We start from the raw sequence: 57,671 nt of genomic DNA on the forward strand, positions 1-57,671 counted from the left end.
CCTGTCCGAAAAGTCTGTTTGGTAACCGGAAAGTGCGATCCTAGGAATAATCGCTCGCACGGCAGGCGCGGCAGCGGCCGACAGTCATCGACGGCGTCGCGCACAAATTCGATTGCACACCAATGCTTTCGCCTCCAGTCGTCGATCAAGTTCCATACTACTGCTGAGGCGGCTGCGTAATCAAAGACCGCGCCAGCCAGCCAGATCCGCAGGTGAACCTGGCCTTCGGATGGAAACCATTCTTTGGCGGTCATAGCCGATTACCTTCTCCCGGCCTTTCTGAACGAGGCACTAACGGCGCAAGCGGATGGTGACTGCTCGCGGTTCGGTGAAGAACTCGCGGGAGTACTGGCCGCCCTCGCGGCCGAGTCCGCTGCTGCCTTCACCGCCGAACGGTAGGCGGAGATCGCGCTCGAAGAAGGTGTTGATCCACACGGTGCCGGCTTTCCAGCGAGCGGCCATGCGGTGGGCGCGGTTGAGGTTGTCGGTGAACAGCATGCCGGCGAGACCGTATGGGGAGTCGTTGGCGATGCGCAGCGCCTCGTCCTCGGTGTCGAAACCGAGGACGGTCTCGACTGGCCCGAAGATCTCCTCGCGCGCGGTACGCGAGTCGTTGGTCAGCCCAGTGATCACGGTCGGCGGGTAGTAGAACCCCTTCGCACGGGCGGCGTCGGTGAGGCGGGACCCGCCGGTGATGATCTTGCCGCCTTCCTCCTGCGCCAGCTCGACATAGCCGTGCACCTTTTCGAGGTGCTTCTCCTCGATGAGCGGGCCGACGAAATTGGCGGGATCCTTCGGGTCACCGACGGTGAGGGCTCGGGCCTGTTCGGCGAACCGTTCGAGGAACTCCTCCATGATCGAGTTCTGCACCAGCAGACGCGACCCGGACAGGCAGACCTGTCCGTTGCCGCCGAAGATGGCGCGCAAGGACATTGGCACAGCAACGTCGAGGTCGGCGTCGGCGAAGACGATGTTCGCGGACTTGCCGCCCATCTCCGCTGAAACCGGGGTGTGGTTTGCAGCGGCGGCCTGGAGGATCTTCACGCCGGTGGCGCTGGATCCGGTGAAGGTGATCCGGTCGACCCGCGGGTCCGCGGTGAGCGGGCCGGCGACGGCCTCGCCACCGAAACCGTGGACCACATTGAGAACGCCCTCGGGCAGGCCGGCCTCGAGAGCGAGCTCGGCGAAGCGGTGGGCCGTGAGCGGCGTCTGCGGAGCCGGTTTGAGGACGGTGGTGTTACCGAAGGCCAACGCGGGAGCGATCTTCCACGTCGCGAGCATCAGCGGCGCGTTCCAGGGGCTGATCGCCGACACCACCCCGGCGGGCGGGTACAGGACGTACGAGAGCAGGTCCCCGTCCGGGTAGGCCTCATTGGCGGCCATCGACACGTAGTCGGCGAAGAACCGCAGGTTGTGCGCCACCCGGGGGATCTCGGCGTGCAGGGACTGGTTGATGCTCTTGCCGCCGTCGCGAGTTTCGAGCTGGGCCAGTTCCGCACGGTGTTCGTCGACATTGTCGGCGACCGCGTGCAGGATCTTCGCGCGCTCCTTCGGCGACATCTGCGGCCACGGACCGTCGTCGAACGCTGCGCGCGCCGCGGAGACGGCGTCTGTTCCATCGGCGGCGGTTCCCCGCGCGACGGTACCGAGTAGGGAACCGTCGTGCGGGTCGCGGGTCTCGAACGTGGCGCCGTCCGATGCGGGACGCCAGTCGGCACCGATGAGGTGTTTGACGTCGGAAATTTCCGGTACTGCTGTCATGGGCTCTCCTGTTGAACCAGGACCGAGGCCGATCGGCTCGCCGGTCCTGATGTGAACGCGGCAAATGCGCGGCGTGTCATGCACGTGGTGTTCGTGACTCACGACACTACGAGCTGTTTTTCGTGCAGACCATGGCCTCACACGCACATCGCGTGGTCTCCATGCGCACAGCAACAGCACGACAATCGAACGACGTGGGTGCTGAGGAACAGCGGCCACAGCACCCGGGTCGTACGATCAGCGTCCCGCCAGTGCCGGAGTCTCGTAGGTGCGGCCGGCGAGTTCGGAGGCGACGTCGATGATCATGTCCTCCTGGCCACCGATAACGCCACGGCGGCCGAGTTCGAGGAGAATGTCGCGCGCCGGGACCCCGAATTTCTTGGCTGCCCGCTTGGTGGGGTGGAAGAACGTGGAGTAGACGCCGGCGTAGCCCAGCACGAGCGCGGTCTCGTCGACGATCTGCGGATCCTTCATCAGCGGGGCGACAACGTGTTCGGCGGTGTCGATCAGAGGGAACAAGTCGACGCCGGTTTCCCAGCCGGCCCGTTCGAACGCGGCGGCGAGCACCTCGGTCTGGGCGTTTCCTGCGCTGGCGCCGAGCCCGCGCAGCGAGCCGTCGATGAAGGTTGCCCCGTTCTCGGCGGCGGTGAGCGCGTTGGCGATTCCGACACCGAGGTTGTTGTGGGCGTGGAACCCGATGTCGGCGGTGATCGCCTGACGCAGCGCAGCGACGCGGTCGCCGGCGTGCTGGGGGACCATGGCGCCGGCCGAGTCGACGACGTAGACGACGTCAGCGCCGTAGGAGTCGAGTTTGGCGGCCTGCTCGGCGAGGGGCTCGGCCTCCAGCTTGTGGCTCATCATCAGAAACGTCATCACCGTCAGGCCCTGCTCCTTGGCCCATTCGACGGGCTGCTGGCCGCAGTCGGCCTCGGTGCAGTGCACGGCGACGCGCACGGTCTTGATGCCGGCGTCGATGGCCTCCTGGAGTTCGGCGAGGGTTGCGATGCCGGGTACGTAGAGGGCCGCGATGTCGGCATTCTCGACCGCGTCGACCGCGGCCCGAACGTAGTCGGGGTCCGTGGCGGCGGCGAACCCGTACTGGATCGAGGAGGCACCGAGGCCGATACCGTGCGCGACTTCGATCGTCGGGACGCCGGCCTGGTCCAGTCCGCGAGCGATGTCAGCGACGTTCCGCGGTGTGAATTGGTGCGACACCGACGACATGCCGTCGCGCAGAGTGGTGTCGACGATCGTGACCTTTTTACTCATTGTGCTGCTCCCTGGACGAGGTTCTGCTGGGCCATGACGTCGGCGATCTGGACGGCGGCGGCGGTGATGATGTCGAGGTTGCCGGCGTAGGTGGGCAGGAAATCGCCGGCGCCGACGACCTCGAGCATTACGGTGACCAGGTCGCCGTCGACGTCGACGAAACGCAGCGAGTAGCCGGGGACGTACTGCTGGACCTTGGCGACCATGTCGACCACGGCGCGCTCGATGGCGTCCGGGTCGGGGTTGCGGACCTTGGCGTAGACGGTGTCGCGCATGTTCATCGGCGGTTCGGCCGGGTTGATCACGGAGATGGCCTTGGCGCGGTCGGCGCCGGCGACCTGGGCGAGAGCCTTACCGGTCTTCTCGCTGAACTCGCTGAGGTTCTGGCGGGTGCCCGGGCCCGCGCTGTGGGAGGCGATGGCCGCGACGATCTCGCCGTAGGAGGCGTCGGCGACCTCGTTGATGGCGTAGAGGATGGGGATGGTGGCCTGGCCCGCGCAGCTGACCATGTTCACGTTGGGGGCGCTCAGGTGCGCGTCGAGGTTGACGGCGGGCACGACGTACGGGCCGACCGAGGCTGGGGTCAGGTCGATGGCGGTGATGCCTGCCTCGGCATAGCGCGGTGCGGCAGCTGCGTGGATCCTCGCGGAGGTGGCTTCGAACACGATGTCCGGCAACTCGGGCTGAGCAAGGAGCCAGTCGAGCCCCCCGGAGGAGGCTTCGATGCCTTCCCGACGGGCTCGGGCCAGCCCCTCGCTGTCGGGGTCGATGCCCACCATGAAGCGGGGTTCGACGTGCTCGGACCGCAGCAGCTTGTACATCAGGTCCGTCCCGATGTTGCCGGAGCCGATAATCGCGGCGCTCTTGCGACTCATAGTGTGCCTCTCGCTCATGTCTGCCGGTATCGGCAGAACCTGGTGCGTCGAAAGTGGCGGAGCACCCGCGTGCGGTCTGCGCCGAATCGCGCTCGCACCCCACCGAAGTCCTGTATGAGAAAACCACTGATGTCCGGTAGGAGGTTCGGTAGCCGGAATAGCCGAACGCCAGTCCATCGTCGGACCGCTTGGATTCCGATTACTCGGAGAACTCTCCGAGAAACGCTGATCACAGCGGCGTCGGGGAGTCTAGGCAACGGATATTCGCGTCTACGTCCGGTGCGCGTGGAGGCAAAACGATGTGCGCGTGGAGCCATGGCTGGTCGGCATCCTGACTCGTAGTGTCGTAGGCCACAGGCAGTTGGCACCGTGACAGCGGTCACCGCCGGTTTGAAGGGCCCGGGTGTACCCCGCCCGGATCCCGTATCCACCCCAATCGCTGCCTGCTGGTATGGCCGCCCGCGGTCTTGGTGGCGCAATGAAGGAGAAGTAACATGACTGACCCTCGGTTCGAGATTTCCCATCTCGCCCGTGCCGAACTGCTGAGCCCGAAGCCGCAGGAAACGGTGGATTTCTTCACGAAGTTCCTCGGTATGTACATAACCCACACCGAGGGGCAGTCGGTCTACCTGCGCGCCTACGAGGATCCGTACCAGTGGAGCCTGAAAGTCACCGAATCCGCCCAGGCCGGCCTTGGACACGCGGCGCTGCGCACCAGCTCCCCGGAGGCGCTCGAACGCCGGGCGGCCTCACTCGCGGACGCCAACGTCGAGGGCTCCTGGCGCGAGAGTGACTTCGGGTACGGCAAGGCCTTCACCTACGAATCCCCGGACGGGCACAACCTGGAACTGCTGTGGGAGGTCGAGAAGTACCAGGCCCCGCCGGAGCTGCGGTCCAAGATCCTCACTCGCCCATCGAAGAAGCCGCTGCAGGGCATCCCGGTCAAGCGCATCGATCACCTCAATATCCTCGCCAGTGACGTCACTGCGGTGAAGAACTCCTTCGAACGCCATCTCGGATTCCGCACCACCGAACGAGTCGTCGACGGCACCACCGAGATCGGTGCATGGATGAGTTCGAACATCCTCGGCCACGAGATCGCCTGCCTGCGCGACGCCCAGGGCGAACGCGGCAAGCTGCACCATCTCGCGTTCTACTACGGCACCGGCCAGCACAACATCGACGCGGCGGAGATGTTCCGGGACTACGACATTCGCATCGAAGCGGGCCCCGATGCGCACGGCATCACCCAGGCGCAGTTCCTCTACGTCTTCGAACCCGGCGGCAACCGCATCGAGCTGTTCGGCGAGGTCGGCTACCTGCACCTCGATCCCGACGGTGAGACCAAGACCTGGCAGATGTCCGATATCGATACCGGGCTGGCGATCGGCGGCGCGAAACTGCCGTGGGAAACCTACTTCACCTACGGCACACCGAGTCCGCTCTCACTCGACCAGCACATCGAAAAGTATGCGCACTTCGGCCCCGGCGGCCCCGACGCTGCAGCAGCCGACCAGGCCGTACCGGACGAGATCGACCACTCCCGCGCCGTCGCCGGCGCGCCCTCGGCGTAGAAAGACTGACGGCGCCCCGTCATCCAACGGACGACGCGACGGATCACGTGTCCGTCGCGTTTTCTTGTGTGCAGGTGGCGATTCCGCTGCCATGCGTTCCCACCGCCGCAGCCGTGCGCCTGGATGCCAAAGGATGTGCGCCTGACGCCATGGCCGCCCCACACGCCGACCCGTAGTGTTGTGGATCACAGGAACAACCGCGAGTGATCTTCGCGACAGGCTCCGGCTTCGACAGGCCCGAGCACGACGAATCCCTGTCGATTCCCCGACCTGACCTTTTGGAAGGTTTCTTCATGAATGACGTTCAAGTGCAGTCGGATCTGCGCGTCGCCGAGGTGGATGGCTTCGAGATCGCTGTCGATGTGTACCGCCCCGAGATCGACAACCCGCCGACCGTGATCTACCTCCACGGGGGTGGGTGGCAGCTCGGCGACAAGAAGGACGGCGCCGACGAACGTCTGGCACGGCTGGCCTCGTACGGAATCACCGTGGTGTCCGCGAACTATCGTCTCGCGCCGCAGGGTTCGTATCCCAGCCCGATTCACGACGTCAAGGCGGTCGTGCGCTGGCTGCGGGCGCACGGAGATGAGCTCGGGGTCTCGACCGACCGGATCGGCGTGTGGGGCGCGTCGGCCGGCGCGTACCTGGCCACCATGGTCGGGCTGACGCCCGGCGACGAAGAACTCGAAGGTGTTGTCGGCGACGATCTCGATCAGTCCAGCCGAGTCGACGCCGTCGTCCACTGGTTCGGTCCTTCCGATCTCGCTGCCAACGCCGGGCGAAGCTGGATCGAAAGCCACCTCCTCCCACCACCGTTCGAGAACGCGTTGCTGGGCGACGATGAGGTCTCGGCACCCACGAACGCGTCGTGGAACGCCAGTCCGCTCAGTCGGGTGACCTCTCTGGCCCCGCCATTTCTGATCGCACATGGTGACCGCGACCGGATCACGTTGTCTTCGCAGAGCCGCGCACTGCATGACGCCCTGGTCAGCGTCGGTGCTCGGTCCACGCTCCTCGTGTTGGGCGGTGCGGGCCACGAAGGCCCGGAGTTCGACGAGCCCGATCATCTCGGCATCACCGCCGCCTTTCTTGCGGCGCACCTTCGGGGCTGACCCCACCAGAACTTCCCCTCCGACAACATTCAAGGAGCAGAACAATGACGCAGGATGCAGCTATCGAGCAGCAGCAGCGGCCGGCCGGTATTCCGAGCTTCGATGACGATCTTCACGACGACGCGGTGCTCGTCGATCCGTTTCCCACTTACGCGAAACTGCGCGACGCCGGGCCGGTGGTCTGGCTCGACAAGTACGGCTATTACGCCTGCGCGCGCTACAAGGAGGTGTCCGCGGTGCTCTCGGACTGGGAGACCTTCACCTCCCGCGAGGGTGTGGGATTCAACCAGTTCTTCAACGGAATCACCGAGACGAGCTTGCAGACCGAGGGCGATCACCATGATGAGATTCGTCAGGTCGAGGGATGCCCCATCAAGAAGGGCCCGCTGGAAGAACTCAAGCCACGACTGCAGTCCTTCGCGGAGAACCTGGTCGAAACCCTGAAGGGCAAGGACAACCTCGACGGCGTCGCCGACGTGGCGATGGCGATGCCTATCGAGATCGTCACCGACCTGGTCGGCGTCGAGGGCGTCACCCAAGAACAGATGTTCAAGTGGGGCGTGGCCGGATTCGACAGCATCGGACCCCTGCACGCCCCGCGAACCCAGCCGGCGCTGGAAACGATGATGGGCTACATGGAGTTCGCCGACGAGAACTTCCCGAGCAACGTGCGTGAGGGTGGCTGGGCGGACCAGTTGTTCAAGAACGGTGCCGACGTCGGGTGGCCGGAGGACTTTGCCCGCGGGGTGATGAACGACTACATCTACCCGAGTGTGGACAGCACCATCAGTGCGATCGGTATCGGTCTGCTGCTGTTCGCGCAGAACCCGGACCAGTGGGACCGGTTGCGCGCGGATCGGTCGCTGCTGACTAGTGCGATTCCCGAGATTGTGCGGTTGGCGTCCCCGCTGCAGTTCTTCACTCGCGTTGCGACCAAGGACACCGAGATCGCGGGTGTGCCGATCCACGAGGGGGCGCGCGTGGTGGTGATGTACGGATCGGCAAACCGGGACGAGCGCAAGTTCGCGGATCCGGATTCGTTCGACATCACCCGGGATCCGGCTGGTCATCTCGGCTGGGGCCGCGGCAAGCACGCGTGCCTGGGTAAGCCGCTGGCGCGTCTGGAGATGATCACGTTGTTCAACGTGCTCGCCGACAACGTCGAACGTTTCCATGCCGGTAAGTACCGCTTCCAGCCGAACAACATCATCCGCAGCCTCGGTGCGCTGGAACTGGCCATCACCTGGGCAGACGAGAACTAGTTGACCGACGTCCCTGACGTCGTCCCTATCGCATAGGGAAGGAAAGAGAAATGAAGATCCATATCGAGTACGGAATGTGCGACGGGCACGGTGAGTGCGTGATCGCCGCCCCTGAGGTCTTCGACCTCAACGACGACGGCGACGAGGTGATCCTGCTGGACGACTCGCCCGCCGAGGAGCTTCGCGACAAGGTCAACGCCGCGATCAAGCTCTGTCCTGTCGCCGCCATCCGCGTCGAGGGTTGAGTCGTGACCAACACAGTGATCGTCGGCGCCGGGCTGGCCGGCCTTCGTGCAGCGCAGCGGCTGCGCGAGATCGGCACATCCGAGCTGATCACCATCGTCGGGGACGAAAAGCATCGCCCGTACAATCGTCCGCCGTTGTCGAAGCAGCTGATCGCCGGAACGATGACGGCGACGGAGTGCGAATTCGACACCGCGGCAGACGAATTCGAATGGATCCTCGGTAACGCCGCGACCGCGCTGGATGTGGAGAAGCGCCGCTTGCATCTTATCGACGGCGAGATCGGATACGACAAGCTGATCATCGCCACCGGCCGCGGGGCACGATCGCTGCCGGGGCTACCGGACATGGAGGGGTTCCATGTGCTCCGCGGTCTCGACGACGCGGTCGCCTTGTGTGCCGCGGCACAGCATGCCAGCCGTGTGGTGATCGTTGGAGGCGGTTTCATCGGGTGTGAGGTCGCCTCCAGCCTCCGAGCCAACGGAATGGCTTCGGTCACCATCGTCGAGCGGGCGGCAACGTTGATGCCTCTGCTCGGGCCGGATATCGGTCAGTTCGCCGAACGCCTGCACCGTGACCACGGAGTTGACATCCACTGCAATACCTCAGTGACCGAATTCCGTGGCGGGAGTCGAGTCGAACAGGTCGAACTCGATAACGGGCAGATACTCGACGCCGATCTGGTGCTGCTATCGCTCGGCTCGGTTCCCAACACCGGGTGGTTGTCCGGATCGGGTCTCGAACTCGAACAGGGCAGCGTGGTGTGCGACGAGTTCTGCCACGCCTCCGGGAACGCGGACATCGTGGCCGTCGGTGACGTCGCATCGTGGACGCACCGGGGCGTCGGCAAACGGGTTCGGATCGAACACTGGTCGAACGCGGCCGACATGGGTGCGGCCGCGGCGGAGAACCTGTTCGCCGCGGCCGGGAGTAAGAGCCCGTACAGTCCGATTCCTACTTTCTGGACCGATCAGTACGACATACACTTCAAGGCCGCCGGATTCGTCACGATGGCCGACACCTTCGTACCGGTGGAGACCGGGGCGGAGGGGAGGTGGAACTGGGACGGGTTGGGAGACAGCGGATTGGTGGCCGGAATCACCGCGAATGACAACAAGGCGTTCCTGAAGTACCGGCGCGCGCTGGCCGACTCGGGCACGAACCCCTGAAAACACTGCACCGGAGTCCGTTGGCATGGAACGGGCTCCGGTGCAGTCGTTTTCGGGTCAGCGCCGACGGTACTGCCCGGGGCTTACCCCGTAGAGATTGCGGAACGACCGGCTGAAGTGGGAGATGTCCTTGAAGCCCACCCGAGTTGCCAGTGCTCCGATGGTGATGTCGGTGCTGAGCAAGATCATGCGGGCGCGTTCGAGCCGGGCCTGAAGAAGCCATTCGCTCGGCGTACTTCCGGTGCTGTGGAATATCTTCTGCAGATAACGCACCGAGATACCGAGTTCGGCAGCGGCTTCGGCGATAGAGAAGTTCTCATCGTGGAGCCGCGTCTTGAGGAGATTCTGTGCCCGATGCAGATCCGCGGTGTGGGCCTGCTGCGTCGGGCTCATAGCCCAGCCCGTATCCGCCAATGCGGTCACGATCATGTCCAACGCGGAGGCCGACAGTGCGGCGGCCGGAGCATCGGGCACCGCTGCATCGAGGGCGGCGAGTTGTTGTAGGAACCGGCTGACGACAACGCCCGCGCCAGACGCCGCCGACACCGGTTGCGCCATCGCGCGATCGATGTCGCCTTCCGCCATACGGCCCAGCAGCAGGGGGCGGGGAACACGAACGACGATCTGCTCGAACCGTTGTGGAAAGTCGAACTGGAACGGCCGACCGGCGTCGATCACCGCGAACGAGCCGTTGTCGAGCCAGATCGAACGTCCATGTTGTTCGATCCGCCCGGGACCCCCGGTCACCGCGCACAGGAAGTAGTCCTCGGAATCGGTATCGGCGATCATCGCCGGTGTCCGCAAGACCGAATGCGCATGGGCGCGTACGGTGCTCAGCGACAGATCTCCGAACTGCCGAGTGCTCAGCCTCGCCTCGAAGCGGCCCCTGGGCGACTGCCATTGCGGGTCCATCTCGCAGTAGGTTTCCGCGAGGGTGTCGGTCCACCACTCGCGGCCGCCGGACATCTCCTGGCGGACCGGCGTGGTGTGCGAGGGTGGCGTGGCTTGCTCATCAGGGGCGTTGGTGGCTTGCTCGTCACGCGTTGACATCGTTGACATCGCGGTTCACCTCCTCAGATGAACGCAGTGTTACACGAACAAGGCTACCGCTTACCCGCGAAAGGATTATCCGACGTAATCGGCCTTCGAGAGGGCATGTTGTTCGGATACGCGGAACACGACCCAACGGAATACCGACGTGGCCGAGCGGCTACGCCGCGACCACGTCGGCGGCCGGTCAGCCTGTGATCTCGCGGCCGAAGATCTGCCGGGCGAGCACCCACTTCTGAACCTCGTTCGCGCCTTCGTAGATCTCACCGATCTTGCTGTCCCGGTAGAAGGCCTCCACCGGCCCGTCGGTGTCGTCTGCCCCCAGGGACTGGGTGAACCCGAGCCCGCCGAAGGCTTGCACCGCATCGCGGGCCATGTCCACGGAAATCTCGGTGCCACGCAGCTTGGCCATGGCCGCCTCCGGCTCGGGGAATGCGACGCCGGAGTCCAGGCGCAGTGCCGCCTTGAGATAGAGATCGCGGGCGGATTCGATGGTCGTGGCCCGGTCCGCCATGAGGAACTGCCAGTGTTGCTTGCCTGCGAGGGGGCCGCCGAAGGCTTGCCTGCGCGCGAGGTGGGCAGCGGTGTGGTCGAACGCGGCCTGTGCCATCCCGACCCCGGCCGCAGCGATGCCGATCCGCCCGTAGGTCAGGGTCTGCAGGGCGATCTTGAGTCCGCCGCCCTCCTCACCCAACAACGCGTCGGCGTTGAGATGGACCTGGTCGAGGATGACATCAGCAGTGATCTGCCCTTTGTTCCCCAGTTTGCGGTCGGGGGTGCCGATGGTGACACCGGGGGTGTCGGTGGGCACGATGAAAGTGCTCAGCCGGTTGCCGGTGCGTGCCAGCACGACGACGAAGGCGGCTACCACCGAGTTCGTGATCCAGCGCTTGCGACCGTGGAGAACCCAGCCGGTGGCCGTCGGGGTGGCCTCGGTAGTGACTGCGGTCGGGGACAGATCGCTCGAGGCGCCCGGCTCGCTGGTGGCGAACGATCCGACGATCTCCCCGGCGACGGCGGGGGCGAGCCACCGCTGCCGCTGCGCGTCGGTTCCCTGGTTGACCGCGTTGCCCGCGAGGATGCAGTGCACGTCGAAGATCGCGGCGACGCTGTTGGAGTAGTACGCGAGTTCTTCGACCGCGACGGCGGTCGCGGTAGCGCGGTGGGTCAGGTCGTCACCGCCGACGTCGCCGGCGAAGGGAATACGGAACACTCCGGCCGAGGCGAGGGAGTCGAAGGCGTCGCGGGGGAATCCGTCGAGGCGTTCGTCGCCGCGGGCGATGCGACCGGCGATCGGTGCGATCGCATCTGCCGCGATTCGGCGTACCTGGTGGCGCACCTGTCTGATCTCCGGCGGGGAGAGCAGATCGTGGTAGAGCCGGTCGGCGATGCGTGGAGGGTTGAAGGCGTCGCTCTCGGGGTCGGTGTCGACGGCATGAACCAAGGTCATAGGGGCTCCCAGAAGAAGAACGGCAGTGTGTCTCTCCTGGTCTACGGCCCCCAGTTGCCGACGACAACGTGGTGTCGGCAATGCTGATCGACTCCCCGGGTGCCAATCAGCATTGTCCAGCCACTCCGATCAGCGTGCCGCCCGACGCTCGGCGACAGTGATGTCCCCGGCGGCCCAGTGCGTTTCCGGCACTTCCCGGATGACGACGCGGATGTTCTCCTTCGGCGCGCCGAGTGACCGTTGCGCGGCTTCGGTCAGCTCGTGAATCAGCGCCCGGATCTGCTCCGGGGAGCGGCCCAGGCCGATCGTGACGTCGATGAATGGCATGCGCCTATCCTCCTGAAATGGTGATGGAGCCGAGCGAGGTGAAGTGAGCGGCCACCCGAGCGCCCGGTTCGACGGCGATGGCGTCGGTCATCCCGCCGGTCAGTACGGTCCACCCGGCTTCGATTGCGTGCCCGCGCTCGGCCAGGGTGTTTGCCGCGAATGCCAGCGCCTCGGCCGGATGGCCTTGCACGGCGGCGCCGGTGGCTGTGTCGACGATCTGGCCGTCGACCTCCAGCAGGCACGCCTCGAGGGTGAGATCCAGATCCTCCGGACGCCGTAGAACCGGACCGGTGACATACACGCCGGATGAATTGTTGTCTGCGACAGCATCTTCGAGGGTGAACTTGAACCCGGCGTAGCGGCTGTCGATGATCTCGATCGCACCGGCGACCCGGTCGACAGCCGCAAGCGCCTCCGCCGCGGTGACACCGGGCCCAGCCAGCCTGCGGCCCATCACAAAGGCGATCTCCGGCTCCGCGCGCGGGTGAATGAGCCGGTGGCGAGGAACCGGATCCCCGGCGGGCAAAGCCATCACATCGGTCAACCAGGCTACCGAGGGAGCATCGACACCCATCTGGCGCTGCTTCGCACGCGAGGTGAGTCCCAACTTGATGCCGGTGATGATCTCGCCACGGGCTTTGCGCGCGGCGAGTGCGATGTCTTGCGCTTCGTAGGCGACGGGCAAGGTCAGGCCGGCCCATTCGGCCGATAACGAGGTGCGCGAGGTGGTGGTGGCCTCGGCGTCGAGGAGGATGTCGGCGATGCGGCCTGCGCTCCAGCGCTGTTCGCTCGTCCGCTGTTCGCTCGTCATTGTTCTGCTCGCTCTCCAAGGATGGCGGATACGGTGCCGAGTCCGTTCATGGTCGCCACGATGGAATCGCCCGGCGAGATAGGGAAGGCTTTCGTCATCGATCCGGGCAGCACGACATGGCCGGGTTCGAGCGTCACGCCGAGAGGGCCGACGGTGTTGGCCAGCCACACCAACGAGTTCAGCGGAGACCCGAGCACCGCGCCGCCGGCGCCGGTCGCCACGAGTTCACCGTTGATGTGCAACGTGCAACCGGACAGGCGCAAGTCGACGTCGCGCAGCAGCACTGGCCGGCTGCCCAGAACGACCCCACCCGAGGAGGCGTTGTCGGCGATGGTGTCGAAGATGCCGATCTTCCAGTCCCGAATCCGGGAATCGACGATTTCCAGAGCCGGAAGCACGAACTCCACCGCGCGCACGGCATCAGCGATGGTGACGCCGGGACCGGTCAGGGACCGACCGAGGACGAACGCGGTCTCCGGCTCGATTCGCGGCTGGATATAGGTCGTGGACGGAATCGGATGATGCTCGAGGTGGAACATGCTCGCTGTCAGGTGACCGAAGTCGGGCTGGTCGACCCCCATCTGGCGTTGGATCGCGACGGACGCGAGTCCGACCTTGTGCCCCTTGACGGTGTCACCGTCCTTTTCCCATTGCTCGACCTGGGCTTGGGCGATGCGATAGGCGGTCGACAATTCCGCCTGAGCGAAGTGCGGAGTCAAGGGGTCGATCGGCGTGCCGCTGCGGTACGCCTCCAGCAGCCGCTGTGCGGCGCCTTGTACCTCGTCGGTGGACATAAGACCTCGGGCTTTCGGTGGGAACGTCCCGCAGCGCTGCCGCAGCTCCGCAGGGATGTGACGTGTTGCACTGAACTCTCACCATCGGGCAGTATGGGGCCGATATGCAAGACGATCGTGCCGATGAACGGCACAGTTCCCTGGATGCCGCCGCTGCCGGTGATGTCGGCTCCATCGCTCGTGCGGTCACTGTGCTCGACGCCCTCGGCGCCGCCGATACCGTCCTCGGGGTCTCCGAGATCGCCCGCCGTTGTCGCTTACCCAAGTCGAGTGTGCAGCGCATGCTCAAGGCGCTGTATGAGGCCAAGCTGCTCGAACGCGAGGGCACCAGCTACCGGCTCGGCCTCAAACTGTTCGAACTCGGTCAGCACGTGCCACGCCAACGGAACCTGCGCGAGGCCGCCCGCCCGTTCATGGCGGATCTTCAGGAGGCAACCGGTCACTCGGTTCACTTCGCCGTCCTCGACGGGGACTGTGTGGTGTACCTCGAGGTTCTGCACAGCCCGAACTCTCCGCCGTTGCCGACTCGGATGGGCAGGCGGTGGCCTGCGCACGGCACCGGCATCGGCAAGGCCATCCTCGCATTTTCCGAGCAGACCGTCGTCGAGCAGATCCTCGCGGGTGGCCTCGCTCGCCTGAGCGAGCGCACCATCGTCGCGCCGGGACTGTTCGCCGCGGAATTGGCGCGGATCCGCGAGCGCGGAGTGGCATACGACCTGGAAGAGTCGCGGCCCGGTGTTGCCTGCGTGGCCAGTCCCGTCTTCGGGCCCGACGGGCAGGTCGTTGCCGGAATTTCGGTGTCCGGGTGGCACACTCGCATCAATCTCGACCATTCGGCGGCCGCTGTGCGGACCGCGGCATTGAGCTTGTCGCGGCACCTGACCATGCGGTCCAGTTGAGCCTGTTAGATCGCCGCCGCGAGGGTGGGGTCGTCGCGATAGGTGCGAATCGCCGCATCCGCGGAGTTCGCGATCGCACGGGAGACCTCCGCGCCGGCCGCGATGACCGCATTCTTGAACTCCGTCTGAGCGGGAACGAACCGGCTCGCAGGAACGCTCATACTGATCGCCGCGACCACCAACCCCATGTCGTCTCGCACAGGAGCGGCCACGCAGTGCACCTCCGGTACCGCCTCGCCCGCATCGAATGCACACCCGGAGCGGAGAACCGACCGCAGTTCCTGCCCGAGGGCGGCCGGATTGGTGATCGTCGACGGTGTCAGTCGCCGCAGCGGCTTCGTGGTGATGTTGCGTTCAATCTCGCCCGGATCACACTGCGCCAGAAGAACTTTGCCGACCGCACTACAGTGCGGTTCGAGATGAGCGCCCACCCTAGCTCCGGCGACGTTGATGACATGGTTGCCGAGTACCTTGTCGACATACAGGACGCGATATCGCTCCATCACAGCCAGGTGCGTGGTCTCGCCGTACTTGTGTGCGAGGTCCTCGAGCACGGCTGTCGCGCAGGAACGAACATCGACAGTGCCCTTGAGTGTCTGGCTCAGCTCCACTACCCGCCAGCCGATCCGGTACCGGCCGCGGCTGCGGCACTGCAGCAGCCCGGTCTCGACGAGCGAGGACAGCAAGGCATGTGCACTCGAGCGAGGAACATCGATCGCCGCCGCTACCTCGGAGGCGCCCCACTCGGGGCGGGAGACGGTGAACAAGTCCAGCACCGGGCCGATTTTCTGCACTGTTTGGAGAGCCGCCATAGTTCTTCCCTTCCACTCGGCGACGACCGGCAGCGCCGCCTCACCCAAGTCTGTGTGTCAGCTCACATGCGGGTCCAGCCGTGCGTGCCGGTCACCGGCACGCGCCCTCCCCCTGGTCGACACCGGCGGCCGGCCCTGCACCCAACTGCCCATCGCGGGGTCGCCGGTCACGGCAGTCATGACCGAACCCGTTACTGCGACTTGGTCGCGCTGCACCTCGCCTTCGGCAGCACGCTCCTGCGTGGTCGGATCCTGGCTCAGGCGCACACCTTTCGGACACTCCGGTTGATCAGGCACTCACAGTGCGCTGATCGGACGTGTTGTCGGTGCCCGGGTGGACTGTGATTTGTCGGAATTGGGGATCGCGTGACCGGGGCCGGGTGGGTCTGAGAGGGTCGCCACATGAAGATCGGTGTCGCACTTCCGCAGATGGCTCCCGGCTATGGACCGGGTACGACGCTCGACTGGGCCCGGCGAATCGACGCGGGCCCGTTCTCGAGCGTTTCCGTTGGTGAGCGGGTGACGTTCTCGAACCCGGAGATGGTCGCGACACTGGGCGCCTGCGCCGCGGTCACCGAGCGAGTGCGGGTCCTGGCGAACCTCTGGGTGCTCCCACAGCACCCGATGACGATGGTCGTCCAGCAGATATCGCCACCATGGTTGCTTGGTCGTTCGCGGAGTCGCAGTTCGGCGGTGGATGCTGCTGCCGAGCTTCGGACAGTGGAAGTTGGCGGATGTGCCGGAAAGACGAGTGCAGGTGGGGACTTGAACCCCTCAGTGCGGCAGATTTGCCTGAACCATGTGTTCGATGACATCTAACATAGGTAATTGCCGCGATTGTTTCAACGCTGTCGGCGGGGTGTTTCTGCCGTAATAGGTTGTGGCCGAGTGTCTTTCATCTCGACAATGCTGACCGATGATCTTTGGTCATCTGTCGTTGCAGGGGATTCGCCGGACCCTTTGGCTGGTTCCTGAGTGAATGTCGCCCGCGTGGGTGGCGGCGGAGTCGGGCAGGTGGAGTGGGATCGGGTACGGTCGTCGGGTCAAGCTGAGCGATCGGCGGGGCGATACCCGGGCGAACCCGGTAGCCGGTGCGAACTTGCTGCCGGGCTCACTCTTTCGACACCACGGACGACTGGTGGCCCAGTTGTTCCACCTCGGAGTGGTACGACGGCGGAGTCGGTACCGAGTTTTCGCCATCGGGCCTGTGTCGGTTGTTGGTCGCAGGTTCGTGCCCTCGGCGGGGCACACCGAACATGGGAACGGGGATGACCTGCGGTTTTCGCGGGGGCAGCTGGTGATCGAAGCGAAATTCGACCTATGACGGTTGTTGACAGCGTTGACCTGTCCCTTTTGCGCCGCCTGGCACGGGGCCGATGGGGCCGGTCAGGCAGCGTTGAAGTGCCGACCGTAGCCGCCGATGTTCCATACCACCCACCGGAACTCGTCGGGGGAGAACGGGTGCCGGGCCGCTACCCCGGGTGCCGGAGATATCGGCCAGAAACACACGCCGCAGCGGTGGCAATAGCATCCACGGCCCCAAGCCGCGTGCGCGGCACCGCGGCCACGCTCCACTTGGCGGTTGCGGCGGGAGCGGTTTGCGGCCACGGCGAAGACAAGCACCGGCGGTGCGATGGAGATCGTGGCGAATACCAGCGCGACAATGGTGACTCCGATGATCGAGCCGATCGATGAATTCTTGGCGGTGAATTCCCCGATGACTGCCGCCACTGATGCTGCCAGCCACAGCAGCGTCAGAACCGACAGGAAGGACCCCAGCAATATCGTTCCTGCGGTCGAAACCGGTGACGGCGCAGGCATTGTCGCGTACGCCAAGCTTGTCGTGCTTGTCCGGTTGACCGCTGCGTGACCCACTACCGGTATCAGGTGGCCCGTGGGGGACACGCCAACACCGGAATATCGGTCGGTGCCGGATACGGTGGACACCCCGGTCGCGTGCAGCGCCGGGACGCTTTGAATCCAGTCTGCGCGGTCACAGCTCGGGCATGAGAGATCGACCATACCCGTGGGTCCCTTCGTCCAGAACGTTCCCCTGCCGCGCGATCCGAGTCGCGAGTGAGTCGCGGTCCTACAGGTTCAGGCCATAGACCTTCTGTATAGAACTCCGCATCCACGCACAAGTATCGCGGAGACTGGCGACCGCTGCCGTGCTTCGGGGCGACAAGCGCCACAATCACAACCACGACAGCCGTCAAACTCGCGGCCTGGGCGAAACGCTCAGTTCCGGTGTCCCACTGGCTTTGAGCCCTCGGAGTTCTGGGCGATCGTTTTGGCCGAGCAGACGTGTGGAGGAGTGGGTGTGCCTGGCGACTTCGGTACACAACAGCGGACCTCCGATCGGCCCGCCCGGAGCAGGACGTGCCTGCGCCGAGGCGGTTTCGGCGAAGTTGATTCGTTCGACGGGCGTGGGAGGATAAGCTCTCCTGCGGAGTGTCAGGCCGCGCACGCGCTCCTCTGTTTCGCCTGAGTCGCCTCGCCCACGCCGGTTCGGTGACGCTGACAGGCCAAGGTCCTCCCCGGGGCCCGCGTTCACCTTCTCCCTGTTCGGATGCTTGTTTCGTCGCAGGCAGGGTGGCGTGGGCACCTCTGCCGGAAATGGACGAACATGCCGAAGAACAGCAGTGCGCGCCGACGCCGCCGGGCCCGCAGGATCGCGGCCGAGGCTGGCGTTAAGTATGCCGAGGCTCTCCGGCGCGGGGAGGAGTTGGCTGCGCAGGCGCGTGAGCAGGCCGAGAGGAACTCGCGATTGCGGCCGTCGAAGATCGAGATCGACGGTGTCGAAAAGTACTGGCGGCGCGAGGATGCCGAAGAACTCGCTCAGGAAGGCATGGCGGACCCGACCCGTGAGGATATCGCCGCCGCAGCGGATGTGCTGTTGCCGAAGGTCCGCGCACTTCAGTCCGCCAAGCTGACACCGAAGACGGTGGTCGTGCCCTATTGGCAGGGGGTCACCCAGAACGAGGCGAACGAGCAATTCCGCAAAACGGTCCAGCAGGCGCTCGACAACCTGAAACGGGTGCGTGAGGACGCAGAGATCCACTGTGTCGAGTGGACAACCGTAGCCGCCGCCTACTACGGGGTGTATGTGAAGCTGAACGGGCTGGACCGAATCACCGGAGGGTCATTGAGCAACCTGCTCGAATCGGCCACGGCCGCGGCCAGCGTACTGTCGACGACCGCCGAAGCCGTCCACAGTCGCGGATGCCTTCTCGGCGCGGACCGGTCCCGTCGCTTCGGCTGGGGGTACTCGCCGTGCGGTGGCGGTGAGGTGCGGGTGCGCGTGCGGATCTTCGACGACGAGGTGATCGTCACCGTTCCCGGGTGCCTACGGCACGCCGCCGAGGAGATCTTTATGTTCCCTATTGAATGTGCGTGTTGATGCTGTTGGGCATCAATCACATTCGATGAAGGGCTGGCGTGACGGACTGGCGGGTGTTGTGGGTTCCCGAGACTGAGGGACTGGGCGAAGTAGGGCAGGGACTGCTGACCGGATGGACCGATTGGGCTGCCCGACAAGAGGCGGTCGGGGTGAAGGCGGGCGACCCGATCTTTCTGTCACCGGATCGAAGAGTAGACCCGTTGCTGGGCTTGTATGGCCAGTCGGTGGCTTTCCGCCGCTATACGACCGAGACACGACGGAACTATGCAACCGATATCGGCCTTCTGCTGACGTTTCTGTGGAGGCGCGGTCGAGGCTGGGCCGAGGGTACCGAGCGGGATCTGGAGGATTACGAGCACTGGCGACGTTACGCCGAGACGAACCCGGCGCGGATCGGCGGCGCGAAGTGGGACCGTGAGTTGGCGGCATTCGCCAGTTTGTACTCGTGGGCGCACAAGAACGATCACATCTCGTCCAACCCTGTGACGATGAAGCAGATCGTCGGCCGCAACGGGACGGTGGCGATGGTGCCGGCCGCGAAGACGAAGAACACTCGCCGCAGCAATGTGCACTGGCTGACACCTCGGACTTGGAGGCGGTGGATCGATGTGGGTCTTCGGGGCCACGGCGGTGACGGGATACCTGAGCCGGGATGGGTTGGGCGGCTGGAGGATCGCAACGTCGCTTTTGCCCGCATGATGGTGAGTTCCGGGCTGCGGCGCGCCGAAGGCGGATCGTTACTGACGTTCGAGGTCCCGGCGCGGCAACTCGACGGCGGCCGCTATTACCGTGGCAAGGTCGCGGCCGAGGTCACCCGGTCGAAGAAGCCACGGACGTTCTATGTTTCCGACCAAGCCGTCGGCGAGGTCGATGCCTACGTCGACTCCTCGCGGGCCGCGGTTGTGCGTCAGGCGCAGAAGACCCGCGTCTACGAGCAGCTGTCGCAGCGGTGGGTTGTTTCGGAGGTGACTCGGGGGTTGAACCCGAGCGTGCGATGGTGCGATCAGGATGGTGCCACCGGGTGTGGGGACCTGAACGGGTTGACGGTGCGCGAGCGGATGCTGTTGTTCATCGAGGGGCCGCGTGGGCTGGAGCCGCTGTGGCTGTGGCTCAACGAGCGCGGGTTGCCGTTTCAGGTGCATTCGTGGAATGCGGTTTTCACGACGGCGAACACCCGGTGTGAGCGGGTGTTGACTCCGGCGAACCGGCGGGGCCTGGACCCTCATAAGGTGTTTGCGCCTTTCGCGTCGCCGCATTCCACTCGTCACAGCTTCGCGCTCTACATGCTGGTGGTGCTGAATACGTTGATGGACCAGAGATTCGGGCTGACTCCGGAGGAACGCCGCGACTTTCGCCAGCTCTACGGCGATCCGTGGTTCATGGTGCAAAATCTGTTGGGTCACGCGGCGCGTGAGACGACCGTCGAGCGCTACCTGGCTCCGGTCGCCGACCTGCAACTGCGGGCCATGCTCACCGACGCGGCCGAGCCGATCACGGCGCCGATGCCCGAACTGGATGCCGTATTCGCCCGCATCGCAAGGGAATCCGAACGCATCCAAGACTTCGAAGAGCACCGGCAGCCCACAGCTGAAGGTGCGCGGTGAGCGCCCGTGGTCATAAAGCGGTCCTGCCGGTGGCCGATCATGTTCGGCCCGAGCCTTTGGACGCGGAGGGGTTGCGTGTGCGTCACTTCGACCGAAATGGCCGTCTGAAAGAGTATGACTTTTCCGCGCTGCCGGTCGCGGAGCCGATGCAGCGCTCGCTGGCCGGACTGTTCGCTGTCCGCAGCGTCCCCGACACCTGGGGCAGCCACGACAGCTCCCACGACCTCTGGCAGAAACTGAAACGGTTCGCGGAGTTCCTGTCACAGCAACACCAACCGCCTCGCGACCTGAACGAATTCACCCCGGCGCTCGTCAAGCGTTGGCGCGCAACCACACTCGCGCCCGGCGGCGATCAGGAAGGCTTCCGCAACGTGGCGGGCCTGCTGCGAGGTGACGCGCGGCTGCAGAGCGGTCCCGTCGCCGATGAGTTGGTTCGGCGTTTCAAGCGCCCGCCCAGCCGTACGCAGTCCTACAGCGAGGCCGACTTCGATCAGGTCAAAAGCGTTGCGCGAGTGATGTTCCGGGCTGCGCTGCGACGGATCGAGAACAATGCCGAGCACTTGGAGAGGTGGCGCAGCGGCGGATACCCCGAGAACAGCCGGGACTGGCTGATCGGTGAAGCCCTGGAGGTCCTGGCGTGCACCGGGGAGCCGCCGCGCGCCGCCTTCGTCGACGAGAACGGGCACAGCCCGATGCCTGTGAGATACATCAGGGCTTTGGGCGGGCGAACAGGTGCCCAGACATGGCAGCGGTTGTTCCTCACACAGCACGAGGCCGTCGCGCTCGGGGTGCTGTTCATGGCGGAGTACGGCTGGAATTTGTCGGTGATCGACACGCTGGAAGTGCCTCGCGCGTCTGCGGACCCGGGCGATGACGGCTCGCCGACCTACCGGGTCGCGCTGGTGAAGTTCCGGCGCGGCGCCGGGCGTCATCACGAAACCAGGAATCTCACCGATAATGGTGTCGGCTCTCAGGGGCGGTTGATTACCCAGGCTCTGCAGGCAACCCGCTTTGCCAGGGCGGTCGTGGAGGATCTCGCGCCGGGGACGGATCGTCTGATGGTGTGGCACTCCAGGTTCCGTGGCCGGCAAACCACTCGAACCGACCGTCATCCGCCCGTCGGTCCCTTCCAGTTCGGCGTCACCGGCGACGCGGCCTTCACCTGGGCGCGCGACCAGGGCCTGAGCGGATCACCGTTTCGCCGTGGACGTAAAACCGTGACCGCACTCGATCGCCGTGAGCCAGGGCAGCATTCGCAGAGCACCCACGACCGTCACTATGTCTTGAACGATGCGAGAGTTCAGCAGCAGGCGGTAGAGATTATCGCTGCCGGCGCCGAGGATGCCCTGTCTCGGGCACGTTCCGCGGTGCTGATCGCCGAACTCCGCGATGAGCACAGTACGGGGGATGTGGAGACCGTGACCGCGGATTGTGCCGACCCCGACAGCAGCCCGTTCGGGGTGACCGAGACCGGGTGCGGTGCTTCGTTTCTGATGTGTCTGGCCTGCCCGAACGCGCATGTCCATCCCGGCCATCACCCGCGCCTGGCTGTGCTCCATCTCGCCCTCGAAAACCTGCGGTCGGTGCTGCCGACCGCGTCCTGGGGCCGGGACTGGGGTGATACCCATGCCCGCCTCGACGATCTCAAAACCACGCTCGGCGACGGCCTCTGGGATCAGGCTCTGTCACGAGCCACCGAGCACGACCGGAGCCTCATCGACCACCTCCTGACAGGAGCTCTCGACGCATGACCACCGCCGTTCCCCACGACCCCTTTCTACTGCCATTACCAGCGCCGCACAGCCCCGTTGTCCTTCCCCATCTGGCCGGCACGTTGAACGCCCACCGCAGCAGCCGCTACAGCGACCCGATGTGGTCGCTGGCTGCCCTGACCGACAACCCCAGTAAGACGACACGCACGATCAACTGGCGCACATGCCCGCCGACGTTCGAGCAGCAGGGGCGGTTGCTGGTCTGGAATCTGATCAACGGTCAGCTCAGGCCGACCTTCCTCCGCGGCCGTCAAACCATGCGAGCTCGGCTCAGCTTCACCTCGATCCACGAGACCGTAGCGTGCTGGATGAAGCTGGCGCTCTGGCTGGAGGCACGAAACATCAGCAGCTTCACCGGCTGCGACACGAGCGTCCTGCACGAGTACGGGCGGCATCTGCGCGACACCACTACCGGGCGTCTCGGCGGCCGCGCGGCGCTGGTCGCGGTGACTCGGCTGTGGGCGTTCGATCAGCTCAGCGCTCGCCCCGCCGGGATAGGACGACCACCCTGGGAAGACCACGGGGTCGATGACTACCTCCCGCCCGCGACCCGGGGCAGCGGGGAGAACCTGACCGAGACCCTCTCGACTGCAACGATCGCGCCGCTGCTGGTGTGGGCGATGCGCATGATCGACGACTTCGCAGACGATATCCTCGCCGCCCACGCCGCACGCCAGCGGATGATCGACGCCGCCCGCACGAACCCGGTCACGCCGACCGGTCGCGCAGCGCTGCGCGCCTACATCGACACGATCATGACGAACCAGGCCCCCATGCCGATGACCATGACCGCCGGCAAACCCACCCTCGCCAGAAGCTACATCTGCGCCCGAACCGGTGCCACCCTGGCGCAACTGGAAGTGATGCTTCGTCGGCGCAAGGACGTGATAGCAGCAGCAGTCCAACATCCAGGGCCCTGCCCACTCGACGTCGACATCACCGGGAAGATCAGCGGAAAGCCTTGGCGCACAATGCTGGATTTCGGTGAGGTACCGTTCCTGTGGCGGCACCTCGGCACGGCCGCGTTCATTGTCTGCGCCTACTTGACCGGCATGAGACCCGCGGAAAAACGCGCGGAATTGCATTTGATTCAGCATTCGACCAGTACCGATATTGGCTGAACCCGCAGTTCAGACGGTACCAGACAGCGACTCAGGATCGATTAGCATCGAATCTGCCTGGGGCTCTTGCCTTCAGTCGGTCCATCTTCAACAATGTTGCATCAAACGCAACGGAGGCGAGAGTGGGTCCAGCAGCGGATTTGCCGGGTGCGGCACACCTGGTGCTGGCTCAGGGGGTTGTGCACCTGGACCCGGCGAAAGCTGTGTTCGAGGGCATGCTCGAAGGGTGGGCGCGCCAACAGCGCACCCGATTCCTGAAGTGGGACAGCACAATCAAGCCGCGACTGTCGTTGGTGCGGCGCCTGGCGGAATTTTCGAATCAGTTTCCGTGGCAGTGGGAGCCAGCGGAGGTCGAGGCGTTCTTCGACCACATCCGGACAAACAACCCGAATTTCACAGTCTCGACGGCCCGGCAGTATCAGAACTCACTACGGATGTTCTGCGACTTCATTTGCGATGGCCGCTACGGCTGGCAGGCGATCTGCCAGGACCAGTTCGGGCAGGTGCCGACACGGATCCTGCACGAGGACAACAGCATCGTGCATGCCAGCGAATTCGAGGGGCAGCCGGGACGACGTCCGTTGTCCTACGATGAGGTCCAGGCGCTGTTCGATGCCGCAGACGGCCGGGTCGAGGAAATCCGTAAGCGTCGCCGAAAAGGTGCGCTGGCGGCGATGCGAGATTCCGCACTTCTGAAGACTTACTACGCTTACGGGCTTCGGCGCCGTGAAGGGTGCGGTCTGGACCTGCCGGACCTGCGGCACAATCCGAAGATGCCCCAGTACAGACGTTATGGTGCGTTGTTCGTGCGGTGGGGCAAGTCCTCGAAGGGCAGCCCGCCGAAGCGGCGCACCGTGTTCACGGTCCCGGAGATGGATTGGATTGTCGACGTGCTCGATCACTATCTCACCGAGGTCCGGCCGCGGTTCGATGTCGGCAAACATCCGGCGATATGGGTGACCGAACGGTCCGGCCGCTTATCCAGGCGCGCCGCCAACGAAGCGTTCCAGACCTGCCGTGACGCCGCTGGCCTGTCGGCTGACCTGGATTTACATTCGCTGCGGCACAGCATGATCACTCACCTTGTCGAGTTCGGATACCCCGAGAAATTTGTGCAGGACCAGGCTGGGCACGTGACGGCAAGTTCCACGGCGATATACACCGGGGTGTCCGACGAGTACCGCAATCAGCTGCTGAGACAGAAGCTGACCGAACGCCACGCCGATTTGTGGGAGGACGATCCCTCGTGATCAAGAAGATGGGCTACCGGTGGAACCTGCGCCGGGTCATGGCCGCCAAGGACATGTTCCAGACCAGCGACCTGGTGCCCGAGCTTGCCGAGCGCGGGATCAAGCTGTCGCGGGAGCAGGTGTTTCGCCTGGTCACCCAACCGCCGCAACGCCTTTCGATGGACACCCTCGCCGCGTTGTGCGACATCCTCGGCTGCACACCCAACGATCTGATCGAGATCCAGACCGTCAACGCCGAGGTTCGCAAGACCGCCGGGGAGAACCACGGGCCCGCACCGGCGGTGCGGCGCACGTCGATCCGCCGGCCGCAGGGCTTGTGACTCCGCCGTCGACTGCGGCCCGCCTGGCCGCGCAGGCCGCGCGGATGGAAGCCGCGTTGGATGGCGCGGATACGGCGCTGACCGCGGCGCTCCCCGGTTTGACGCCGGACGCGGCGACGGCCGCGCTCGAGGTCGCGGTGCCGATCCCGGTTCGTGGCGCCGCCCGCTTCCTCGAAGAGTTGACGGCCCATCTTGTCGGCCATCCGGATGCGTTCGTTTCTGGTGAATCGCATTGCCCGCCAACACTTATACGGCTTGTCGATGTGTTGCACGACGGTGGACACCCCGTGAATCGCATCGTCTGCGCGCATTGCGGCAGGCCCGCTTCCGAATTGCGGCAGTTACGTCCCGAAGGCCGGATCTGCGGCACCTGTGACGGGCGATCGCGCCGCTCGACCTGCGCCCGCTGCGGTCAGGACGGGGTGCGCATCGCGGCCCGCAGACCGGAGGGAAAGATCTGCTACCGCTGCTACAGCCACGACCCGGAAACGTTCGAGGAATGCGCGCACTGCGGCCGACTGGACAAGCCCGTGACACGTCTGGACGGCGGAGGGGCGCTCTGCCAGCGCTGCTGGCAGCGTCCACAGCACCGGTGCATACATTGCGGTCAGACCAAGCCGGCCGCTCTCCTCGACGACCAGGGAGCTTGTTGTCACCTGTGCTACAACAGGTTTCGACGTCCTCGCCGAATCTGCGGGCGTTGCGGACGCGAACGCACAATCGCCCGCAACGCCGACGGTGATCAGCCCGATCTCTGCCACAGCTGCTACCGCGGTCCGAAGGCGACCTGCTCGAACTGCGGTCGGCTACGCCCCTGTCACGGAGTCGGCACCGGCCGCCCGATCTGCAGCGCCTGCTACCGCAGGCCCACTCACACCTGCTGCCGCTGCGGTCAGCAACGCGGAATCAACGCCCACTGGCCCATAGGACCGGTCTGCGACCACTGCTACAACGCCGTGCTGCGTGACCCGCGCGAATGCGCGAACTGCCGGACCACTCGGGTGCTCACTAGGGCACCATCCCTTCTGCGGCCCTATCGGTTAGGGTTGTGACCTCTCGGTCCCGGTGGGTGCATGGCCTTCGTTGCGAGCCACTTGATGGCCACGATGAGAACTGCCAGCCCCGCCGGGCCGAGGGCCGCGGACCGGCATCAGGAACACGCCCGATCGAGGGCCGATTAGTGAGCTTCCGGCAGCGGTCCTCTCCACCGGCGAGGTGCGAATCCGACCTCGAAGGAGACCCCTGTTGTTCGCCGGATGGGATTGGGGAAACACCGCCCACGACGTGTGTGTCATCGACGACACCGGGACCCGGATCGACCGGTTGACCATCTCCCACACCGAGGACGGAATCACCCGGGCACTTGCCAGACTCGCCGCCCACGGCGACCCCGCCGAGCTGCCGGTAGCGATCGAAACCACCCGCGGCCTGGTCGTGGACCGGCTGCTGGCGGCCGGGCACCCGGTGATCCCCGTGCACCCCAACGCCTTCCACGCTGCGCGGCCCCGCTGGGGCGCGGCACGGGCGAAAAACGATCCCGGTGACGCGTTCAAACTGGCCGACTACTCCCGCACCGATATCCACCGCCTGCCGGCCGTCCGCCCGACCCTGCCCCAGACTCTGGAGCTGCAGGCACTGACCCGGCAACGCGACGACCAGCTGGGATTGCGGATCGCCGCGGTCAACCAGCTCGCCGCCTTGCTCGATCAGCATTGGCCCGGCGGGAAAACGGTTTTCGCGCAACTGCATTCGACGATCGCGCTGGAGTTCCTCGACCGCTACCCGACCCGTCAGTCCGCCGCACGGCTGTCCGCTGCCCGGCTCGAGCAGTTCTGCAAGGCCCGCGGCTACAGCGGCCGGCGCTCCGGCACGCAACTGCTGGCCCGTTTGCGCGAGGCGCCGGTCGCGGTCGGCCGCCTCGGCGAAGCGGTGATCGCCCAGCTGGTGCACGCCCAGGTCGCGGTCGTCCGCGCTTTGCAAAACGGCATCGACGCGCTCGACGCGGTGATCGCCGAGGTCGTCGCCGCGCACCCGTATGCCCGGCTGCTGACAGATCTGCCGCGGGTCGGCACCTTGAACCTGGCCTAGATCATCGGTGAGGTCGGCCCGATCCTGGAACGCGCCACCAGTTTCGATCAACTGGCCGCCGAGACTGGCGTCGCGCCGGTCACCCGCGCGTCGGGCAAGTCTCATGCCGTCGCGTTCCGGCACGCCACCAACCGCAGGGCCCGCCAGGCCCTGCACATCTGGTTCGACAACAGCCGCCGCGGCGATCCCTGGGCCATGCGCCGCTACGCCGAGGCCCGTGCTCGGGGCCAGCGCCACCCGCACGCGCTGCGGACCCTGGGCCGTTCCTGGCTGCGCATCATCTGGGCCTGCTGGCGCACGAACACTGCCTACAACCCGGACCGGCATACCGCCGCTGACCAGCAGATCGCGGCATAGGGGTTGACTCAGGAAACTCATCGGCCGTGACTCCAAGGGCAACGGGATCTGCGGACCCTGCGCCGGATACGACAGCGACTACTCATGCCGGCGATGCGGACGAGCCGGGAATCCCTACGGCCGGGAGGGATGTGCTTACTGCGTGCTCGCCGAACGAGTGCGTGAATTGCTGGCCGGACCTGGTGGTGAAGTTTCGCCCGAACTCCAGTCCCTCGCAGAGGCTCTCACCCGAACCGAGAGCCCGTTCAAACAGATCCACTGGATCGACTACAGCCCGAACGCCCGTCTGCTCGCCCGGCTCGTCGCCGACGGCAGGGCACTGAGTCATGACCTTCTCGACGAGTTCCCGCCGAGTCGCAATGTGCATTACATCCGGCAGATGCTGACCCAGACCGGCATTCTGCCCGAACGTCATGAGGACCTGGATCGGCTGCCAGCATGGCTTGACCACTACCTGATCGGCAAACCCGCCGAGCACGCCAACCTCATCCGACCATTCCTGCACTGGCATCTGTTGCGGCGCGCCCGCAGCCGCGCGAGCGTCCGCCGATTTCCCGCTTCTGCTGGCCGAGCTCTCCGCCGCCGCATCTTCGTCGCGCTGGACCTGCTTGCCTGGCTCGATGAGCAGGGCCTGACGTTGGCAACTCTCCGCCAACCCGACCTGGACCGCTGGCTCGACGAGCCCGGAACCCACCGACGCAACCTCGTCCGCTACTTCCTCAACTGGACATCCAAGCGGAAGATCACGGAAACCCTTGTCGTGCCGTTGATTCCGCGTCAACAGCCCGCCGAATTGCTCGGGGACGAGGAGCGCTGGCGGCTGTTGCAGCAGTGCCTCGACGATGTCGAATTGCCGGTCGACGTCCGAGCGGCCGGTGCGCTGACTCTGCTGTTCGGGCTCTCCACCGAGCGGGTCCGACACCTCACCGCTGACCAACTCATGCGCCGGGACGGTCACGACTTCCTCACCGCAGGCCACCGACCTATCCTTCTCCCACCCAGACTGGCGAAACTCTTGCGGAAGCTCGGCGACGACCCACAACGTCGGCTGGCCATCCCCGAGGACAAGCAACGCCCTCGCAAGCTATTCCCGGGTCTCGTCCCCGGCCAGCCGATCGCCAACCACGCACTCACCACCCGGCTCGCCCGCTACGGCATCAACGTCCGCACCGCCCGCAACGGCGCTCTCGCCGCCCTCGCGGCCGATCTGCCCGCGGCCGTGATCGCTGATCTGCTCGGCATGCACATCCACACGGCAGTTCGATGGGTCGACTATGCCGGAGGAGATTGGACCGACTACCTCGCCGCCCGAGCCGCCGAGCAGGCGGAGGCAGCCGATCACGGCGGGGAATAGAGTGTCGCCGACGCCCTACACCAGCAGAATGAGGCGATCAACGATCCGCCGGTCTCAGCGCATCGGCAACTTGTCTTCGAAGCTGTCGATCAAACTGCGAAGTTCGTCCGGCCGATACTGGGCCCACATGGCGAGAAATGCATTGGCAACCACCAATTCGGAGGTGAAGTCAAGGTCCTCGCCGATCTGCACGAATATCACGTGTCTGTCGGCATTGGTGAGCGCGCGGTCGCGAACCACCTTCTTCACCCTGTTCTGGGCCTCGGGTGGTAGTTGCAGCGAGACTGCCAGCCTGCTGGCCAGGGTGTCGATGTTGTCTAACACCAGATCGAATACATGAGCTTCCGGAAGGCCCGCGCCAGGCAAGCTGAATTCACCTTTTTCGGGATCGACGCGTTCGCTTTGATCACCGTCGAGGATGCACACGGACGGGAACTGGGCCGAGGGGTCGATGTTGTGCTGTTCATTAACCTTCCGTGCTGGCGCCTCGCCACCCATGGAATGGATTTGAATGGCATCGACCTCGACTTGGCCATAATAACGGAGAGCGCAAGCTACCATTAGCTCCGCGAATGAGTCTTCCACGAATATCGCGAGCCTGGCGTCGATCTGACCTGTTATTGTCCGTAAAGCCCCAACGTCGAGCTTGCCCTGAAGAACTTCGCCGTTGTATGCCGACCAGATTGCTATGGATGGAAGCGGAGCCAATGCCTCATTGCTATGGGTTGTGAACACTACCTGACAGGACTTCCTCAGGGCGACATCGATTAGATACTCGACAATTCGGCGGGTCGCGACAGGATGCAGACCGTTCTCGATCTCCTCAATCAGGATGAGAGCGTTGTCCGGTGCCTGTTCAATTTCCGACACGATCCGCACGACGCTGGCTTCTCCAGCACCGAAGTGGAACTCGGAGTACTCGGTCCCATGGCTGTTACGGACAGCAAACATCGACGCCTTGCCCCCGGGGGCAATTCGCAAACGATTGCATCCCTGCATGTCTTTGCCGAGGATCCTCTCAACTGCAGTGATAACCTCGTCCGACAGTGCGATTTCCTCTGCGGCAACGAACATGTTGCCGATCGCTTTGACCAACTCTCGCCGTTCTGTGGCCGCGACCGTTCGAGATACGCCAAAGTAGTGGACCGGCCGAGCGAGCGCCTTGCGATTCCACTTGAGCTGAGGAAAGCTCGCTGTCCGCTGAAACGCCAAGCGAGGATTATTTTTCTTGTCGATGATCTCGTACTCGATAGACCAATTTTTCATGCTGGCGTCGTAGCGACCGCTCTTGGCGAAAAACGTGCCTGGGGTGATATCCTTATATGCTAGGCCAGCAGCTCCCAGGATCGTAGTCTTACCGCCACCATTCGGGCCGATCAAAGCTGTCACCGGAAAGTCGAAGCTGATGAGCCGATCACTAAACTGTCGAACCTTCGTAAGCGTTACTCGACGCAAATACATACCGTAATTGTTAGCAACGACCTTATCCCTCAGGCGTTGAATGTCGCTGTCGCGGATCTCGCTTCGATAGTTACTCAGGTCAGCCCACCTTCGGATGAGCACGAGCGGTGGAATCCTCGTGCGCTGCGGCCAGCCAGCCTAGCACCGGTGTTACGGAAACAGCCATGCAGCGGCTCCCTGAGAACAGTTGGGCCTTTGCGCAGTGCATCAGTCCTGGCCGACCTGGCCACCCGGGCAGCGGGACTCGGAGACGAAGACCTCGTCGCTCGTGTCCATGAGTTAGGCCGCAAGATCCCACGGTGAGCTGTTACGACAGGGCTGTTCGACGCACTCCGAACTGGGTCGACCGGCACAGGCAAAGCCGGAGGAATAGTGCATGCTCGGAATACCTACTCTCCACCAGTAGTCCTGGGCCTGCGCAGCGGATGCTGTCCTGATCCCGAACCCGACGAGCACGGCGTGATCGGCCGGCATCTGATCCGCGGCCCCGTCTACAAAACCGCTACCGACGACGAAGGAAACCATATCTCCGCAGGCGTGGAACGCGACGTGCCGTTGGTCGCCATCACCCCGGTCGTCAACGCCATCCGCGTGCTGGAACGCATGGTCCCCGACGGGTACCTGCTGTTCGACAGCCGCCTCCACGACCGCAAGCAGGTCGCGGTTAGGACCGGCTCATTGAAAGACGCCAGCATCCGCGAGCGCATCGAAGATTTCCTCACCTGGGCAAACAAGCAAGCCCTCGCCCACGGCCTGGCCGAAGAAACCATTCCTGCGGACCCGCACGGGAACATCGGGATGATGCGCTTTCGCCGGTCCCTGGCCTGGCACATCGCTCGCCGCCCCAACGGCCATGTCGCACTCGCTATCCAATACGGGCACATGCGATCCGCGTTCGCGACCGGCGGATACGCTTCGCGCAGCCGCGGCGGCATCCACGACCTCATCGACATCGAGACCGTCCGCGCCGTCGCCGACACTGTCGCCGAACTTCACGACGACCTCCAAGCCGGCGGCGGTGTCTCCGGGCCTGCAGCACGCACCGCAATCACCGACGCTACGAAAGCATCCCGCTTTGCGGGCACGGTAATCAGTGCGACCACCGCGCGGCGCCTGCTGGCGAACCAGGACGCGATGATCTACGACAACCCCCAAGCAATCCTTCTGTGCCGCTACAAACGCGAACGAGCACTGTGCCACCGCGACGAAATCAAGGACACACCCAGCCTCGACCATTGCGTCCCAGGCTGCGGCAACATGATCCGCACCGACCAGCACGCGAGCGAATTACGCCGCCGCGCAAACCTTCTCACTCAACGCGCAGCGCACACACCCGGCCCACTCAGTGACCGGCTACGCGCCAACGCCGACAAGCTGCGCAATTACGCTGACACTCACGACCGCGCCCGCATCACACTAGCCAACGACACCGATAAGGACGTCGGATGAATCCCGCACCCGACGAGCGCGACCGTATTCGCGCCGCGATGGACCGCATCCTGGACGGCACACCCCAGCACTCCAACGGCGCACTGACCGTCGTCGCCCTGGCGCTGGAAGCCGACGTCCCGAGAAACGCGCTCACACAACGACACCCCGACCTGAGAAATGAATTCTATGCGCGCGCCGCGGTCCGCGGCGCCACGTCCGAAGCCGAAGCGCAGCTCCGGGCTACCATCGTGAAGCTCAAGAAGACGATCGCCAACAAGAACGCCGAACTCGCCCAGCTCCGCGCCGACGTCCCCGCGCTCGTGATCGTAGTCAACCAACTCACCCTGGAAAACCACCAACTCCGCGAAAAGCTGGTCCACCCGCGCGCCACCGTCGTCCCGATCTCCCGCCAGTCCACCTAGCCGAACACCCGTCACAACATCATCGGCCCCTGCTGAGCCCCTCCCGGTACCCGGCCAGCCCCCAGCCGCCCGACCGTGACACTGGTTCGCCCAGCAACGACACGGCCTGTCCAACGCTGAAGTCACGCTCTCTCACCGGCGGCAACACGGTCTTCCAGACGCCTGCCGATCAAAGAGTTCTTCACCCCGAACGGCGAGTCCGCCAACCGCATCGACCCGGAAGAGATTCGCGAGATCGCCCATCGAGGTTCTACGGCACAGATTCCGCGGCCAGCACGAGATCCGCTTCATCAAGTGTCTGCGCTGAAACCGCGGCGTCCGCCGTTGGGTCGAGTGATGCTCTGGCGCAGGCCCTTCGGACGGGTGCCCTGCGTGGACCAGGCCCGCCTGTCCCTGCAGCGAAGCACCCGTATCTGTGCGGGTTACGGCCTCAGCCGTGATAGGCCGACAGGTCGTAGGCGGTGACGCCGCCGAGCCGGATCGGCGTGAAATGTGCTGCCACCCAGCGTTTGATGTTTGTGTGGGCGGTGGGGCGGTGATCGGCGTGCACGACCAGGTAGTAGGTCACTTGGTGATCGCGGACGGCGTCGATGAATTGGTTCAGGGTGGGCACCGGGTCCTTGCCGCCGAATCCGCCGATCGCCATCACCGGTGTGCGGGAAGCCAATTCGAGTTCGGCTGCGTTCTCCGAATGGTCCACGGCCGCAGACCACTTCGAGTGCGTTCGGGTCAGCACAGCGAGCAGGCGGGGGTTCGAGGCCGGGCTCGGCCTGCCGTTGTCGTGGACCCTGGGTCCGGCGGTGAGCCGGATCTGGTGTGGCTGACCGAGGGTGGCGAGTGTGTACGCGGTCGAGCCACCGAGAGCGCCCACAGTCGCGGCGGCCAGCATCACGGCCGCGACGCGCCGGGGTAACAGCGGCAGCGCCAGTGCCGCGGCTGCGCATACCGATACCGCCAGCAGAATCCACCGCAATGGCGGCAACCACGATTCATCGCGGTGCAGCAGCCAGAATCCCCAGAAGCCCGAGACGAAAACCAGTGTAGCCGAACCGATTCGGCCGAATACGGTGTCGCGTGTCCGCCACATCTCACAGGCTCCGATCGCGGCCAGTGCGGCTACGGCGGGTGCGATCGAGAGTGTGTAGTACGGGATGACGATGCCGGTCATGGAGCTCAGCACGCCGCCGTCGATGATCAGCCAGAGCCCGAACAGAAGGGCAGCTGCCCGGATCGGGTCGGTGCGCGGCGCATGCCACCGTGCTGCCACCAGCAGGATCAAGGCCAACAGCGCGGTCGGTAGCAGCCAGCTGATCTCGGCGCCGAATTCACCGGTGAACAGCCGGGCCGGACCGGGTGGCACACCGTGGTGCACCGGTCCGCTCCAGTGCGGGCGATGCCCCAGCACGCGGCCGAATCCGTTGTAGCCCAGTACCAGATTCATGAACGAGTTGTTCGTGGACCCTGCCATGTACGGCCGCGAGGAAGCGGGCCACAGCATGGTCAGCGCCACATACCAGCCCGAGGACACTACCAGCGCCGCCAGCGCGGTGACCAATTGCACGATGCGGCGCCGGATCGGAGTGGGTGCGGCGACGAGGTAGGTCACGCACAGCGCCGGGGCCACCATCAGTCCCTCGAGCATCTTGGCCAGGAACGCGAAGCCCACCGCGATCCCGCCCAGCACCAGCCAGCGCGTACTCGCCGCCGGCAGCGCCCGGACCAGCGCGTAGACCGCGGCCGTCATCAGCAGCACCATCGCCGGATCGGGCTTGTCGAACCGGAACATCAACGCGGCCACCGGCATCAACGCCAAGCACGCTCCGGCCAGCAGGCCCGCCCCGGGGCCGGCCAGACGTCGCACCGCGCCGTACAGCACCGCCACGGTAGCCACGCCGATGAGCGCCTGCGGGACCAGCTCGGAGGCGCTGCCGAATCCGAACAACCGCGCCGAGAGCCCCATCACCCACTGCGAGACCGGTGGTTTGTCGACGGTGATGACGTTGTTCGGATCCAGCGACCCGAACAGCAGTGCCTTCCAGCTCCGCGTCGCCGACCACACCGCGGCTGCGTAGAACGCGTTGCCCGTGCCGTTGACGGTGATATTCCACAGATATGCGATCGCGGTGCCGCCGAGCAACAGGATCACCCCCAGCCGATCCCGGGGCCGCGGCGCGGTCGGCGTTGGTGGTGATTCCGGTGGCGGCGCAGTCAGCTCGGAGGAAGTCAGCACGCGGACCATTCAGGCACAGTCACCACCGAATGCGCTGTGCTCACCCGGTGAGAATCCTGAGCATCGCTGCGGTCACAGTTCGTCGGAATGTTCCGCGGCGGAATCGCTGATCTGCCAGCCGACGCTGGTGACGGCGGGTTCCAGGCTCAGCCTGCTGACCGCCGATTCCATCTGTCGGTCGTCGCGCTGTTCCCCGGTCAGCCGGGCCTGCACCTCCACTCGACCGGCGACTGTGCTGTTGCTGCTGGATACCGAGACCATCTGAAAGTCGGTGCGTGTCAATGCCTGGACCAGCAGTGTCCGCACTTGTGGCTCGTGTTCGTCATCGGTGGTTGCCGCGAACACATATGTCACCGACCGTTCGCTGCCGGATTCGGGATGACGGTCCACCGCACGCCCGGCCGCCCGCAGTGCGATGTTCACCACCACGACCGCCACCGTGCCGGCCACGGCGACGTCGAACATGCCCGCGCCCGCCAGCGCACCGACCGCCGCCGCGCACCACAACGTCGCCGCCGTATTGAGCCCGCGCACGTTCAGACCGTCCCGGATGATCACACCGGCGCCGAGGAAACCGATTCCCGAAACAATCTGCGCGGCAACCCGAGTGGGGTCGGCGCTGCCGCCGGAGAAGCCGTGCGCGGACAACAACACGAACAGCGTTGCTCCGGCTGCGACGAGCGCGTTGGTCCGCAATCCGGCCATGCGGGCCCGGTATTGGCGCTCGAACCCGATCACCGCTCCCAGCCCGACGCCCGCGCCGAGCCTTACCAGCATCTCCCAGACAGCCATCGCGATCCCTTCCCGACCAGTGCTCGCCCCTGCGCCGGAGACTACTGACCAGAATCCGGCACATCGGAACTCGTGATGACCATCTGGTGAACACTCGCGCTCCTGGAACGCCCGAGGAACCACAACGCCCCCATTCGATACAGCGTCGGCCCGATATCGCGTGTGCCCCTTGTTGTCAGGCCCGGACGTTGCCGAGGTCGGGTCGATCAGCGGGCTCGGCAGCCCCGGCCGGGGAACCGTGCCGTGCCCCCGGTGGGCCGGTAGTGTCCGCGTGGATGCGTGAGCATCCCGACAGCAGCCGCACCGAGGAGGGCCCGACCGGTGACCGACAGTCCATCCGCGACCACAGCGATCCCCGGGCACGGTGCGGGGGCGGGCAGTCCGGTTCGCCTGGCGCTGATCGTGGGCGCGTTGGGGGTAGTGTTCGGTGATATCGGCACCAGCCCGATCTACACCCTGCAGACGGTGTTCGATCCGCACGATCCGCATCCGGTTCCGGTCAGCAGCACCAACGTGTTCGGGGTCGTATCGCTGGTGTTCTGGTCGGTGACGATCATCGTCACCATCACCTACGTACTGCTGGCCATGCGCGCGGACCACGACGGTGAGGGCGGCATCATGGCCCTGATCACCCTGCTGCGGCGGTCGAGCGCATCGCGGGGACGACGCGTCGCGCTCGTGCTGGCGGCGCTGGGAATCTTCGGGGCCTCGCTGTTCTTCGGCGACAGCATGATCACTCCCGCGATTTCGGTGCTGTCCTCGGTCGAGGGGCTCAAGGTCGTGGAGCCTTCGCTGGAGCGGCTGATCGTACCGATCACCGCGATCATCATCGTGGCCCTGTTCCTGGTGCAACGGCGCGGCACCGCGGTGGTCGGGCGCATGTTCGGTCCGGTGATGATCGTCTGGTTCACCGCGATCGGCGCCTGCGGGATCGGCGGCATCGCCAGGAATCCCGAGATTCTGCGAGCACTGTCGCCGACGTATGCGCTCGGTTTCCTGTTCGGGCACTTCGGCACCGCCTTCTTCGCACTCGCCGCGGTCGTGCTGTCGGTCACCGGCGCCGAAGCCCTGTATGCCGACATGGGGCATTTCGGTCGCCGCGCGATCACCTGCGCCTGGCTGCTACTGGTATTCCCCGCCTGCATCCTCAGCTACTTCGGACAGGGCGCGCTGATCCTGGACGACCGGGCCAATATCGCCAGCCCCTTCTTCCTGCTCGTGCCCGGATGGGGACGTCTGCCGACGGTGCTGCTGGCCACCGCCGCCACCGTGATCGCCTCGCAGGCCGTGATCACCGGCGCCTATTCGGTCACCTCCCAGGCCGCGCAGCTCGGCTACCTGCCTCGGATGCGTATCACCCACACGTCCGAATCCACCATCGGACAGATCTACGTGCCGTGGATCAACTGGCTGCTCATGGTGTCGGTGCTGACGCTGGTGTTCGCCTTCCGCAGCTCCACCGCGCTGGCGTTCGCGTTCGGTATGGCCGTGACCGGCACGATCACCATCACCACTCTGCTGTTCTTCTATGTCGCCCGGGTGAAATGGCGAACCTGCTGGTGGCTGATCTCGCTCGGCGCGGTTCCGCTGTTGATCATCGACCTGCTGTTCGTCGCGGCCAACCTCACCAAACTCGTCCACGGCGCGTGGCTGCCGCTGTTGATCGCGCTCACCGCCTTCACGGTGATGACCACCTGGCAGCGCGGACGTCACGTTGTCACCGCGGAGCGGGAACGCCGGGAAGGTTCGCTGCGCGTATTCGTCGACGACCTCGCCGCCGGCAGGCCGCCCACCGTCAAGGTGCCCGGCACCGCGGTCTTCCTCAACCGTGGCAAGCAGACCGCGCCGCTGGCCATGCGCGCCAACGTCGAACAGAATCACGTCCGCCACGAACACATCGTGGTCCTGTCCATCCAGACCGAACCAGTCCCGCGGCTACTCGACGGCGAACGCATCGCCGTGGACAACCTCGGCCACGGCGACGACGGAATCATCCACGTCACCGCCCGCTACGGGTACATGGAGACACCGAATGTCCCGGCCGCGCTGGAGGGGATCGATCCCGCCGACACCGAGGGACGGCTCGATCTCGACGAAGCCTCCTACTTTCTGTCCAAGATCGAGCTGCGTGCCGGAGGCGCGCCATCCATGGCACGGTGGCGCAAGCGTTTGTTCATCGCCACCTCCTACCTCACCGCCGACGCCGCCGAATACTTCGGGCTGCCCCGCGAACGCACGGTCATCATGGGTTCACAGATCGAGATATGACCCGCGCCCGCGGCCATCCTGGCAGCGCGATCGTCGCGCTGCCAGACAAGGTCGTGATCACCGCTGGACGCGACAGCTCAGATCGAGCGGATCGAATTCCAGCCGCGATAGCCGACGAAGACCACGTCCTGGACATGGTTCGCTCTCGGCCTCCCCCTGGTGAGCACAGGCGAACCGCTCGCGTACCTGTTGAATTCCGGGGCGATGGGGGACCAGCGGCGGTCGGTCAGTGTGTGATCCTTCCTCGCATGATGTGTCGATACCCCGCCATGGTCCGATGCCTGGCCGAGAACCCGTGAATGTCTTGGCCGAGCGGGGTGAGGGAGGGCAGGATGAGGTTGTGCATGCGATGTGGGGCAGGCTGGCCGCGGCGGCGCTGCTGATGGGAACGGTGGCGGGGTGTTCGAACCATCCAGGATCGGGCGCGCCCGACCGGCCGGTCCAGGACCCGAATTTCCTGGCCGGGTGTGGGCCGCTGTCGGACCAGGTCATCGCGGCGATGGTCGGGGTGTCCGCGGTGCGGCAGCAAACCCAGCCGACGATGTGTACGTGGACCGGCTCGGCCCAAGCCGGCGGCGGGGTGCTGGTGGATGTGACGTACGCCTGGATGAAGAGCGACACCCTCGGGCGGGAGGCGCAACTGGCGGGCGAGAACGGTTACCGGGTCGAGAAGTTCGTGGAACGCAGGTTCGCGGGTTTCTACTGGCACGACCCGCGCGACCCGGGGAGCTGCGGGGTCAGCGCCGCCGATACCGGGGTGGTCACCTGGTGGGTGCAGAATCGCAGCCACACCACCAGCCCGACCGACCCGTGCCGCTCGGCGCTGACACTGATGAGCCAGACCCTGCTCGTGGACGGTATCTGACCGGAGCACCGAAGCGGCGGCGAGGCAGGGAGGCCTTCGCCGCCGCCACGGTACTGCGGTCAGCCGGTGATCTGCTGGACGATCTTCACCCCGACCAGGACGACGGCGATGAGCAGGTAACCACGCAGGGCGATCATGCCCGCGGTGCGCAGCGGCGAGAAGGCCGGCCGCTCGAGTGTGTCCAGGGCGGGGGCACGCCAGATGTCGCGGTCCTGCTCGAGCACGTGCTTGCGTTCGGTGCGGGTCAGCGTGGTGTCGTCGAGTTCCTCGATCTGGTCGGGATCCAGGCCACCCAACTCGGCCGCGGTCCGCTCGGCCGCCGCGCGCTCACCGCGCTGCTTGGCGAACGCGATGCCCAGACCGCCGAGTACCCCGACCACAGCGCCTGCGCCGAAGCCGATTTCGAGAATGCGGGTGGACAGGTGCGGGAAGAACGTCGCCGCGGTCAGGGCCAAGGACAGCAGGACCAGCGACCATACGATGATTCCGGCGACGATGTTCTGCCGTGTGGTATTCACCCAGGGCCCCAGTACTGCCTTGTCGTTGCACAGCAGCACCAGGAACACCGTGGCCGAGGGCAGCAGGACCCCGGCCAGGGCCTGCACGCCCTGGGTCAGCAGGCCCAGTACGTGGTCCGGGCTGAACGCGACTGCTGCCGAGATGGCCAGCAGCACTGCGTAACCGGCGTAGAACAGGGGCGCTTGGGTGATCTTCCAGTGCAGCGAGTGACGTTTGCCGAGGGTGTCCCCGAGAGCGTAGGTGGTGGCCAGGCCGACCGCGTTGGCGCCGATGAGGGAGGCGTCCAGCAGCAGGATCGCGAACAGGGCGCCGGCGGACGTTCCGAGGTGGTCGTGCAACCCCTGGGCCACGGCAGCGGCGTCGGTGAAGTTGCCGAACGCGGAGGGAGCCAGCCCGAACGCCGCAGCGGCCATGATCGCGATCGCACCGGCCATCACCACGACGATCCCGACCCACAGATCGATCCGCTCATACCGGATCCACCGCGGAGTGATGCGCTTGTCCACGATGTTGGATTGCTGGAAGAACAACTGCCACGGTGCGACGGTGGTGCCGACGATGGATACGATCACCATCAGCAGTGTGGAGTTCAAGCCACCGGGCAAGGACGGGATGATGCCCTTGGCGGTGGCAGAGACGCTGGGGTGCACCAGGAACGCCAGCGGGAACATCACGATGTTGATCGCGATCAGAGCGAACAGGAACCGTTCCCAGCGCCGGAAGGACCCGCCGGCGACCATCGCGAACAACAGCACCGCCGCCAGCGGCACCGAGATCCCGCGCGGAACACCGAAGTAGTTCAGTGCCAGGGTGACGCCGATGAATTCGGTGACGATGGTCAGCGCGTTGACGATGAACAGATCACCCACACTGAACGCGCCCCAGAACTTGCCGAAGCGCGCGAAGATCAACCGGGCGTGTCCGACACCGGCGACCGCGCCGAGGCGGACCACCATTTCCTGGTTCACGTACAGCACCGGGATCAACAGGGCCAGGGTCCATACCAGCGCCATGCCGTAGTTCTGCCCGGCCTGGGCGTAGGTGGCCACGCCACCGGCGTCGTTGTCGCCGACCATGACGATCAGACCGGGCCCGAGCACCGCGAGCAGCATCCGCAAGCGCTGCCAGCGGGTGCGGCCCTCGGTGGTGTCGTGCCGGCCGATTGTGCCCAGCGCACCGGTGATATCGCCGATGTGAGCGGAATCCAGGACGGCGCCGTGCGTCGTTGCGGTAGCCGTCGGGGAAACGTCGCTGGTGTTGCGGCGAGAGGTGCCGCCGGAGAAGGAGACCATCGCGGTTACTTCCATTTCATGAAATCACATGTAGCAGTGCAAATCCCGGGACCAATCGCCCGATCGGGGGCGGTTCGGACCTGTCGGGAATGAGCTGCTACTGGCGTCCTGCCGGTGGCCGAGGCTCGCCGGGACTTGCTTCATCAGGTGGTGGAGCGGTTGCGGGCGCACCGGTGGCGGTACCGGTACGCACGGCACATCCGATGCGGCCGAGTTGGTTTCGGCTGCTGCGGAGTTCAGGGGTGGTGGTGGCCGCCGAGGGATGCGGTGTAGAGCGGGTATTGGCCCCTGTGCGCTCAGTTGCTGGCGACCGATGCCCGAGCCGAGGTGGGCTTGGGGGTGTTCTGCATCTGGAAGAATTGGATCGCCGACCCGATTCCGACTGGCACGCCCAGCAGCACGGTTCCGGCGGCGGCGCCCAGAGCGATCCCGGCGGCCGCGCCGGCCAGGCAGCTGCCCACCCAGCCCGGGACGAAGATCGGGGTCATCAACACGGCGCCGACGACCGCGCCCGCGACGCATCCGCCCACACCGCCGACGATGGTGCCGATCAGCGCACCGGCGCCGGTGGCCAGGCCGAACTGGTTCGCTGCCCGCCCGACGTTGGTGTCGAAATCGGCCTGCGCGTCGACTGGCCGGACGAGCCCGGCGGGCGGTGTCGCGGGCATGGTCACCGGTGTGGCGGTCGCCGGGTCGAGGCTGGGGGTCAGGGTCGCGGTGTTGCCCTCGACGCGCGCGGCGATCGGGAACTGCTTGCCGCCGAGCTGGTAGGCCAGCGGAAGTCCCGCGACGATCGTGCCGGTGGGGTCCAGCACCTGGAACTGTCCGTCGCGGGTGGTCAGCGAGCCCAGATCGGTCGTGATGAGCACAGAGCCACCGACCCGGTCGGCGGTCCAGTGGATCCCCTGCTGCGGGGTGCCGTGCTGGGCTGCCACCGGATTCGGCCGCACTGGGGTGGCGTGGGAGTCGGGCACGTCGAGACCGAAGACGCCGAGTACCACTGCGGCGGCGACGGTGTAGCTGGTGAGCTTCCTCATGAACAAGCCTTTAATGTTTCGGGGCAACGACTTGTGCGGTGCGCGTGCGGCATCGACAGACGTGGAATGACGCAGCCATGTCTGCAATGAATGATTTCGGCGGATTCCTAAAAACCTATGCCGAGTTCCGTATTTCGAAAAATGGCAGCACGAATTGTACGTCCGGCATTACGCCTCGGACGCGATCGAGAAAGGTGATGTCAGTGTTGTGTGCTGTGTGTCGGCCCGGATCGCGGGGGGAGCGACTCGGGACTCGGATGCGGACTATCGCCGGGGCCATGGTCGTCCTCACCTCCTCGGGGCCGGGGCGCGCGGGGGCGCCGTCACCAGTGCACACGAGGATTTCGCCGCGGCAGACGCCGGTGGCGGGCACCCCTCTCGTCAGAGCTTCGGCACTGCACGACGTATCCCGCCACCAGGGCGGGAAGCCGCTTGGGATCACCCCTTAATCCGGGGAGATCTGTCCTAACCCTGGGCGTCTCTCGACGTCGTCGGATCAGCGGCCTGTGTTCGTACAGGAGCCTCGCCTAGCGAGGTGCTGTTCAACGTTCATCAGCGTGACATCCCCGGCTGGGTTCGTCAAATCGGGAAATGGCTGTCGCTGAAGAATTATTCGCGGTATGGACATCCACTGCTGACCGTATTCGCTGCGCGGAAACTCCGAACAGGGGGCACAATGCAAGCCGAAGGCCTGTCCGTACATGGTCACCGACTCGGGAGTTGCCATGACCCAACCCATATCCGCTCTACCCGCGGGGACGGCGACGATCTCGTTGTCACGGTTGTTGAAATCTCCGGTAGTCGCGGCGTCGGGTGACACTGTCGGCCGGGTCGAGGATCTCGTGGTGCGCCTGACGGGCGGGCAGGCGTATCCGCCGATCACCGGTGTGGTGGTCGGTGTCGGAGGGCGGCGCGTGTTCGTCCCGGCCCGCACCGTCGAGGATTTGCGCTCGGATCGAATTGTGTTGTCTCGCAACAAGGTCGATCTGCGTGCCTTCGAGCGCCGCGACGGCGAGGTGCTGTTGCGTGCGGACATTCTCGGGCACCGCCTGATCGATGTCGCCGCCGCCGAACTGGTACGGGCGTACGACGTGGAACTCGACGAGACCGATTCCGGTTGGGTGCTGGCGCGCCTGGATACGCGGCGTCCCGCCCGGTTGTTCGGGTTGATCAAACCCGGCGAGGGGCACGCGCAGCGGGACTGGAAATCGTTCGAGCCGCTGATCGGGCACACCCCGTCCTCGACGCAGCGCCGCCTCGCGGTGCGCGTGCGGGCGCTGAAACCGGCGCAGATCGCCGACCTGCTCGAGGAGGCGAACAAAACCGAGCGCGGGGAAATCCTCGACCACGTGCACGGCGACCCGGAGCTGGAAGCCGATGTGTTCGAAGAACTCGACCCCGAGGAGGCGCGCCGCCTGCTCGACGAGAAGTCCGATGCCGAGATCGCGGCAGTACTGGCTCGTATGCGCGCCGACGATGCCGCCGACGCGGTCGCCGATCTGCGGCAGTCGCGGCGTCGCAAGGTGCTGGATCTCATGCCGGCTCCTCAGCGCGCCAAGGTGATCACGCTGATGGGGTTCAACCCCGATAGCGCCGGCGGGCTGATGAATGTCGACACCGCATCCTGTGGACCTGATTCGACTGCGGCACAAGCGCTCTCGGTGATAGCTCAGGCGCGGGGGGTGCAGCCGGAAGCGTTGCTGAAGGTGCACGTGCTCGACGAGGGGCGGTTGATCGGCGTTGTCTCGGTGATCCTGTTGTTGCAGGCGGACCCCGCGACGTTGGTGCGTGAGTTGATGGATACCGATCCGGTCCGGGTCACGCCGGATACCGATGTGACCGATATTGCCCTGCTGATGGCCGATTACAACCTCTACGCGGTGCCGGTGGTCGATGACACCGACCGTGTGCTCGGCGTCGTCACTGTCGACGATGTGCTCGAGGCGACTATTCCCGAGGATTGGCGCCGCCGCGAGCCCGCGCCCCGCCCGATCCGTGAACCCGCACCGCGCGCCGTCGCTGCCGCCGACGTGTCCGACGGCAGCTCAGCACTATGACAGACGCCGACGAAAGCCGCTCCACCCCGATGGAAACTGCGTCCGAACAACAGCGTGACCCGCAGGGCCAGGACACCACGCCGCCGACCGCTGCCCCCTCACAGGCCGCGGGGCCGGACAACTCGGCGCCTGCGAATCCGCCCGCCCCAGAGCACGACCCGGACACAGCGAGGGCATCCGGCACGCCGTCGGCTCCGCCCCCGCAGGTCAGTCTCGCTCCGCGGGTCGAGCCCGCACCGCCGAAGTCTCGGACGGCCCCGCCCGCGCGCCCCTCGGCGGTTCTGGATTCGGCGCATCTCGGCAACATCGAGGGCGCGTTCGGCCGCATCGATGTCACCGAAACCGACCGGCCCCGCACGCTACGGACCAGGCTGCTGACCCTCGCGGCGATCGTCGGGCCCGGCCTGATCGTGATGGTGGGGGACAACGACGCCGGCGGTGTGGCCACCTATGCCCAGGCCGGGCAGAACTACGGCTACAGCCTGCTGTGGGTGCTGCTGCTGCTGATTCCGGTCTTGATCGTCAACCAGGAAATGGTGGTGCGGCTCGGGGCGGTCACCGGCGTCGGGCACGCTCGGCTGATCAACGAGCGTTTCGGGCGCGGCTGGGGCTGGTTCTCCGTCGGCGACCTGTTCGTCCTGAACTTTCTGACCATCGTCACCGAGTTCATCGGGGTAACCCTGGCGGCGGACTACATCGGCATCTCCAAGTACGTGGTGGTGCCGATTGCCGCGGTCGCCCTGGTCGCGATCATGGCCTCGGGGAGTTTCCGGCGCTGGGAACGGGCGATGATGGTGTTCATTCTCATCACCCTGCTGCAGATCCCGATGCTGCTGCTCTCGCATCCCGAGTGGGGGCGGGCCGCTCGCGATTTCGTGGTGCCGGGTGTGCGCGGCGGGGTCACCTCCGATGCGGTGTTGTTGATCATCGCGATCGTGGGGACCACGGTGGCGCCGTGGCAGCTGTTCTTCCAGCAGTCCAACATCGTCGACAAACGCATCACCCCACGGTTCATCGGCTATGAGCGCGCCGACACCACTCTCGGGGCGTTCGTCGTGGTGATCGGCGCGGCCGCGCTGATGATGACCGCCGACTACGCCGCCCGCGCCACCGGCACACAGGGCAAGTTCCTCGACGCGGGCACCATCGCACACCTGCTCGGGCAGGCTGATCGGGTGCTGGGGCCGATTTTCGCGATCGTGCTGCTGGATGCCTCGATCATCGGCGCCGCCGCGGTGACGCTGTCCACCAGCTACGCCTTCGGCGACGTGTTCGGCATCAAACACTCCCTGCACCGCGGCTTTCGCGACGCGAAACAGTTCTACGTCTCCTACATCGCGATGGTCGCCCTGGCCGCGGTGATCGTGCTGATCCCCGGCGCCCCGCTGGGTTTGATCACCACCGCGGTGCAGGCCCTGGCCGGGCTGCTGCTGCCCAGCGCGAGTGTGTTCCTGCTGCTGTTGTGCAACGACCCGCAAGTCCTGGGGCCGTGGGTGAACCGGACCTGGCTCAATCTTGTCGCCGGTTTGATCGTCGGGGTCCTGTTGCTGCTGTCGGGCATCCTGATGGCCACCACCCTGTTCCCGCACCTCGACGTCGTCACCGTCGCCGAATACCTCGCGGTGGCGCTGGTGGTGCTCGCAGTGGTCGCGGCCGCCCTGCTGAAATGGCTGCAGCGCCGCTCACCCGCCCCACCTGCCCCGCCGCGAGTCGACACAGCCGAAAAAGACCATTGGCGAATGCCGCCCTTGACCCTGCTCGAACCCGTCACCTGGTCCGCGGGCACCAAACTCGGCATGCTCGCCCTGCGCGGCTACCTCGTCATCGGCGCAATCCTGCTCCTGGTCAAAGCCATCCAACTCGGACAACACTGACCCGCGAAACGATCAACGGCCAGGCCGGTGAAACCACCCGGACGGCCAGTGACTCCCGCCGTGGCCGTGCCGACTCGCTACCAGTAGTCCAATCGATACCCCCACCAGCAACACCAGCAACACCGCCGACCCGATCAGCACTTCCGAGCGTGAATAGTCAGGAATATGACCGGGTAAGGCCCCGAAGTTCGACACCAGCCACGCCGCTGCACGCACAGCCACCACCGCCCTTCGCCCCGCGGGGTCATATCGGTTGACCGCTACTGCCCGAACAAGTCGATACGACCACGATAGCGCTAATGACCTGGTCCGATGACAAGCGAGACGTGGTCACAGCGCTCCCCGAGGCAACGTCCGTGACATGGGCGGCCGACACGCCGCGCGGGGACTGCGCCGTGGTCATTCGACGACGCACACGGTCCTCGGGCGGCCATACTGTCCCCGCGCTTGCCGGCTGTTCACTGATCAATCGCTCTACCCCGATCCGACTCATCGAAATGAGGTAGCTGCATTGCTGTGTGTCCCGGATAAGACTGGAAATTCACTGCGCCGCTTGGGTTTCGGCGTGATCACCGTGCTGGCCGCGGCATCGTGCTCGACCTCGCACTCGACGACCCCGACCGTGCTGGACACCGGATTCGGCACCGGCGGGATGGTCTCCACCGACATGGGTTCACGCGCTGACACCGGGCGAGCGGTCGCAGTACAGCCCGACGGCAAGATCGTCGTCGCCGGCTCGACCCAGGACCCCACCCAGGGCGACAACTTCGCCGTCGTCCGCTACACCCCCGACGGCACGCTGGACACCGAATTCGGCACGGCCGGAAAGGTTTCCACCGACTTCGCCGGCAAAGCCGACGTCGCCAACGCCGTCGCCGTCCAACCCGACGGGAAGATCATCGCCGCCGGAACCAGCCACGGCACCACCACCGGCGACAACATCGCCCTCGCCCGCTACACCCCGGCCGGCCAACTCGACACCAGTTTCGGTGACGCCGGCACCGTCTCCACCGATCTGGGCACCGCGGCCGATCACGCCAACGCCGTCGCCCTGCAACACGATGGGAAGATCGTGGTGGCCGGATCCACTCGTGACCCGGATCCGGCCCAGGGCGACAACTTCGTGGTGGTGCGTTACACCCCGGACGGGAAGCTCGATACCGGGTTCGGTTCGGGCGGGAAGGTGTCCACCGACTTCGGTGGCAAAGCAGATGTCGCCAACGCGGTCACGATCCAGCCGGATGGCAAGATCATCGCCGCCGGAACCAGCCACGGCACCACCACCGGCGACAACATCGCCCTCGCCCGCTACACCTCGGCCGGTGTGCTCGATACCGGTTTCGGTGACCGCGGCACCGTGTCCACCGATGCGGGTACGGCGGCCGATCACGCCAACGCCGTGGCTGTGCAACGCGACGGGCGCATTGTGATCGCGGGCTCCACCCGCGATCCGGCCCAGGGCGACAACTTCCTGCTCGTGCGCTACACCCGCGAGGGCAGACAGGACACCAGTTTCGGTGATCACGGCACAGCATCGACCGATTTCGGCGGCAAAGCCGACATCGCCTACGCCCTGGCGATCGCGCCGGACGGCGCCCTCGTCGCCGCCGGGACCAGCCACGGCACCACCACCGGCGACAACATCGCCCTCGCCCGCTACACCGCCGAGGGCACACCCGACACCACCTCCGGACACGGCGGCACCGTCTCCACCAACCTGGGCACCCACGCCGACCACGCCAACGCCGTCACCGTCCAACCCGACGGCAAGGTCCTCGTCGCAGGCACCACCACCGACCCACGGCAGGGCGAGAACATCCTGGTGATCCGCTACAACCGGTGAGGATCCGCTCGCCCGGTGGTGGCGTGGCAGCCCTCTACCCGGCCGCGCGGTCTGACTGTGCGGTGCTGCGATCGGGGCCGGCGCGCAGGGCCACGCGATCTAGTTCACGCAGGGTACTGCGCCGGTCGAATCGGAGTTCACCGGAGCACCGCTGGGTCCCGGGCTGGATGGCTGGGGTGCTCCGTTGGTGCCAGAGCTGTCACCGGAGCCGGAACTTGCGCTGGTCGCGGCGTTCGTGCCGTAAAATGTCGACTGGATGATCCCGCGGATCGTGTCCGGGTCGATGCGGTTGGCGGATTCGCCGTTCACGGTGAAGAAGCCCTCGATCGGCAGTGTCTGGAAGACCGTGTTGCCGCCGGTGAGGGAGCGCAACTGCAGCGCCATGGATACCGCGTTCCACCGGCTGTCGATGACGATGTCTCGTTTCGCCGCGTTCGTCATGTCGGTCATCTTGAACGGGTTGAGGATCGTGCCGAGGCTGCGGACGTTGTGCGATGCCGAGGATAGGAACGCTTGCTGCCGGTGAGTGCGGTCGAGGTCGCCGTTGGGCAGGCCGTGTCGTTGCCGCACGAACGCCAGTGACTGCGCGCCGTTGAGCGTCTGTACTCCTGCGGGGAATACGGCGCCGGAGTAGGCCGAGTCGTCGACTGCGTGGTTCAGGCAGACCTGAACGCCTCCCAGAGCGTTGGCCAGATCGTAGAAACCGGCCAGGCTGACTTCGGCGAAGTGGTCGATGGACACGCCGGTGAGGTTGCGGACCGTCTCCAGTTCCAGCTTTCGGCCGGCTTCCCGGCCGATGGTCTCCAGTTGGTGCTGGTCCGTCACTCCCTGTCCGTGCGCGGCTTGTTCGGCGGCGTCTTTGGCGTTGCCGTAGGCTTCCTTGATCTTCATCAGGCCGTAGCCGGGCACCTGCACCGCGTCGTCACGGGGGATGGACAGCGCCTGTGCCTTGCCGCCACCGGCGGGGATATGGATGAGTATCAGGGTGTTGGTGTTGTAACCGCCCTGGTCACCGTCTCCGGCATGGAGCTGGGACAGAATCGCCGCCGGCAGCTGTTCGCCGTTCTGATCGTTGCGGGTGTCCAGGCCCATCAGCAGGACGTTCGTGCCGTTGGACGAGGCGGTCGCGTCGTCGAGGGCATGGGAGGAGGCCATCGTGCCGGACATGTCCGTGAACAGGTACGCGTAGTACCCGGCCAGAGCAACCACCAGAACAATCACCAACACCAGTACCCGACACGCGACCCGCCCCCATCGCCGCGGTGTGCGTCTGCGCGGTATAGCGGGCGGTGCCGGCGGCCTGGGAGGCGGGTTCATCGGTGGCTGCCATGAGCGCCCGGCCCGTGGGTCGGCAGGCCGACGTGGCGGTGGAGCACCGGGGTTCACCGGCCGTCGTAGCCGCATATTTTCCGGTGGCTGCCATCGTGCCCCGGCTGGTAGGCCTGGCGGCCGATGTGGCGGTGAATAGCCGGGGTTCACCCGTCGCTGCCGGCGCGCTCCGTCTGGGTCCGGCCAGTCGCCGCTCATGAGTCCTCCAGTTCCACGGGGTCACCTGCTCGGGCGTACGGTTTCGAAGCGTTCCCGAGTAGTGGCGGGTGCGGTCGAACTCCTGGAGCAAGGCACCTGGCCCGCCAATGTACAGCGCGTCCGTGCCGGGGCCGGGTGATCCCCGCACGGAATATCGCCAGTGGATGCTCGACCGTAACGTGGCATCGCTGCCGTGTCGGTGAGCAGAAGCGCGCTTCGAGGGACCGGACAACACTCTCCGCGCGCATTGTCCAGCACGACGGCACAATCATTGTGGCCGGTTCCACCCGCCCTGTACGGGGCAACGCGCTGAGGTCAACGAAAGGCGCTCAGCCGAGCGACGATTCGCCCCAAGCCCCGATCCTCACGTGATATGAGGTCGGCTTGGGAACCGAAGCGGCGTCGGAGGCCGGGGCCTCGGAAGTACCGCGCAACACCTGAAACCCGGCACGGGCCACCATCCCCGGGACACGCCGCGCAGCCTGCAGATGCGGCACCCGCGCGGCGTCCGGCAGTTCATCCCACGCCAACGGCACCGCATCATCATCACCATCGGTCGTGTCTGCTCGTGACGCGATCTTCTGCGTCATCCAGCGTTCGTATTCGAGCCGGGCCAGCACCCGGACCTCCGCGTCACTGAGCACAATGTCCAGGACCGGGTCGAGGGCGGGCACCATGAAACAGCCGATGCCGGCGAGGTTTTCGCCGATCCGCCGGGCTTGAGCTCGATGCCCGGCGCGCTCGGTATCCGGCAGGTCGTCCCACCGGCGCAGCAGCTCGGCCTCGGCGGGCACCTGCCCGCTGCCCATCGCCGCATGGACCCGCGCCTGATGCGCGACACGCTCGTTGGTGTCGTGCACTGCCTGCGCCAGTTGCTCGATCACCTGCCCGGTCACATAGCCGGTCAGGCTGTCGAGCACCCGATCCTGCGCCATCAGCCTGGCCTCCATCCGCCGGCATTCGTACAGCACCGCTTGGGCATCGAGGAAGGTCTGCTCGGAACGTCGGTCGCCGGACCGCCCCAGTACGTCCTGCCCCACCATGATCACGATCATGAACACCAACTGCGCAAGCGTCGACAGAAACGACATGAACAGGAACGGATATCGGTCGAACCGCTGAATCCCGGCCTCGGCCAACACGATCCACAACACTTGTGTCCCGGCCGCCAGATAGAACGCCCACACACTGCCCAACCGCACGGTCAACCACACCGCGATTCGATCGTTGCGCGTAACCGCTTGATCCGCCGCCCGCGGTGGATCAAGCACCCGATGCTGCTCGATCCACGGATGCGGACTCGACTCGAGCAAGCTCAGGCCTCGGCTCAGGACCCGATCCTGCCGATCCAGGTGCGCCTGCAGATCCGCGACCTGCGCGAAGATCTCCTCGGCGTTCTCGTAGGTCTGTATCGAACGCCGGTCGGCTGCCGCGGTGAGGACCCGTTGCCCGACCAGGATGATCAAGCACAGCACCAGCTGCGCGACATTGTTCAGGAACAACAGGAATGGGAACGGATACGCATCGAGCCTATGCAGCGGACCCCACCAGGTCGCCAGCGCCATATACCCAGCGAAGACCGCCAACACCACATACAGGGCGGGCATCGACCCCATCCAACGTGTCACCGCTGCCGCCACAGCATCATTGACGCCGATCCGCTCATCGGCTATTACCGCCGGCGACCGCTGCACCTCGGGCACCTCAATACTGCTGCTCAACAGTCTGAACTCCTCACGCCCAGTTCCACAGTGCTCCACTGCAATTCGCGCACCAGGCCAGCCCCAGCCCTCAATCCCGACCACGGTAACCCAAAAGAATATATTTGGCTGACCGAAATCTAGTTCGGGGCGGGAGGTCGGTTCGCCGGGGCTTCGTGATCGCGGTGAACATGCGCGGGGACGGCGTCGGGCGTCCTGGTTCCGACGGGCATCGTGCCGATGGCGTCGGTATGCCGGTCAATAATGCTGTCGATGCTCGATTATTCGGCGTTCGATTCAAGTCCGGGGGCGGTTACCGAGGATCGGGTGACAACGCGGTGTCAATCGAGAACTTGCTGGGCCCGGTGATCGCTCGTGCTGATGGCAATCTGACTCGCTCAGCATCTGCGGGGTTGCGAGTGGTCGCCCCTGCTCGAGGTTGTCGTCCGGCTAGCGTATCCGCTGGCGATGATCGATCGAATGCGATCACGCGATCTTCAGCTCCCGTGCGGTCGGACGCGACTGCGGCGTGTGTTGCGCGTGGATGGCGAGTGGATGATGGTAGTGAGGACTTCCGGCCCTTCGATCGGGCGATCGGGCGACCGTAGCGTGAGATGCACGTTTGTACCGGTCGGTGTAGCGGAGGTCGATCGTGCAGGACATCGTTTTCGTGGTCGTGTTGCTGGCGTTGTCAGGGGTGACGGTGCTGTTCGTCTGGGGCTGTGACACGTTGATCGGGCCCGATGAGCAGGCGCTGAGCGAGGTCGGGCGTGCCGAGGGCGACGAAGGCTGAGGGGCGCTCTCATGTCGGTGGACGATGTGACGGGTATCTGTGTCGCGGTCGGTCTCGGCGTGTATCTGATCTACGGTCTCATCCAGTGCGGGAGACTGTAGATGTCCGGCGCGGGCTGGGGCGAGCTCGCCGCGCTGGCGGTGCTCCTCATCGTCAGTACGCCGGTGCTCGGAACCTATCTGGCGAAGGTCTACGGCGGCGGGAAAGCGCCGGGCGACAAGGCTTTCGCACCGGTGGAGCAGTTGCTGTACCGATGCCTGCGGATCGATCCGGACGGTGAGCAGCGCTGGGTCGCCTATGTCGGGTCCGCACTGGCGGTGACGCTGGTCGGTGCACTGCTGAATTATGTCTTGTTCCGGCTGCAACACCTGCTGCCCGGTAACCCGGATCACCGCGTGGGTCTGAGCCCGGCCCTGGCTTTCAACACCACGATCAGCTATGTCACCAACACCAATTGGCAGAACTACTCCGGCGAATCGGCGATGAGTCAGCTCGGTCAGATGGCCGGGCTCATGGTGCACCAGTTCCTGTCGGCAGCGATGGGCATGGCGCTGGCGGTCGCCTTCGTTCGCGGCGTGATCCGTACTCGCAGTACCACATTGGGCAACTTCTGGGTTGATCTGGTGCGCTCGATCGTGCGGGTGCTGGTGCCGCTGAGCGTGGTGTTCGCGGTGGTGTTCCTGGCCGCCGGCGTGATCGAGAACTTCCATGGCACCCAGGCGGTGCCGACGGTTGCCGCCGTGGCTACGGGTTCCGGTGCGACACAGCAGATTCCGGGTGGCCCGGTGGCGAGTATGACCGCGATCGAGATGCTCGGCGACAACGGCGGCGGGTACTTCGCGGCGAATATGGCGCACCCGTTCCAGAATCCGAACCCGGTGACGAACGTGCTGTCGCTGTGGCTGGCCGCGGCGATCCCGTTCGCGTTCCCGTGGGCGTATGGCCGCCTGATCGGGTCGCGACGGCAGGCGGCCGTCGTGCTTACCGTGATGGCGAGCCTGTTCGCTCTCTCGGTCGCGGGCGTCGCGGCGCTGGAGGCCGATGGCAATTCGAAACTGGCCTCTCTCGGGGTGAATCAGACCGTCACGGCCACCGATCCAGGTGGCAATCTGGAGGGCAAGGAAATGCGCTTCGGGGCGGCGGGGTCGGCGTTGAGTGGGGCGACGATGACCACCACCTCGACCGGCGGGGTGAATTCGGCGATGGAGAGTTACACCCCGCTCGGTGGTGGCTTGTCGATGTCGGACATGATGCTGGGCGAGGTGGTGCCCGGCGGCACCGGCACCGGCTTGTACGGGATGCTGATCTTCGTCCTGATCACGGTGTTCATTTCCGGGTTGATGGTCGGGCGCACGCCGATGTACCTGGGTAAACGGATCCTGGCCCGGGAGATGGCGCTGGCCGCGATCTATATTCTGGTGCTGCCGGTGACCGTGCTGACCTTCGCGGGGGTGTCCCTGCTGCTGCCGGTCGCCTCCCACCAGATCTCGGCGACCGGGCCGCACGCGGTGACCGAAGCGGTCTATGCCTACACCTCCGCCGCGCACAACAACGGGTCGGCGTTCGCCGGGCTGTCCGGGAACACGGGCTGGTACAACTCCACGCTCGGGGTCGCCATGTGGGTGGGCCGGTTCTTCGAGATAATTCCGGCGCTGGCGTTGGCCGGTTCGCTGGCCCGCAAACGCACCTACACGGTCACCGCCGGCACCTTGCGCACCGACACCCCGCTGTTCACCACGCTGCTGGGGGCGGTGGTGATCATCTTCGTCGGCCTGACCTATTTCCCTGTGCTGGCGCTGGGCCCCTTGGCCGAGCACTTTTCCGGGCACTTCGGGATGTGACACATGGTCACCACCGAGCACACAGCGGTCCCCGGGCGGCACATGGGCCGGGAGACCCGCAGGTTGCGCACACTGCCGATCGCGGATCCGCGGATCGTGCGCCGCGCTGTGCTCGACGCGTTCGTCAAGCTCGATCCGCGGAGCATGGTGCACAAGCCGGTGATGTTCGTCGTCTACATCGGCAGCATCTGGACCACGCTGCTGCTGGTCCGGGACGCACCGCGCAATACCGCGTCGGAGGATCTGTTCAACGGCCTGGTGGTGTTGTTTCTGTGGTTCACGGTGCTGTTCGGCAATTTCGCCGACGCCATGGCCGAAGGGCGGGGCAAGGCGCACGCGGACACGCTGCGCCGGGCACGGCGCGAGACGGTCGCGCACGTGCTGCAGGCCGATGGCACGGTCACCGACGTCGAGTCGGTTCGGCTGCAGATCGGCGACCATTGCGTCGTTGTTGCCGGACAGGCGATTCCGGGCGACGGCGAGGTGATCGAGGGGATGGCGATGGTCGACGAGTCGGCCGTGACCGGTGAATCGGCGCCTGTGGTCCGTGAATCCGGCGGTGACCGGTCCGCGGTGACCGGCGGCACCGTGGTGCTGTCCGATCGCATCGTGGTGCGGATCACCGCACAGCCCGGAGAAACGTTCCTGGACAGGATGATCGCTCTGGTGGAGGGCGCCAACCGGCAGCGCACCCAGAACGAGCTGGGGCTCACGGTGGTGCTGATCAGCCTGACGTTCATCTTCCTGATCGCGGTGAGCACCTTCCAGCTGGTCGCGATCCGGTCAGGCGCTAAACAGCCGATCGTGCAACTCGTAGCGCTGCTGGTGTTGCTCTCGCCCACCACGATCGGCGCGCTGATCTCCGCGATCGGCATCGCGGGCATGGACCGGATGGTCCGGCACAATGTGCTGGCCATGTCCGGCCGGGCGGTCGAGGCGGCCGGAGATGTCACCACCCTGCTGCTGGACAAGACCGGCACCATCACCTTCGGCAACCGGATGGCCACCCGGTTCCTGCCGGTCAGCGGCGTCGACGTACACACCCTCGCCGAGGCCGCGCTACTGTCGTCACTGGCCGACGAAACCCCCGAGGGACGTTCCATCGTCGCCCTGGCGCACCGTGAATACCACTGCCTGCCAAGGGAATTGCCGAACGCGCGGCTGGTGCCGTTCACCGCGCAGACCCGCATGTCCGGCATCGACTGGGGCGATCGCTCGATCCGCAAGGGCGCGGTGGTCACGGTGTGCCAGTGGGCCAGCGAGCGGGGCGGCGCGGTGCCCGGCGATCTGGCCGGCCTGGTGGATTCGATCACCGCGACCGGCGGCACGCCGCTGGTGGTGGCCGAAGGATCCCGGGTCCTCGGGGTGATCCATCTCAAGGACACCGTCAAACCCGGTATCGCCGAACGGCTGGCTGCCATGCGGCCCTTCGGAATTCGCACCGTGATGGTGACCGGCGACAATCCGAGCACCGCGGCGGCCATCGCCGCCGAGGCCGGTGTCGACGAATTCATCGCCGAGGCAAAGCCGGAAGACAAGATGGTCCGCATCCGCGCCGCCCAAGCCGGCGGTGACCTGGTCGCGATGACCGGGGACGGGACCAACGATGCGCCCGCGCTGGCGCTGGCCGATGTCGGGGTGGCCATGAACACCGGGACGCAAGCGGCGAAGGAAGCCGGGAATCTCGTCGACCTGGACAGTGATCCGACCAAGTTGATGGAGATCGTCGGGGTCGGCAAACAGTTGCTGATCACGCGTGGCTCGCTGACCACGTTCTCGATCACCAACGATGTGGCGAAATACTTCGTCGCCATCCCGGCCATGCTGCACGGGGTCTTCCCGGAGCTGGCCACGTTGGACATCCTGAACCTGCACAACCCGCACTCGGCGATCCTGTCCGCGGTGATCTTCAACGCCCTGATCATCGTGCTGATGATCCCGCTGGCGCTACGCGGAGTGAAGGTGCGAGCCATAGGCGCCACGGCCATGCTGCGCCGCAACGTCCTGATCTACGGCATCGGCGGATTGATCACCCCATTCGTGCTGATCAAGGTGATCGATATCGCGATCGTCGGACCGATAGGAGTGCACTGATGGTGCGACGGCAACTCGTTCCCGCCATGATGCTGGTGCTGCTGGCCACGGTGGTGCTGGGCATCGGATACCCGCTCCTGGTCGGCGGCATCGGCCGGGTCGCCTTCCCGCACCAGGCCGACGGCTCACTGCTCACCGAACACGGCCGGGTGGTCGGCTCAGCGTTGCTGGGACAGGAGTTCCGCGACGCAGCCGGCAATCCGCTGCCGCGGTACTTCCAGCCTCGCCCCTCGTCCGCCGGCGCCGGCTACGACGCGATAGCCAGCGGCGCAAGCAATCTCGGCCCGAGCGATCCACGGTTGCTGACGAGCCTTGCGCAACGAGCTGCGGCGTACCGGGCGTTCAACGGCCTGCCCGCCGAGGCGGTGATCCCGGCCGATGCGGTGACCGCCTCGGGCTCGGGACTGGACCCGGACATCTCGGTGGCCAACGCCGACCTGCAATCCCCCCGGGTCGCCGCCGCCCGCCACCTTCCCCTCGATACTGTCAGGGCGCTGCTGCGGGCCGATACCCGCAACAGGACGTGGGGATTCCTCGGCGAGGCCAGGGTCGACGTGGTCGATCTCAACCTTGCACTCGATCAGCTGCCGGCCCGCTGATCGTCCGGGGTGTGCGCGTTCGTGGCCGGAAGTTCGACGATCACGCACGAACCTGCGTGTGCGCCGGGTTCGACGCGCAGCGTGCCTCCGATCAGCTCGATCAGATCGCGGGCCACCTGCACACTGAATGCCCAGCCACCGGTCTGCTCCGATTCCGCTGCCGCACCCTCGGTGTCGAAGCGGATCAGCACACGGCCGGCGCCCTGCTGTGCAGTCGCGGACACCGTGCCGGCGTTCTGGCCCTGCACCATCTCGTTGATCAGCGCGGCGATGACCCTGGTGAGTATGGCGGCGTCGGCGACCACCGCTGGTAGCTCGGCGGGGATCCGGACATCCACCGCACCATGTCCCGGTCCCAGCTCGTCCAGGGCAGCCGCCACCACCTCGGCGACATCCACCCGTCGTAGGTGTACATCGAACGCTCCGGCGCGCGCACGCGCGAGGTCATCGAGCTGACCGGCCAAGACCATGATGCGATCGGTGTTGCGTTGGAGTGATTCCACCGTGCCGGTGTCGATTTCGACGGCACCGCCGGACGCGGGGGTGGTGCGACGAAGGGCCGCCAAGGTCCGCCGGATCGAGGTCACCGGATCGGTCAGCGCCTGCCCGGCCGCCGCGGCCGAGGCGACCCGCCCCGCCTCGGTACCGGCGCGGTGCTCGGCGCTGGTGGCACGTGCGGCCAGCTTCCATTGTCGGACGGTCTCGACGACCTGTACCGCGCAGGCGGTGAAAATCTCCAGATCGGCGGGCGACAGGGCCGCGCCGCGCCCGGCCACCACCGTGGAGGGTCCGAGCACGGCCTGCGCGTCGGCGGTCTCCGGCCGCTCCGGCGGCCGCTCTCCCGAGCTGGCGATGACCTGCCATCCTCCCCCGACAGGAGGTGTTCCGGCGGGGCGTTCCAGCAAACTCACCGCCGTCAGCCCGAAGCTTTCGCGCAGCAACTCCAGTGACCGGGCAAGGGTGCCGCGACCACGGTCGCGCAACGCCACCTGCGCCATCTGTGTCACCACCGCAGCCTCGGCAGTGGCCCGAGTGGCCGCCCGCCGCCGGCGTGCGCCGATCTCGACGTAGAAGCTGACCAGCAGCGCTGTCGCCAGATAGACCAGCAGGGCCACGACGTTGCTGCCGGTGGCGATCCGGAAGGTGTGTAGTGGGAGAGTCAGGAACCAGTCGGCCGCCGCGGCCGCGGCGATCGCGGTCAGCAACGCCGGGTACAGGCCGCCGACCGCGGCAGCGGCGAGCACGAGCAGCAGATACACCAGCATGTCGCTGGGCAGGGTGATCTGGTGGCGCAGCCGGACCAGCAGCCAGGTCACCGTCGGCAGCAACGCCAGCATCAAAGCGGCGGCCGCGAACCGCCGGCGCGGGTCGAGGCCGCGCATCGCGGGAATCCGCATCGTCGGCCGTGCCGGCTGTTCGTCGGTCACCACGTGCACATCCAGCGACGGGCCGAGCCGGGTCACTCGGCGTGCGACCAGTTCCCGCCCGCCCAGAAGCGCCCGCCAGCTGGTCCGCGGGCTCGCCCCGACAATCAGCTGGGTGGCGTTCTCGTGTCGCGCGAACTGTCCGAGCGCATCGCTGGCCTGCGTCCCGACTACCTGATGCCAACTGCCACCCAACGATTCGACCAGAGCCCGGTAGGCGCTCAGCGCTACCGGATCGGCGCCGGGCCGCCCGTCGCTGCGTGCGACGTACACCGCCAGCAGATCGCTGCCGGGCGTGCGCGCCGCCAGCCGCGCTGCCCGCCGGATCAGCGCATCGGACTCCGGCCCGCCGGACACGCCGACCACGATGCGCTCGCGTGCCTCCCACGGCGCGTCGATCCCATGCTCGGCGCGATACTGTTGCAGTCCTTCATCCACCCGGTCGGCCAGCCACAGCAGCGCCAGCTCCCGCAGACCGGTGAGATTGCCCGGACGGAAGTAGTGCGACAAGGCCGCGTCGATCCGATCCGGCGGGTAGATGTCCCCGGCCACCATCCGGCGGCGCAGCGCCTCCGGCGTCAGATCCACCAATTCGAACTCATCGGCCTGCCGCACCACCACGTCCGGCACCGTCTCGCGCTGCCGCACCCCGGTCATCCGCACCAGCACATCCCCCAACGACTCCAGATGCTGAATGTTGACCGTGCTCAGCACGTCGATGCCGGCCTCGAGCAGCTCCTCGACGTCCTGCCACCGCTTGGCGTTGCGTGAGCCCGGGACGTTGGTGTGGGCCAATTCGTCGACCAGCACCACTTGCGGATTGCGGGCCAGCACCGCATCCACGTCCATCTCGGGCAGCAGGCCACCGCGATAGGGCACCATCCGACGCGGGACCGTCTCCACCCCCTCGGCGAGCCGCAGAATCGGG

The 57,671-nt window shown here is 65.9% G+C and carries 47 protein-coding genes and 1 riboswitch (1 of these 48 running past the window's edge); of the genes, 28 read left to right on the top strand and 19 right to left on the bottom strand.

Translation table 11 applies throughout. The features are described from left to right. From AC5WS7_RS32560 to AC5WS7_RS32575, 4 genes are all read right to left on the bottom strand, one after another. On the bottom strand, window positions 1-254 hold a 254-nt coding region (locus AC5WS7_RS32560), incomplete at its 3' end, for a hypothetical protein (RefSeq protein ID WP_495958450.1). Between the two features lie 37 nt (window positions 255-291). Beyond that, window positions 292-1,761, bottom strand: coding sequence for an aldehyde dehydrogenase (locus AC5WS7_RS32565; protein WP_495958637.1), 1,470 nt, complete (start codon window positions 1,759-1,761; stop codon window positions 292-294). Window positions 1,762-1,998: 237 nt separating this feature from the next. After that, window positions 1,999-3,030, bottom strand: a complete 1,032-nt coding sequence (gene dmpG, locus AC5WS7_RS32570; RefSeq protein WP_495958451.1) for a 4-hydroxy-2-oxovalerate aldolase — start codon at window positions 3,028-3,030, stop codon at window positions 1,999-2,001. Further along, window positions 3,027-3,905 carry an acetaldehyde dehydrogenase (acetylating) gene (locus AC5WS7_RS32575; RefSeq protein ID WP_495958452.1) on the bottom strand — a complete coding sequence of 293 codons (879 nt, stop codon included), beginning with the start codon at window positions 3,903-3,905 and terminating at the stop codon, window positions 3,027-3,029. The genes dmpG and AC5WS7_RS32575 overlap by 4 nt, the downstream gene beginning before the upstream one ends. A gap of 494 nt (window positions 3,906-4,399) precedes the next feature. Here AC5WS7_RS32575 and AC5WS7_RS32580 point away from each other — a divergent pair, with 494 nt between their 5' ends. The 5 genes from AC5WS7_RS32580 (at window position 4,400) to AC5WS7_RS32600 (ending at window position 9,265) form a co-directional block, all read left to right on the top strand. Next, window positions 4,400-5,479, top strand: coding sequence for a VOC family protein (locus tag AC5WS7_RS32580; protein ID WP_495958453.1), 1,080 nt, complete (start codon window positions 4,400-4,402; stop codon window positions 5,477-5,479). Between the two features lie 203 nt (window positions 5,480-5,682). After that, on the top strand, window positions 5,683-6,591 hold the full coding sequence (locus tag AC5WS7_RS32585) for an alpha/beta hydrolase fold domain-containing protein (protein ID WP_495958454.1): 909 nt from the start codon (window positions 5,683-5,685) through the stop codon (window positions 6,589-6,591). Between the two features lie 44 nt (window positions 6,592-6,635). Further along, a complete protein-coding gene (locus AC5WS7_RS32590; protein WP_495958455.1) occupies window positions 6,636-7,853 on the top strand; it encodes a cytochrome P450 in 1,218 nt (405 codons plus the stop codon). Between the two features lie 50 nt (window positions 7,854-7,903). Beyond that, window positions 7,904-8,098, top strand: a complete 195-nt coding sequence (locus AC5WS7_RS32595; protein ID WP_495958456.1) for a ferredoxin — start codon at window positions 7,904-7,906, stop codon at window positions 8,096-8,098. A 3-nt stretch (window positions 8,099-8,101) separates the two neighbouring features. Then, window positions 8,102-9,265, top strand: coding sequence for an NAD(P)/FAD-dependent oxidoreductase (locus tag AC5WS7_RS32600; RefSeq protein ID WP_495958457.1), 1,164 nt, complete (start codon window positions 8,102-8,104; stop codon window positions 9,263-9,265). Window positions 9,266-9,322: 57 nt separating this feature from the next. Here AC5WS7_RS32600 and AC5WS7_RS32605 read toward each other — a convergent pair whose 3' ends face one another. The 5 genes from AC5WS7_RS32605 to AC5WS7_RS32625 all read right to left on the bottom strand — a co-directional run bounded on the left by AC5WS7_RS32605 (window position 9,323) and on the right by AC5WS7_RS32625 (window position 13,697). Beyond that, window positions 9,323-10,324, bottom strand: a complete 1,002-nt coding sequence (locus tag AC5WS7_RS32605; RefSeq protein WP_495958458.1) for an AraC-like ligand-binding domain-containing protein — start codon at window positions 10,322-10,324, stop codon at window positions 9,323-9,325. Window positions 10,325-10,502: 178 nt separating this feature from the next. Further along, entirely contained in the window at window positions 10,503-11,765 is a 1,263-nt protein-coding gene (locus AC5WS7_RS32610) for an acyl-CoA dehydrogenase family protein (RefSeq protein WP_495958459.1), read from the bottom strand. A 129-nt stretch (window positions 11,766-11,894) separates the two neighbouring features. After that, window positions 11,895-12,092, bottom strand: a complete 198-nt coding sequence (gene thmT, locus AC5WS7_RS32615; RefSeq protein WP_495958460.1) for a 2-hydroxymuconate tautomerase — start codon at window positions 12,090-12,092, stop codon at window positions 11,895-11,897. A gap of 4 nt (window positions 12,093-12,096) precedes the next feature. Continuing rightward, entirely contained in the window at window positions 12,097-12,903 is an 807-nt protein-coding gene (locus AC5WS7_RS32620) for a 2-keto-4-pentenoate hydratase (RefSeq protein WP_495958461.1), read from the bottom strand. Beyond that, on the bottom strand, window positions 12,900-13,697 hold the full coding sequence (locus AC5WS7_RS32625) for a 2-keto-4-pentenoate hydratase (protein ID WP_495958462.1): 798 nt from the start codon (window positions 13,695-13,697) through the stop codon (window positions 12,900-12,902). Before AC5WS7_RS32625 ends, AC5WS7_RS32620 begins: the two co-directional genes overlap by 4 nt. Window positions 13,698-13,801: 104 nt before the next feature. Here AC5WS7_RS32625 and AC5WS7_RS32630 point away from each other — a divergent pair, with 104 nt between their 5' ends. Continuing rightward, window positions 13,802-14,596, top strand: a complete 795-nt coding sequence (locus tag AC5WS7_RS32630) for an IclR family transcriptional regulator (protein WP_495958463.1) — start codon at window positions 13,802-13,804, stop codon at window positions 14,594-14,596. A 5-nt stretch (window positions 14,597-14,601) separates the two neighbouring features. Here AC5WS7_RS32630 and AC5WS7_RS32635 read toward each other — a convergent pair whose 3' ends face one another. Together AC5WS7_RS32635 and AC5WS7_RS32640 are read right to left on the bottom strand one after the other, a co-directional pair. Further along, on the bottom strand, window positions 14,602-15,408 hold the full coding sequence (locus AC5WS7_RS32635; RefSeq protein ID WP_495958464.1) for an IclR family transcriptional regulator: 807 nt from the start codon (window positions 15,406-15,408) through the stop codon (window positions 14,602-14,604). 57 nt (window positions 15,409-15,465) lie between these two features. After that, a complete protein-coding gene (locus tag AC5WS7_RS32640) occupies window positions 15,466-15,588 on the bottom strand; it encodes a hypothetical protein (RefSeq protein WP_495958465.1) in 123 nt (40 codons plus the stop codon). A gap of 222 nt (window positions 15,589-15,810) precedes the next feature. On the opposite strand from AC5WS7_RS32640, the gene AC5WS7_RS32645 reads away from it, so the two are divergent. The 11 genes from AC5WS7_RS32645 (at window position 15,811) to AC5WS7_RS32695 (ending at window position 28,674) form a co-directional block, all read left to right on the top strand. Next, window positions 15,811-16,227 (top strand): hypothetical protein, encoded by a 417-nt coding sequence (locus AC5WS7_RS32645; RefSeq protein WP_495958466.1) that lies wholly within the window; start codon window positions 15,811-15,813, stop codon window positions 16,225-16,227. 856 nt (window positions 16,228-17,083) lie between these two features. Next, window positions 17,084-17,278: a hypothetical protein gene (locus AC5WS7_RS32650; RefSeq protein ID WP_495958467.1), complete on the top strand. Its 195-nt coding sequence runs from the start codon at window positions 17,084-17,086 to the stop codon at window positions 17,276-17,278. A gap of 756 nt (window positions 17,279-18,034) precedes the next feature. Continuing rightward, a complete protein-coding gene (locus AC5WS7_RS32655) occupies window positions 18,035-18,808 on the top strand; it encodes a hypothetical protein (RefSeq protein ID WP_495958468.1) in 774 nt (257 codons plus the stop codon). Window positions 18,809-18,846: 38 nt separating this feature from the next. Beyond that, window positions 18,847-20,412, top strand: a complete 1,566-nt coding sequence (locus AC5WS7_RS32660; protein ID WP_495958469.1) for a site-specific integrase — start codon at window positions 18,847-18,849, stop codon at window positions 20,410-20,412. Further along, window positions 20,409-22,163, top strand: coding sequence for a hypothetical protein (locus AC5WS7_RS32665; protein ID WP_495958470.1), 1,755 nt, complete (start codon window positions 20,409-20,411; stop codon window positions 22,161-22,163). The genes AC5WS7_RS32660 and AC5WS7_RS32665 overlap by 4 nt, the downstream gene beginning before the upstream one ends. Continuing rightward, a complete protein-coding gene (locus AC5WS7_RS32670) occupies window positions 22,160-23,305 on the top strand; it encodes a hypothetical protein (protein WP_495958471.1) in 1,146 nt (381 codons plus the stop codon). The genes AC5WS7_RS32665 and AC5WS7_RS32670 overlap by 4 nt, the downstream gene beginning before the upstream one ends. Window positions 23,306-23,427: 122 nt before the next feature. Further along, window positions 23,428-24,555: a tyrosine-type recombinase/integrase gene (locus tag AC5WS7_RS32675; protein ID WP_495958472.1), complete on the top strand. Its 1,128-nt coding sequence runs from the start codon at window positions 23,428-23,430 to the stop codon at window positions 24,553-24,555. Beyond that, window positions 24,552-24,875: a helix-turn-helix domain-containing protein gene (locus AC5WS7_RS32680; RefSeq protein ID WP_495958473.1), complete on the top strand. Its 324-nt coding sequence runs from the start codon at window positions 24,552-24,554 to the stop codon at window positions 24,873-24,875. Before AC5WS7_RS32675 ends, AC5WS7_RS32680 begins: the two co-directional genes overlap by 4 nt. A 1,245-nt stretch (window positions 24,876-26,120) precedes the next feature. After that, window positions 26,121-26,963, top strand: coding sequence for an IS110 family transposase (locus tag AC5WS7_RS32685; protein WP_495958474.1), 843 nt, complete (start codon window positions 26,121-26,123; stop codon window positions 26,961-26,963). Window positions 26,964-26,966: 3 nt separating this feature from the next. Continuing rightward, the gene (locus tag AC5WS7_RS32690) at window positions 26,967-27,320 is read left to right on the top strand and encodes a transposase (RefSeq protein WP_495958638.1); all 354 of its coding nucleotides are present in this window, start codon (window positions 26,967-26,969) and stop codon (window positions 27,318-27,320) included. 142 nt (window positions 27,321-27,462) lie between these two features. Further along, complete coding sequence (locus tag AC5WS7_RS32695) at window positions 27,463-28,674, top strand: site-specific integrase (protein WP_495958475.1); 1,212 nt, start codon at window positions 27,463-27,465, stop codon at window positions 28,672-28,674. Window positions 28,675-28,728: 54 nt separating this feature from the next. On the opposite strand, the gene AC5WS7_RS32700 is transcribed toward AC5WS7_RS32695, so the two are convergent. Further along, window positions 28,729-30,135, bottom strand: a complete 1,407-nt coding sequence (locus AC5WS7_RS32700; protein ID WP_495958476.1) for an ATP-dependent nuclease — start codon at window positions 30,133-30,135, stop codon at window positions 28,729-28,731. Window positions 30,136-30,594: 459 nt separating this feature from the next. Here AC5WS7_RS32700 and AC5WS7_RS32705 point away from each other — a divergent pair, with 459 nt between their 5' ends. Then, window positions 30,595-31,584 carry a hypothetical protein gene (locus AC5WS7_RS32705; protein ID WP_495958477.1) on the top strand — a complete coding sequence of 330 codons (990 nt, stop codon included), beginning with the start codon at window positions 30,595-30,597 and terminating at the stop codon, window positions 31,582-31,584. Beyond that, window positions 31,581-31,988 carry a hypothetical protein gene (locus AC5WS7_RS32710; protein ID WP_495958478.1) on the top strand — a complete coding sequence of 136 codons (408 nt, stop codon included), beginning with the start codon at window positions 31,581-31,583 and terminating at the stop codon, window positions 31,986-31,988. The genes AC5WS7_RS32705 and AC5WS7_RS32710 overlap by 4 nt, the downstream gene beginning before the upstream one ends. A gap of 430 nt (window positions 31,989-32,418) precedes the next feature. Here the strand turns inward: AC5WS7_RS32710 and AC5WS7_RS32715 are convergent, their stop codons facing one another. Then, entirely contained in the window at window positions 32,419-34,227 is a 1,809-nt protein-coding gene (locus AC5WS7_RS32715; RefSeq protein WP_495958479.1) for an ArnT family glycosyltransferase, read from the bottom strand. 63 nt (window positions 34,228-34,290) lie between these two features. Next, on the bottom strand, window positions 34,291-35,010 hold the full coding sequence (locus AC5WS7_RS32720; RefSeq protein WP_495958480.1) for an MgtC/SapB family protein: 720 nt from the start codon (window positions 35,008-35,010) through the stop codon (window positions 34,291-34,293). A gap of 351 nt (window positions 35,011-35,361) precedes the next feature. Between AC5WS7_RS32720 and AC5WS7_RS32725 the strand changes: the two genes are divergently transcribed. Both AC5WS7_RS32725 and AC5WS7_RS32730 read left to right on the top strand, forming a co-directional pair. After that, window positions 35,362-37,278: a potassium transporter Kup gene (locus AC5WS7_RS32725; protein ID WP_495958639.1), complete on the top strand. Its 1,917-nt coding sequence runs from the start codon at window positions 35,362-35,364 to the stop codon at window positions 37,276-37,278. A gap of 349 nt (window positions 37,279-37,627) precedes the next feature. After that, the gene (locus AC5WS7_RS32730) at window positions 37,628-38,143 is read left to right on the top strand and encodes a DUF3558 domain-containing protein (RefSeq protein ID WP_495958640.1); all 516 of its coding nucleotides are present in this window, start codon (window positions 37,628-37,630) and stop codon (window positions 38,141-38,143) included. A gap of 59 nt (window positions 38,144-38,202) precedes the next feature. On the opposite strand, the gene AC5WS7_RS32735 is transcribed toward AC5WS7_RS32730, so the two are convergent. Further along, window positions 38,203-39,954, bottom strand: a complete 1,752-nt coding sequence (locus AC5WS7_RS32735) for an NRAMP family divalent metal transporter (protein ID WP_495958641.1) — start codon at window positions 39,952-39,954, stop codon at window positions 38,203-38,205. 296 nt (window positions 39,955-40,250) lie between these two features. Next, on the bottom strand, window positions 40,251-40,991 hold the full coding sequence (locus tag AC5WS7_RS32740) for a DUF8020 domain-containing protein (RefSeq protein WP_495958481.1): 741 nt from the start codon (window positions 40,989-40,991) through the stop codon (window positions 40,251-40,253). A 366-nt stretch (window positions 40,992-41,357) separates the two neighbouring features. Further along, a riboswitch (M-box (ykoK) riboswitch) is annotated at window positions 41,358-41,533 on the bottom strand. Between the two features lie 183 nt (window positions 41,534-41,716). Between AC5WS7_RS32740 and AC5WS7_RS32745 the strand changes: the two genes are divergently transcribed. The 3 genes from AC5WS7_RS32745 (at window position 41,717) to AC5WS7_RS32755 (ending at window position 46,765) form a co-directional block, all read left to right on the top strand. After that, window positions 41,717-43,048 (top strand): magnesium transporter MgtE N-terminal domain-containing protein, encoded by a 1,332-nt coding sequence (locus tag AC5WS7_RS32745; protein ID WP_495958482.1) that lies wholly within the window; start codon window positions 41,717-41,719, stop codon window positions 43,046-43,048. After that, the gene (locus tag AC5WS7_RS32750) at window positions 43,045-44,922 is read left to right on the top strand and encodes an NRAMP family divalent metal transporter (RefSeq protein WP_495958483.1); all 1,878 of its coding nucleotides are present in this window, start codon (window positions 43,045-43,047) and stop codon (window positions 44,920-44,922) included. Before AC5WS7_RS32745 ends, AC5WS7_RS32750 begins: the two co-directional genes overlap by 4 nt. A 553-nt stretch (window positions 44,923-45,475) precedes the next feature. After that, on the top strand, window positions 45,476-46,765 hold the full coding sequence (locus AC5WS7_RS32755; protein ID WP_495958484.1) for a hypothetical protein: 1,290 nt from the start codon (window positions 45,476-45,478) through the stop codon (window positions 46,763-46,765). 99 nt (window positions 46,766-46,864) lie between these two features. On the opposite strand, the gene AC5WS7_RS32760 is transcribed toward AC5WS7_RS32755, so the two are convergent. Continuing rightward, entirely contained in the window at window positions 46,865-47,992 is a 1,128-nt protein-coding gene (locus AC5WS7_RS32760; protein WP_495958485.1) for an LCP family protein, read from the bottom strand. Window positions 47,993-48,621: 629 nt separating this feature from the next. Then, window positions 48,622-50,013, bottom strand: a complete 1,392-nt coding sequence (locus tag AC5WS7_RS32765) for a DUF1003 domain-containing protein (RefSeq protein WP_495958486.1) — start codon at window positions 50,011-50,013, stop codon at window positions 48,622-48,624. A gap of 631 nt (window positions 50,014-50,644) precedes the next feature. Between AC5WS7_RS32765 and AC5WS7_RS32770 the strand changes: the two genes are divergently transcribed. From AC5WS7_RS32770 to kdpC, 4 genes are all read left to right on the top strand, one after another. Then, on the top strand, window positions 50,645-50,785 hold the full coding sequence (locus tag AC5WS7_RS32770; protein ID WP_495958487.1) for a hypothetical protein: 141 nt from the start codon (window positions 50,645-50,647) through the stop codon (window positions 50,783-50,785). 101 nt (window positions 50,786-50,886) lie between these two features. After that, window positions 50,887-52,626, top strand: a complete 1,740-nt coding sequence (kdpA, locus tag AC5WS7_RS32775; protein ID WP_495958488.1) for a potassium-transporting ATPase subunit KdpA — start codon at window positions 50,887-50,889, stop codon at window positions 52,624-52,626. A 3-nt stretch (window positions 52,627-52,629) separates the two neighbouring features. After that, window positions 52,630-54,720, top strand: a complete 2,091-nt coding sequence (gene kdpB / locus AC5WS7_RS32780) for a potassium-transporting ATPase subunit KdpB (protein WP_495958489.1) — start codon at window positions 52,630-52,632, stop codon at window positions 54,718-54,720. Next, window positions 54,720-55,319 (top strand): K(+)-transporting ATPase subunit C, encoded by a 600-nt coding sequence (kdpC, locus tag AC5WS7_RS32785; protein ID WP_495958490.1) that lies wholly within the window; start codon window positions 54,720-54,722, stop codon window positions 55,317-55,319. Before kdpB ends, kdpC begins: the two co-directional genes overlap by 1 nt. Here kdpC and AC5WS7_RS32790 read toward each other — a convergent pair. After that, window positions 55,301-57,671: the 3' portion of a DUF4118 domain-containing protein gene (locus tag AC5WS7_RS32790; protein WP_495958491.1), read on the bottom strand. It continues 140 nt past the right edge of the window; the window shows 2,371 of its 2,511 coding nt (coding positions 141-2,511); its start codon lies off the right edge, out of view — the gene reads right to left on this strand; its stop codon occupies window positions 55,301-55,303. The two genes, kdpC and AC5WS7_RS32790, sit on opposite strands and share 19 nt — an antisense overlap.

The sequence above is a fragment of the Nocardia sp. PLKS1-43 genome (genome assembly GCF_059510335.1).

Coding starts and splice junctions, on each gene's coding strand:
- AC5WS7_RS32720 (WP_495958480.1), bottom strand. CDS start 35,010: ATGGCTGTCTGGGAGATGCTGGTAAGGCTCGGCGCGGGCGTCGGGCTG.
- AC5WS7_RS32700 (WP_495958476.1), bottom strand. CDS start 30,135: ATGTATTTGCGTCGAGTAACGCTTACGAAGGTTCGACAGTTTAGTGAT.
- AC5WS7_RS32575 (WP_495958452.1), bottom strand. CDS start 3,905: ATGAGTCGCAAGAGCGCCGCGATTATCGGCTCCGGCAACATCGGGACG.
- dmpG (WP_495958451.1), bottom strand. CDS start 3,030: ATGAGTAAAAAGGTCACGATCGTCGACACCACTCTGCGCGACGGCATG.
- AC5WS7_RS32565 (WP_495958637.1), bottom strand. CDS start 1,761: ATGACAGCAGTACCGGAAATTTCCGACGTCAAACACCTCATCGGTGCC.
- AC5WS7_RS32740 (WP_495958481.1), bottom strand. CDS start 40,991: ATGAGGAAGCTCACCAGCTACACCGTCGCCGCCGCAGTGGTACTCGGC.
- kdpB (WP_495958489.1), top strand. CDS start 52,630: ATGGTCACCACCGAGCACACAGCGGTCCCCGGGCGGCACATGGGCCGG.
- AC5WS7_RS32745 (WP_495958482.1), top strand. CDS start 41,717: ATGACCCAACCCATATCCGCTCTACCCGCGGGGACGGCGACGATCTCG.
- AC5WS7_RS32655 (WP_495958468.1), top strand. CDS start 18,035: ATGCCGAAGAACAGCAGTGCGCGCCGACGCCGCCGGGCCCGCAGGATC.
- AC5WS7_RS32715 (WP_495958479.1), bottom strand. CDS start 34,227: ATGGTCCGCGTGCTGACTTCCTCCGAGCTGACTGCGCCGCCACCGGAA.
- AC5WS7_RS32650 (WP_495958467.1), top strand. CDS start 17,084: ATGATCGAGCCGATCGATGAATTCTTGGCGGTGAATTCCCCGATGACT.
- AC5WS7_RS32620 (WP_495958461.1), bottom strand. CDS start 12,903: ATGACGAGCGAACAGCGGACGAGCGAACAGCGCTGGAGCGCAGGCCGC.
- AC5WS7_RS32625 (WP_495958462.1), bottom strand. CDS start 13,697: ATGTCCACCGACGAGGTACAAGGCGCCGCACAGCGGCTGCTGGAGGCG.
- AC5WS7_RS32610 (WP_495958459.1), bottom strand. CDS start 11,765: ATGACCTTGGTTCATGCCGTCGACACCGACCCCGAGAGCGACGCCTTC.
- thmT (WP_495958460.1), bottom strand. CDS start 12,092: ATGCCATTCATCGACGTCACGATCGGCCTGGGCCGCTCCCCGGAGCAG.
- AC5WS7_RS32645 (WP_495958466.1), top strand. CDS start 15,811: ATGAAGATCGGTGTCGCACTTCCGCAGATGGCTCCCGGCTATGGACCG.
- AC5WS7_RS32605 (WP_495958458.1), bottom strand. CDS start 10,324: ATGTCAACGATGTCAACGCGTGACGAGCAAGCCACCAACGCCCCTGAT.
- AC5WS7_RS32670 (WP_495958471.1), top strand. CDS start 22,160: ATGACCACCGCCGTTCCCCACGACCCCTTTCTACTGCCATTACCAGCG.
- kdpA (WP_495958488.1), top strand. CDS start 50,887: ATGTCCGGCGCGGGCTGGGGCGAGCTCGCCGCGCTGGCGGTGCTCCTC.
- AC5WS7_RS32635 (WP_495958464.1), bottom strand. CDS start 15,408: ATGGCGGCTCTCCAAACAGTGCAGAAAATCGGCCCGGTGCTGGACTTG.
- kdpC (WP_495958490.1), top strand. CDS start 54,720: ATGGTGCGACGGCAACTCGTTCCCGCCATGATGCTGGTGCTGCTGGCC.
- AC5WS7_RS32640 (WP_495958465.1), bottom strand. CDS start 15,588: ATGACTGCCGTGACCGGCGACCCCGCGATGGGCAGTTGGGTGCAGGGC.
- AC5WS7_RS32630 (WP_495958463.1), top strand. CDS start 13,802: ATGCAAGACGATCGTGCCGATGAACGGCACAGTTCCCTGGATGCCGCC.
- AC5WS7_RS32735 (WP_495958641.1), bottom strand. CDS start 39,954: ATGGTCTCCTTCTCCGGCGGCACCTCTCGCCGCAACACCAGCGACGTT.
- AC5WS7_RS32750 (WP_495958483.1), top strand. CDS start 43,045: ATGACAGACGCCGACGAAAGCCGCTCCACCCCGATGGAAACTGCGTCC.
- AC5WS7_RS32730 (WP_495958640.1), top strand. CDS start 37,628: ATGTGGGGCAGGCTGGCCGCGGCGGCGCTGCTGATGGGAACGGTGGCG.
- AC5WS7_RS32580 (WP_495958453.1), top strand. CDS start 4,400: ATGACTGACCCTCGGTTCGAGATTTCCCATCTCGCCCGTGCCGAACTG.
- AC5WS7_RS32710 (WP_495958478.1), top strand. CDS start 31,581: ATGAATCCCGCACCCGACGAGCGCGACCGTATTCGCGCCGCGATGGAC.
- AC5WS7_RS32590 (WP_495958455.1), top strand. CDS start 6,636: ATGACGCAGGATGCAGCTATCGAGCAGCAGCAGCGGCCGGCCGGTATT.
- AC5WS7_RS32595 (WP_495958456.1), top strand. CDS start 7,904: ATGAAGATCCATATCGAGTACGGAATGTGCGACGGGCACGGTGAGTGC.